The following is a 54,649-nucleotide window of genomic DNA, read 5'->3' as shown; positions in this document are numbered from 1 at the left end:
GACACGGCATCTGCACGGGCTGCCGCCCTCGATGCCCATTCCCGCAAGGAGTCCCTGTGACCACCACTGCGACCGCGCCTCCCGAGCCCACTCTCAGCGAGGAGTTCGGCAAGGAACTCGACCGGATCCGCTCCGAGATCATCGCCACACGCGGCGCCGCCGACGCCCGCTACATCCACACCGTGATCGCCACCCAGCGCGGTCTGGAAGCCGGTGGCCGGATCGCGCTCGCCCTCTCGCTGTTCCCACCCGCCTGGGTGGCCGGCACCGCCATGCTCTCGCTGGCCAAGATCCTGGAGAACATGGAGCTGGGCCACAACATCCTGCACGGCCAATGGGATTGGATGGGCGACCCGGCCATCCACTCCACGACCTGGGAGTGGGATTTCCTCACGCCCTCCGAGGCCTGGAAGCACACCCACAACAACCTGCACCACACCTGGACCAACGTCGTGGACCGCGATCGCGACCTCGGGTACGTCGTCTTCCGGATGAGCGCCGACCAGACCTGGCGCCCGCGCCATCTCGCCCAGCCCCTCTACAACTTCGTGCTCGCACCACTCTTCGAGTGGGGCATCGCGCTGTACGACCTGGAACCCGATGTCGTCGCCGCCGGCCGCAAGTCGTGGCGCTCCTTCCTGGATGACGTGAGCGGGTTTCTCACCAAGGCGGCCCGCCAACTCGCCAAGGACTACGTGGTCTTCCCGTTGCTCGCCGGGCCCTCCGCACTGCCCTGCCTGCTCGGGAACCTCACCGCCAACACAGTGCGGAACCTGTGGACCCACACCATCATCTTCTGCGGCCACTTCCCCGGCGCCGTCCAGACCTTCACCGAGGAACGCATCGAGGGCGAGACCCGCGGCGAGTGGTATCTGCGCCAGATCCAGGGCTCCGCCAACATCGAGGGCGGTCCCCTCTTCCACATCCTCAGCGGCAACCTCGGCCACCAGATCGAGCACCACGCCTTCCCCGACCTGCCCAGCAACCGCTACGCCGCAATCGCCCCGCAGGTGCGCGAACTCTGCGCGAGGTACGGCATCCCGTACGTCACCGGTCCGTTGTGGCGGCAGTACGGCTCCACTTGGGGCCGGATACTCCGCTTCGCCGTGCCCACAGGCTGAACTGCCCATACGGTCCGGCCTTGTTGCCGGGACTTAGAGAGCAAGGGTGACGGGACCAGCGGCGCCATTCACGCAGGTCTGGATCAACTCACCCGGTTCACCGTGCAGTTCACCGGTCCGCAGATCACGGACACGACCATGAAGCAGCGGAGCGAGGCAGCCGAAGCAGATCCCCCGGCGGCATCCGTACGGCATCACCACACCCGCCGCCTCCCCGGTCTCCAGCAGGGACACGGCTGCGTGGGCCTCGACACCGCTGCGCTGGAACCGGACCCGGCCGCCCGGCGCGTCCGAGTCCCGCGGCAGCACGGGCGTCAGCCGGAAACGCTCCACCCGCAGCCGCTCACCGGCACCGGCCGCCGCCCAGTACCGCTCCAGTGCGTCGAGCAGCCCGTCCGGACCACAGGCCCAGGTCTCACGGTCGTACCAGTCCGGGCAGAGCGCACTCAGTTCCTCCGGAACCAGCCGACCGCCCGAACCCGTGTACCGCGCGCGGACAGTCAGCCAGGGCAACTCGGCCGCCAGTCCGGCCAGTTCGTCGCGGAAGAGGAACTGGTCCGGCCCCGGCGCGCTGTGCAGGAGTACGACATCGGGGCCGGGCCCGGAAAGGCGACGGCGCGCCAGTGTGCGCAGCATTCCCATCACCGGGGTGATGCCGCTGCCCGCCGTGACCATCAGGATCGCCGGCGGCAGCGGCCCCTCCGGCAATGTGAACTCGCCCTGCGCCGGGCCGAGTCGGAGCACCGTACCGGGACGGGTCCGGTGCGTCAGATGTGGAGAGACCCGACCGTCGGGCTGCTCCTTGACCGTGATCGTCAGCGTCCGCGCCGGTGCGTCGGCGGGTGAGGTGATCGAGTACGTACGCCAGTGCCGTACGCCGTCGATCTCCACCCCCACCGGCAGGTACTGCCCGGCCCGGTGCCCCGCCCAGCCGCGCCCCGGACGGATCTCAGGCGTGGCCGCCCCCGCGCACTCCGGCCGCACGGCGACCACCCGGCCCGCGGGGTAGCGGGCGGAGAGCAGCGGGTCGATCAGGCCGAGGTAGTCGTCCGGCGCGAGGGGAGTCGCGAGAGGACTCACGAGGGCACCCACGAACCGACCCGCCACGGTCAGTGCGCGGCCGCCGCCACGGTCGGTGAGTGCGGTGAGAGCGGCGAAGGTATCGGTCAACGACCGCCGTCCGAGAGCCAGTTCGCGCAGATCCGGCATGGGCAGGAACCTCTCTCGCCACAGGGCACACACGGGAGTCGAGTTCGACCGAAGCCCCGCCTTCGCGGCTACGCACCTACGGTCGCACGTCAGGAAGATCCGTTGGGCTCTGTCACACGGGTGGCGTAGTCACATGGCGTGCCGGCAGACAGCCGCTTACTACTGGACAGGATCAACTTGTTCATCGCGCTTCGGGGGGCGATAGCAGGATCAGCCTCTTCATGGAGCCGAGCATGACCACCCGCTCTTTCTCGCCCAGCCCGGACCAACCCGACATACCTCGCGACGGCGCGGCTGACCCGCTCATGCCCGCCGCGGGCGAGTACACCGATCCGATGCACGGCCTGGTGCATGCCGCCGTGGCCGACCGGCCCCTGGAAGAGGTTCTCCAGCTCATCACCTTGCTGGAGCAGTCACCGAAGTACGCCCAGGCCACCGTCGACGCCCTGCGCGCGGTCGGTGTGGACCGGTCCGTGGAGGACGTGACGCGCCTCGTCACGCTGCTGACCCAGCCGCCGCGCAATCCCGACTGCGCCGACGAGGCGATCCGCGCCGCGGCCGAATACCGGCCGGTGGAGGACGTCACCCGGCTGATGGCGCTGCTGCACCGGGCGCCACTGGAACCGCACTGCGGCGAGGAGGCGGTACGGGCCGCGGCGAGCAGGCCCGTCGAGGAACTCGTCCTGCTGATCGGCCGCCTGTCCGAGGAACAGAGCGCACCCGTCCGTGTCCCGGCAGTGGAGGCTGATCAGTCCGTCACTCCGGTGTCGCAGGAGCCCGGACCAACCCCGGAACGCGCGGGCGGCGGCCGTACGACTCCTCAGCACCGTCCACGACGTCCGCGCACCGCTCCCCCTCTCTGGCCGAGGCTGATCGCGGCGGTGGCGCTCGTCCTGTGCGGGCTGTCCTACTTCCCGCTGCACCGCGACGGAGCCTCCGGCGCCGCCTACGGGTCCGCGCTCGGCGTCTCGGTCCTGTGCGTCCTGCTGGCACCGGCGCTCGTGCTCCACGGCAGCCTGCCCGTGCTCGCCGTGTCCGTGGTGGTGCCGACGGCGCTGGCGGCGATCCAGTTGTTCGACGGGCGGTTCCATTCGACGCGTCTGTCCGAGGCGCTGCGGATCACTGCCGCGCCGTCCTGGTTCGCGGGGCTGATGGCCGTCCTCGCCGCGCTGGCGGCACTCACGGCCCTGCTCGCGCTGCTCGCCACACGAAGGTTCGGCAGGCATCTCGACTTGCCCGACCCTCCGCATGACCTGCCGCTGGCCGAGGTCGGTCAAACGCCTCTGTAAGGTCGGCAACCCTCGTACGACGGCCTCCGCTCAGCCGGAGCGGGGGCCCACGTTCGGGCTCAACGAGTGGTGGCGGCCGGGCTGTTCACGGCGCCGCCGGCGGACGGCACGGCCGATGCCGAGGTCTCGGGGCTGGAACTGGCGCTGGGGCTCGCGCCGGTACCGGAGCTGGTCTCCGGCGCCGCGCTCGCGGCCGGTGAGGTGGCGCTGTCCGTCTGTGATCCCGCGCCGCTGGACGTGAGCGGCGTGGGTGTCGGGCTGTGTGCGGGAGCGTGGGTGCCGGCCGAGCCGCCGCCCAGCGACGTTCCCGTGCCCGATTCGTTCCTGACCGCGGCCGATACCGGCTTGCCCATGATCAGTTCTCCCGCGGTCACCGTGACCATCGCCAGGGCGAACACCAGGCCTGTCGCCAGGGCGTACTTCTTCCATCCGATGGACTTCCAGAAGGAGCCGCCGGTCCGATAGGTGGTCACCGACTCGTCTTCTGAGGGGGCGCCGGGCGGTGTCGCGTCACCGGCCGAGGCGTCGGCCGATAACCCGAACGCGGCCCGGGCGTCCGCGCGTTGCAGCGCCCGCTCCTCACTCGGAGTCACCGCCATCGCCACCGACGGCACCCGCCTGCGGATCCCCTCGCCCGTCCGCCGGAAGGCGTGCTGGAAGACCGCGGCGCCGGTGGTCGCGCTGGTACTGACCACAGCGGCGCCGATGATCGTCCCGGTCACTCCCAGCAGGGACGCCAGCACCGCGCCCACCACGGTGGCAAGCGCACTCGCCACCACCTGCACAGCGGTCAGATCGAGCACCTTGCGTTTCGGCGCCTTCTTCTTGTCATCTTTTGTGGGGCTCTCCATCAATGTCCTTCAATATCCTTTGACAGTTCCGGAGCACGACAGCCATCGACGAGGCATGTGCACAGGGACGACTGCCCGGCTCGCGGTGTTTCACCTCACTTCCGGGCAAGCGTCTCGGTGAACGGGGTCACAGGACGTTCCTGGCGTTCGCCGTCCACGGTGATGTCGACGGCCTCGTTGTAGAAGGCGAGGAGATCCTTGACGGCGCCCACGGCGGGCAGCGGCTCCGGGTAGCTCCAGACGATGTTCGGCGGAACAGCGGGAGCGCCGGCCTCGTCCCGCCACGACCAGTACGTGGCGGTCCCCTTGTAGGGGCACCCGGTGCTGTGGTCGGTCGGTTCGAACAGGTCCAGGCGGACGTCCTCGCGGGGGATGTAGTACCGGGTCGGCAGGCCGGTCTCGAAGAGGAGGACCGGGCGGTGGGTGTCAGCGACGACCGTGCCGTCGATCTCGACCCGGACGTGGCGGCTGCCGAGGAGGGCGTCGACCCGTTTGTGCGGGTCGCGGGGGTGGATGAAGATCTCTTCCTCCTCCTCGTACCAGTGGTCCAGGCCCCGGCCGACCCGCCGGAACCACTCGAAGGAGATGTGCCCGGCGAGGTCGTCGGCGGGGAAGGTCCAGGCCGCGTTCTCCACCAGCACGCCGTCGACTTCGAGGTCGTAGAAGATCTGTGATCCGGTGTGTGTGCCGGTCGGGGGGTTCTTCGCCGGGTGGAGCAGGTCCTGGCGGACCTCGTCGTGCGGGAAGGCGTACAGCGGTACGGGGACTCCGGGCTCCCACACGAGGACGGGGTGCCTGCTGTCCACGACGGTGACGTCGCCCTTGCGGCCGCGTACCCAGCGTGGGCTCGGCTCCCAGAGGAGGCCTTCGGGAGTGGTCCTGACGTCTCGTGCGGTGGGGAATGTGCTCATGAACGGCTCTCCTTCGGGCTGCTCTGATGCCGTCATTCCATTAAGGCGCAACGTCATTCCGTTGACGCGCAACAACCGGCGGCGGCCGGCCAGTGTCCGAACACGCGTTTCCTTGCCAGCTCTCGCCGGTGGCAGGTTCACTGGTCGGGTGCCGACCTTCGCCACCACGCTGACGGGCTTCTGGCCCTCGCGTCGTGTCTACGTTTTCGACGTGTTCTGTTGCCGTGCGCCGTCTCCGACCCCCGCACGGCACCGTCAGGAACACACGAGAACCGAGGTCCACCATGTCCGTGACCGATGAACTGCTGGCCAACAACGCCCGGTACGCCGAGACCTTCTCCGGCCCGCTCCCCCTGCCTCCCGCCAAGCACCTCGCCGTCGTGGCCTGCATGGACGCCCGGCTGAACGTGTACGCGATCCTCGGCCTGAACGACGGCGAGGCCCACGTCATCCGCAACGCGGGCGGTGTGATCACCCAGGACGAGATCCGCTCGCTCGCCATCAGCCAACGGCTCCTGGGCACCGAGGAGATCATCCTCATCCACCACACCGACTGCGGGATGCTGACCTTCACGGACGACGGCTTCAAGGCCGCGATCGAGGAGGACACCGGTATCCGCCCGTCCTGGGCGGCGGAGGCCTTCGGTGACCTCGACACCGACGTCCGGCAGTCGATCGCCCGCATCAAGGCGGACCCCTTCGTCGTACACAAGGACCGCGTCCGGGGTTTCGTCTTCGACGTGGCCACCGGAAAGCTCAACGAGGTCAACTGACGGCCCATTTGACCGCGAGGAACGCGCTCACGTCGACGCCCCGGAGTGGGTTCGGCGTGAGCTGCGGGCCTGTACACAATTCCGACAAGAACCTGTCACACGCGGAGCGGAATCCCTCGCCGGGCGACCGGGGTTGGCACTGGCACGACCTCATGACGAGGCCGAGCCTCGTGCGACGAAGGAGTGACCATGACCGTTGACCTCGCTACGGCGGATCTCCAGGCCTTCACCCAGGAGTGGCTGGAGTGGTATCGCGGGCAGGAGGAACGGTTGGCCGCTCCGCACGGGTTCCTGGCGATCACCGGTCTGCACTGGCTCGAGGACCGGCCGCAGCGGTTCCCGGACGCGCCGGGCGCCTGGTGGACCGACGCCGACGGGGTCGCCGTAGCCCTGGACGACGGCGAGGAACTCGTCGTGGCGGGAACGCCGGTGCGGGGTGAACACCGCTTCGGGATCCTTCCCGAGCGTGGCGGTGTCGAGGCGGTCTGGGGTGATGCCGTGATCGAGGTGGCCAAGCGCGGCGGATACGACATCGTGCGACCCCGGCACCCGGACGCGCCGTTGCGCACCGCCTTCGCCGGTACGCCTGCCTACGCGCCCGATCCCCGTTGGGTGGTGCGGGGACGCTACACGGCCTTCGACACGCCGCGTCCGACGACCGTGGGTGCCGCCGTCGAGGGGCTGGAGCACGTGTACGACGCGCCGGGCCGGGTCGAGTTCGAGTTGGACGGGCGCCCGCTGGCCCTGACCGCGTTCCCTGGGCGTGGCCCGGGCGGGCTGCTGGTGCTCTTCACCGACGCCACCTCCGGGGTGACCACCTACGCCGCGAACCGGGCCCTCGCGCTCGCCCCGCCGGACGCCGACGGCACGGTCGTCCTGGACTTCAACCGTGCGACGAACCTGCCGTGCGCCTACACCGACCTGGCCACCTGCCCGCTCCCGCCGGCGGAGAACCGACTGCCGGTGGCCGTCGAGGCCGGGCAGAAGACGCCTCGGGAGCGCGGCGGGGTCTGACCCTCGCACCGGCTGCGCCCAGGACACCGGCGGGTCTTGGGCGTCGGGCCGGACATCGGTGCGGTACGGACCGCTTCACCCCTTTGACAACCATGCGCGCCCCCAAGCCGTCCCCATGGCAGCAGGGGCGCTGGAATTCGGCCACTGGCGCCGTTCGGTGCGCGAGGGGTTGGCGAAGGACCCACCGCCCCCGCCGGACCCCACGCTCGGGCCGGTGCTGGTCCACCCGGTCGCCAAACACCCCCTAGATATCGTCCACGGGCGCGGTGGCCACCGTGCACAGGGCGACGGTGGGCACCTCGGCCTCGGGTCAGCCTGCCTGTCGGTGGTCCGTCGTGGAGCGGTGGGTGAGAGGGGCGCGCAGGTCCAGGTGCTCGCGCAGGGTCGTACCGGTGTATTCGGTGCGGTAGACGCCGCGTTCCTGGAGTGCGGGGACGAGCAGGTCGACGATGTCGTCGAGGCCGTCGGGGATCAGGTACGGCGTGACGTTGAAGCCGTCGACGGCGCCGTGCCGGACGAAGTGGGCGAACTTGTCCGCCAGGCCGGCCGGAGTGCCGACGTGGCCGCGCTGGGGGCCGAGCGCGATGACGGTCTCGCGCAGCGACCACCGGTTCGCGTCGGCCTTCTCCCGCCATTCGGCGACCACTTGGCGGGGGTCGACGATCCGCCGCGCGCCGAAGGAACCGTCGTTCTCGGCGACGACCGGGTCCTCCTTGGGCAGTGGCCCGTCGGCGTCGCGGCCGGAGAGGTCGAGGCGCCACAGGAGTCCGGCGATGCCCAACGCGGTTGCGGGGGTGACCTGTTGGAGGCGGATCCAGCGCTTCTTCTCCTGGGCCTCCTCCTCCGTGGCGCCGATGATGATCTCGGTGCCGGGCAGGATGCGCAGGTCGTCGTCGGGCCGGCCGACGGCCCGCAGTCGGCGCCGGAGGTCGTCGGCGAAGGCGAGCGCGTCGTCGAAGTCGTTGCCGTGCGCGGAGAAGATGACGTCGGCGTTGCGGGCGGCGAAGTCCCGGCCCTCGCCGGAGTCCCCGGCCTGGAAGATCACCGGGTGGCCCTGGGCGCTGCGCGGCAGGGTGGGTGCGAGGTCGACGTCGAACTGCGGTCCCTGGTGGCGGACTTGGCGTACGGCACCGAGTGCCGCCCAGGCCGGGGCGCCGGCCGAGCCGGAGACCACGCCGTCCTCCCAGCTGTCCCAGAGCGCGCGGGCGACGGTGAGGAACTCCTCGGCGCGCCGGTAACGGTCGGCGTGGTCGAGGTAGCCGCCCCGGCGGAAGTTGGCACCGGTCCAGGCGTTGTCGGTGGTCACCACGTTCCAGCCGGCGCGGCCCTCGGAGAGCAGGTCGAGGCCGGACAGGCGGCGGGCGAGGTCGGCGGGTTCGTTGAAGGTGGTGTTGGAGGTGCTGACCAGGCCGATGCGGTCGGTTACGGCGGCCAGCGCGGCGAGTTGGGTGAGGGCGTCGGGCCGACCGGCGACGTCCAGGTCGTGGATCAGTCCGTCGACCTCGCGCAGCCGCAGCCCCTCCCCCAGGAAGAACGCGTCGAACAGGCCCCGTTCGGCGGTCTGCGCCACGCGCCGGAAGTTGGCGGGGTCGATCTGGGAACCGCTGGCCGGGTCGGACCAGATGGTCCAGTGGTTGACGCCCTGGAAGAAGACGCCCAAGTGGAGTTGGGCATCGGGGCGGGGGACGTCGAGGGGGTCGGTGCGGGTCATCGGGCGTCCTCCTGCGCTGCCGCGGCGGCGTAGCGGTTGGCGGGCCGGTCGAGGCCCAGGTGGGTGCGCAGGGACGCGCCGGGCAGCGGACGGACGGCGTGCCGCCGCTCGAAGAGGTGGGGCAGGACGAGCCGGGACAGCTCCGGAAGGTCCTCGTCCAACACGAGCGGATGCAGGCGCACTCCGTCGACCACACCCCTCAACTCCCCCAGCAGCGCGGCGAGTCCGGCGGCGGAGCCGATGTGGCGCAGCCGTCCCCGGTCGCTCCAGGGCGCATGCCGCTCGAGGTCGGCGACGCGTTCCTCGGCCGTGGCGTCAGCGGTGTCGAGGGCGACCTCAACCTCCGCGAAAACACGCGGAGTTCCGGCGGTTGCGGCGCTCGCGCCGACCGCCGCGAGGTCGCGGCCCTCGACGAGGGCAATGTCGAGTTGCCCGGCGGGTACGCGGTCGGGTTGGCCGAGCACGACGAGTTGGCCCTGCGGCGGACGCGGCACGATAGCTGGACCCTTCACCGCGTAGGTGTCGCCGGTGAAGTCGACGTAGTGGAGCCGGTCGCGGTCGAGGTAGCGGCTGGTGGCCACGGACCGGATGACCGCGTCGTCCTCCCAGGAGTCCCAGAGCGCGCGGACGACCTCGACGCCGTCACGGGACTCCAGGGCGCGGGCTTCAGCCCCGTCAACGAGCGGACGGCCCCACACGGATGCCGCCTCGGCACGCGTCTCCTCGCTCACCACCCACCCGGCACGCCCGACCGAGATGTGGTCGAGGGACGCCAACTGGCTTGAGACATGGAAGGGTTCGGCGTAGGTGAGCGGCACGACCGGCGCGACGCCGACGACGCTCGTGGACGCGGCGATGAACGCGGCCCGCTCCACCGCGCCGATACGACCGACCGCGTCGGGCGTGGCGCCGGGCGGGAGCGCGCCGTCCTCCAGGGTGAGCAGCGTGAACCCGGCGTTCTCCGCGCCGGCGGCGACGCGGGCCACCCGGCGCGGGGTCAGCAGGTGGTCGGGCGAGTGGGCGGAGCGGCGCCAGGACGCGGGATGCGCGCCGTCGCCGTCGATTTCGAGGGCGAGCCGCAGGGCGGGGCCGGACATGGGTGTTCCTTCCGAGGGCACGACGAGACGGCCGGCCCGACGGGCCGACGCGGGTCAGGGGCGCGCGGAAGGACAGACGGCGGAGGCGGTACGGCAGTAGTCGACATGCCGCCGGATGATCAGCCGCGTACCCGCGTCGGCACCGTGGGGTGCGTCGCCGTGTACGCGCATCGGGGCCTCCACCTGTCCGGGAGCGGTCGCTTCAACTTACGTCGTCGCCCCCGGAAGATGTCAAGAACATTAGATGTACGCGCATGAGACTGTGCGGCGTCTGATGAAAGCGACCGTCCTGCTCATCCTGGCGCCTACTGAGCGGTGTCGGGTGCGGCGAGGCCGAGTTCGCGCTCACCGAGGGAACGGAAGGAGCGCTCGACGTCCGCGTCGAAGACCTCGGCGAGTGTGGGCGGCGACCACTGCGGATTCCGGTCCTTGTCGATGATCTGAGCCCGGATGCCCTCCACCAGGTCGGGGGCGGACAGCGCGTGACAGGACACCCGGTACTCCTGGTCCAGCACGTCCTCCAGTGCGCCCAGTCGCCGGGCCCGGCGGAGCGCGGCCAGGGTGACCTTGAGGGAGGTGGGCGACTTGGTCAGCAGCGTCTCGGCCGCTTCCTTGGCCGCGCTGTCGCCGTGGTCCAGCAGGCGCCCGACGATCTCCTCGACGGTGTCGGCGGAGTAGCAGGCGTCGATCCAGGCCTGCGCGGCGGCGAGTTCACCGGGCGGAGCCGGTCGTACGTACCGGTCCAGGACCTCCCGTACCGGTGCCTGGGCGAGGCCGTCGAGCAGCGCCGGCAGGGACTGCGACGGTACGTAGTGGTCGGCGAGGTCGCACAACAGGGCGTCGGACGCGCCGACTTGGGCGCCGGTCAGCGCCAGGTGGGTGCCGAGTTCGCCGGGGGCGAGGGCGAGGAGATACGTGCCGCCCACGTCCGGTACGAAGCCGATGCCGGTCTCGGGCATGGCGACCCGCGAGCGTTCGGTGACGATGCGGAAGCTGCCGTGCGCGGAGATGCCGACTCCGCCGCCCATGACGATGCCGTCCATGACGGCGACGTACGGCTTCGGGTAGCGGGCGATGCGGGCGTTGAGCCGGTACTCGTCGCGCCAGAAGGCGGCCGACGCCGATCCGTCCCCGTCGCGCGCGTCGTCGTGGATGGCACGGATGTCGCCGCCCGCGCACAGCCCCCGCTCCCCCGCGCCGCTGATGACGACGGTCTCGACGGCCGGGTCGTGCTCCCAGTCCGTCAGCGCCTCGTCGATGCGGCGGACCATGGTGTGGGTCAGGGAGTTGAGGGCCTTGGGGCGGTTGAGGGTGAGGTACGCGGCACGTCCCTCGGTACGCAGGAGTACGGAGTCGTCGGTGCCGGCGCGCATGGGCTTGTCGGTTCCTTCCAGGATCTGGTGGACCCGCGGGTCCCGGACGATCTTCTCGATACCGTAATCGCTCGGGAGGCCGTGGCGGACGCCCGCAGAACCGACGTGGGGAAAAGGGTTGGCAGCGATGGCGACCGGGCTGCTAATTTGCCGTAGGCCGTGATGACGCACGAGGAGGTGAGACCCATGAACGCTGTATCCCTGTGGGTGCTCCCCCTCTTCTCCACGGTTGTGCCAGTGACATAGGTGTCGCCGGGAGCGCCTCCGCAACAAGGCGATCCCGAAAGGCAACGACCATGAATTCTGAGCACTTTCATTTCACCGCGGAGACCACGTCGAGTGGTGTCATCCAGCACGACTTCACCATGGGTGAGGTCACCGGCGCCCTCTGGTCGCCCGAATCCGGTGCCGACCGCGCGCCCCTGGTACTGATGGGCCACGGCGGCGGCAACCACAGGAAGTCACCGGCGATGGTGGGCCGTGCCCAACTCCTGGTGGCCGACGGCGGTTTCCATGTCGCCGTCATCGACGCTCCCGGCCACGGCGGCCGACCCCGCACCGCCTACGACGAGTCGGAGATCGCCGCGATGCAGCAGGCGATGGCGTCGGGCGCACCGGTCGGCGAGATCGTCGTCCGGTACAACTCACACCTGGCGGAGCGCGCCGTACCGGAGTGGCGGGCGGCCCTGGACGCCCTCCAGAAGTTGCCGGAGATCGGCGCCGACGGACCCGTCGGCTACTACGGCCTGAACATGGGCACCGCGATCGGCGTTCCGCTGACGGCGGTCGAACCCCGGATCACCGCCGCGGTGTTCGGCCTCCACTGGCCCGAGGCCCTGGCGGAGTACGCCCGGCAGATCACCGTTCCGATCGAGTATGCGCTCCAGTGGGACGACGAATTCATCCCGCGCGAGTCCGGTCTCGCGTTGTTCGACGCCTTCGCCTCGAAGGAGAAGTCGTTGCACGTCAACTCGGGCGCGCACAAGGAACTGCCCAGGTTCGAGGCGGAGAGCGCGGTCCGGTTCTTCGCCCGCCATCTCGTCCGGGAGGTGCCGACACCCGCCTGACCTGACCGGCACCGGGCGCTAGGCCGTCGAGGGCGCTCCGGCGTCCTCGACGAGGTCCAGCCCCGTCATGAGCTCGGCGAAGGCGCGGGCAGCGGTGGGGGAAGAGAAGAGCCGGTCGAGTCGGGCGCGGGCCAGGCCGCGCCGGAACGGGCCGGAGTCGGTGGCGTCGCCCGCGTCGTGGAGCATGCGGGTCATCCAGTGGGAGAACTCCTGGTCGTTCCAGACGCGGCGCAGGCAACGCTCGGAGTACGTATGCAGGGCTGTGTCGTCGTGGTCGTGGACGGAGTCCCGTACGGCTCGGGCGAAGAGATCGGCGTCGTAGAGAGCGAGGTTCATGCCCTTGCCACCCATCGGGGAGACGATGTGGGCAGCGTCGCCAACGAGGAAAAGGCGGCCGTACTGCATCGGGTCGTGGACCAGGCTGCGGAGCCGGAAGATCTCGCGGTCGGTGATTGGGCCGGAGACGAGGGCCGGGTCGCCGAGGCGGGTGCACAGCGCGTCCCAGACGCGGGCGTCGGACCAGGCGTCGGGGTGGTCGTCGGGCGAACACTGGAGGTAGTAGCGGCTGGTGTACGGGCCCCGCGGGAAGTGGGCGGCGAAGCCCTGCGGGCTCACGGCCAGGAGCGGGTGGGCCGGGGGCGGGGCGTCGGCCAGCACCGTCAGCCAGCCGATGCCGTGATCGAAGGCGTACGGCGTGAGGGCTCCGTCGGGGACGGCGGTGCGGCTGATGCCGTGGTCGCCGTCGCAGCCCGCGACGTAGGTGCAGGTGATCGTACGGAGGGTGCCGTCGGCGGTGCGGTAGCGGACGGTCGGGTGATCGCCGGTCAGGTCGTGCAGGGAGACGTCCGCGGCCTCGAAGCGCAGGTCGCCGCCGTCCTCGAGGTAGGCGGCGGTGAGCTTCTGGACCAGCATCTGCTGGGGGCAGAGGCGGGCCGTAGGTCCTTCGGAGCCGTCGTAGTCGGTGACCAGATGGGTCTCGCCGTCGACCCGGAGCTCCAGGATGCCGTCGTGCGGGACGCCGCCCAGGACGCGGTCGGCCAGCCCCCAGGAGTCGAACATGCGCACCGCGCGGGTCTCGACGATGCCGGCGCGCTGGCGTTGTGCCACGTACTCGCGGGTCTGGCGTTCCAGGACGACGCAGTCGATCCCGCTGCGCCGCAACAGGTTCGCGACGGTCAGACCGGCCGGGCCCGCGCCGATCACCACCACGGTCGTGGATTCCGGTGACGTGCTCAACTCCCCTGCACTGTCGGCCACTTGACCACCTCCGGAGTCACCCTAACCGAGCGGGTCAGGCAGGCGGATCTGTTTCGGATCGTACGGACGGGGCACCCGGTCGCGCAGTCCAGTGCTTCAGCAAGTAGGCACGGTCCCTTCCCGGTTCCTCTCCCGCGAGGAGTGTCATCGTGCCCCTACCCTGCTCCGCCCCCTCGAACCGGCGGACGTTCGCCGTCGCTTCGCGCCAACACCCGCCCGGTACAAGGGAGTTGGTGTCTTGATGAAACGCTGGGGCGGCGTTCCCCTGAAGATCGGCACGACCGGGTTCGTGGTGCTGGCGGCCGACGACGCGGCGATCGTCGGCGCGGAGTTGGTGTACCGGCCGGACGACTGCCTGGCGGTACGCCTGGTGCTGCTCGGCCCCGACGGCATGCGGGTCACCTGGATCTTCGCCTGGGAACTGCTCGCGCTGGGCCTGATGTTCCCGGTCGGCGACGGAGACATCGCCGTACGACCCGCGCCCGGCCCGATCGCGGGCGTCGAGGTGGCCCTCGTCTCCCCGTCCACCGCACGGGTGTGGCTGCCCGTGGGGGATGTCGCGGACTTCGTGCGGAAGGTACGGAAGAGGGTCGGCCGCGACATTCGCGGTATCGCTCCCGCGCTCGACCAGGAACTCGCCGCGATCACGAGCGAGGCGTAGGAGGAGCGGGGAGCGCGCGAGGTGACGCGTCGTCACGTCCTACGACGCGTCCGGGTCCCAGGCCAGCAGCAGGTCGAAGAGACGCCGGTCGCCGTCGCCTTTCAGGGAGCCCACCGGAATACGGCCGTACAGGGCCAGCACCAGCTCACCGGCCGTGCCCTGCACGGAGGCGTCGGCAGCGGTGGTGGGCGTGGGGAGCGGGGTCGCCCGGACGCCGTCCGCGGCGAGCGAGAGGCTCCAGGATCGGCCCTCGGTGGCGTGGAACTCGACGACGGCGGGCTCGTACGGCCAGGCGTGCGGCCCCGCGCAGCAGGTGGACAGGAACTCGTCGACACCGTCGAGTGCGGCCTCGGCCGGCAAGGGCTGCGGGGCGCCCACGGTGAGCTGCGCGTCGTAGGTGTGGACCGTCGCCTCCTGGACCTGGTGCCGGGCGACGGCACCGCTGGTCTGCGGCGACTGCGATCCGCCCCACCACGTCCAGCAGCCGCGATCCGGGCCGGACTCTCGCAGCGCGCTCAGCAGTAGCTCCGTCGACTCGGCCGACCAGGCCAGCAGTGCCTCACGTTCCTTCGGCGGGGCGGCCGCGGCGATGCCCGCCGGGGTCGCTGTGGGCGGAGCGTCGGCGGGTCCCGCGGCGACGGTGGCGGCCCAGCGGCGGTGCACCCCGCCCAGGTGCACCACCAGGTCCAGCAGCGTCCACTCGGGGCAGGTCGGCACCTGCGCGTCGAGGCCGGTCGCGGAGGCGACCGCGGCCCGGAACGCGACCGACCGCTCGTCGATCAGCCGCAGCAGGACAGGGAACTCCACAGTCTGTGTCACGTCGACTGTCTACCACCGTGCCCCGACCGCCCGACAACGAATTTCACTTCCCGGCACCCCAACAGTCAGTCTTCGAGGGCCTGTTGGACCGTCGGGTGGCAGGCGATGAAGCCGTCGATGCCGACGAGTTGGATGATGCGCAGCACGGACGGAGTGGCGCCGGCCAGTCGCAGCCAGCCGCCCGTCTCAGCGAGAGCGCGATGGACGGCGATGAGAATGTTGATGCCGCTGGAGTCCATGAAGGTGACGTGGCGCAGGTCGATGACGACGTGGGGTGCGGCGCCTTCGGGCAGTTCCAGCGCTTTCCTCAGGGAGCCGCCTGCCTCCTGGTCGATCTCTCCGGCCACAGCCACGACCACGGTGCCGTCGACGACGTCGGTCCTGACCGACAACCGCTCCGGCTGCCCCGCTTGTTCGGTGTCCGCCATCTGTCCTCATACACAAGTCGGTGAGCGCTACGGATCAGGATTTTCATCCGAAGTGCTGCCCCGCATCGTACGGTTGATGCCCGCGTCCGGTGGTGCCGACGGAAATTGACGGAGTGGGCGTTACCTCACGGGGTATGCGCGGGGCACGCAGAAGGCGGTGAAACGATCCGGATGGAACAGGATTCATCGGAGGACGACGACACAGCGCCGCAGGCCCGGGCCCCGTCCCCACGGTCCACCGTGGCGCTGGACGGGGACGGCTCGTGCATCGCCGAGGCCCGCCGAACGGCCGCGACATTCCTCGTCCGGGCGAGGGCCGAGTACGGGCTGCCGGTGTCGGCCCGTGCCATGGATCTCACACAGCTGGTGGTCAGCGAGTTGGTCACCAACGCCCGCAAGTACGCGCCCGGCCCCGTGTTGATGGATCTGCGGATCGTCGACGCCCTGGTCGAGGTGGAGGTCTGGGACTCCGACCCGGTGCTGCCGGTCGCCCTCGCCGCTGATGCGCAACGGGTGGGACAGCACGGTCTGGAGATCGTGCGGGCCGTCGCGCGAGACTTCGAGGCACAGCGCGAACCGGTGGGCAAGCGCATCACCGCCCGCATCGCTCTGACGGACGCCCCGGACCGGAGCGTCAACGGCGACGCCCCGCTGCAGGCGTGAGGCGCGGATCCCAACCACCGGACCACACCGCCGAGTTGAGCCGGGCTACGCCACCGGCGGGACGCGATACACGGAGACGTGCGAACGCGACTCCGCGGTGAACTCGGCGCCGCCCCAGTCCGCGTGCCTGGTCTCCAGCTCGAACCCGGCCAGCTGAGCCATGAGATCGAGTTCGGCCGGCCAGATGTAGCGGTGCGGGCTGCGGAACAGCCGCGCCCGATCGGTCTCGTCGAAGCGGAAGTGGTGCGACACGACGTGCTGCCGCAGGACGTCGTAGGTGTCCAGCCCGATGCGGTCGGCGTCGGTCTGCCAGACAGTGGCCGTCTGCCCGGGCGGGAGCTTGCGCAACTCGGGTACCCACAGCTCGATCACGAACCGGCCGCCAGGCGTCAGATGGCGGGCCGCGTTGCGGAAACACTCGACCTGCTCGGCCTGGGTGAGCAGGTTCGAGATCGTGTTGTAGACGAGATAGACCAGGCTGTACGTCCCGGGGACGACGGTGGTCGCCATGTCCCCGATGATCACGGGGATCGTCGCTTCGTCCGCCTTGGTTCTCAGCTGCTCGACCATCGACGGTGACAACTCGATGCCGGTGACAGGCACTCCGCGCTCGGCGAGCGGGACGGCCACCCGTCCGGTTCCGACGGCGAACTCAAGAGCCGCCCCGTCCCCCGCGAGCTCTGCCAGGCGGTCCACGGTCGGCCCCAGCATGTCGGGGGCGAACATGCCGGTGCCGGGCGTGTCATACCGCTGGGCGGCATCGGCGTCCCAGATCTTCTCCTGCCACATTCCGTCAACGCTCGCCGACGGCAGACGAGTTGTCCAACGCATTTGTCGCGCACTCGTCCTCGCCGACTCCCTCCGCCCGGGGCAGCCGCAGCACAAAACTCGCGCCGGGCGTCCGATCCGCGAGAGTGAGTGTGCCGTGGTGACAGCGCGCGAGGTCGCGGGCGATGGCGAGCCCCAGTCCGCTGCCGCCGGCGTCGCGTGAGCGGGCGTCGTCGAGCCGGGTGAAGCGTTCGAAGATGCGCTCCGCGTCCTCGGCGGGCACGCCCGGTCCGTCGTCGCGCACCTCCACGACGACCCAACTCCCCTCATTCCGCACGGTGATGAGGACATCGGCGACGGCATGGCGTACGGCGTTGTCGACGAGGTTCCGCAGCAGCCGCTCGAGTTCGTTCCGGTCGCCGAGGACGACAGCGGTACCGGTGCCGTCGCAGGCGAGGGACAACGCCCCCTCGGCGAGCGGGAATTGCTCGGTCAGCCGGGAGGCGAGCGCGGCCAGATCGACACCGGCGGGCCTGGTCGCCGGGACGCGGGCGTCGAGGCGGGCCAGCAGCAGAAGGTCCTCGGCGAGAGCCTGCAGGCGGCGGGTCTGTCGCACGGCGGTGGCGGTCGCGGCGGGCCAGTCGGTCTGCTCGGGATAGGCGAGCGCGACCTCCAGGCTGGCCAGCAACGTGGTGAGCGGGCTGCGCAGTTCGTGGGCGGCGTCCGCGACGAAGCGGCGCTGCTGGGCGGCGGCGTCGTCGAGGCGCTGCAGGGTGGCGTTGATGGTGGTGGCCAGGGCGGCGATCTCGTCTCCCGTGCCGGGGACGTCGACGCGTTCGCGGGGGTCGTTCGCCGTCACGGAGGCGGTACGGGCGCGGATGGCCTCGACCGGCCGCAGAGCGAGCCGGGTGGCGGTGTAGGCGACGGCGGCGATCAGGACCAGACCAGCGATCCCCGCGCGCAGCAGCAGCCCGTCGGCGCTCGTGACGACCGCTTCGGCGGCCTGCGGGGCGAGGACGACGTAGACCCGCAGTTTCGCGTCGTCGGCGATGCCCAGGGCTGCTGCCTTGGTGTGGCCGAGTTCGCCGGCCTCGACGTCCGCGGTCATGGCCTGGAAGGTGCGGCCGGCCAGGTCGGCACTCCCGTGCGTGCCCTCGTGCCGGGCAGGCATGCGGACGGTACGGATGCTCCACCCCTCGAACGGCCCGGACGTCGGCGGCGCGGGCAGTACGTGCCGGGTGCCGGAGTCGAAGCCGTCCAGGACGGAGCTGTGGGCGACTGCTGAGCGGCGGCCGGTGGCGACGATCTCGTAGGGCAGCGCGCTTCTGTCGCCAGGGGTGACACCCTGGTGCAACTGGCCGACGAGAGCCCAGAGTTGTTCCTGGGCCTGCGTTTCGGTGGTGTCCATGCTCTGGCGGTACACGTCCCGGTGGAGCCACCAGCCGATGCCGACGAGGACGACGGCGGCGGCCGAGACGGCGGCCAGTGCGGCACGGGCCCGTACCGAACGCGGCCACCAACGGCGCCTCGGCTCAGCCGTGTTCACGGTCGTCCACCAGCCGGTAGCCGATACCCCGCACGGTCTGCAGGGACCGCCGGTCGAACGCGGTGTCCACCTTCCTGCGGAGCGAACTGACGCGCGCCTCCACCAAGTTGGGGTCCCACGCCTCGTCGGGCCACGCGTGATGCAGCAGGTCGGTCTTCGAGACCGCCTGTCCCGCCCGACGGGCCAGCAGTTCGAGCACCGCGAACTCGCGGGGAGCGAGTTCCACCCGGGTACCGGCCCGGCGACAGACACGGGCGGCGACATCCACCGAGAGGTCCCCGACGGCGAGGACGGGCGGCGCGGTGGTCGGAGCGCGCCGCACCAGGGCCCGTAGCCGAGCGACGAGCACCACATACGAGAACGGTTTGGCCAGATAGTCGTCGGCCCCGGTGTCCAGCGCCTCGGCCTGATCCCACTCGCCGTCCTTCGCGGTGAGCACCAGGATGGGAGTCGTGTTGCCCTCGCGGCGCAACTGGGCGCACACCTTGTAGCCGTTGAGCCCGGGCAGCATCAAGTCCAGGACGACGAGAGCGTATTCGCCGGTCCTGGCCATCCACAGCCCCTGTCGGCCGTCGTGGGCGAGATCGACGCTGTAGCCCTCGGCGGTCAGACCGGTGTGCAGGGTACGAGCGAGATCGACCTCGTCTTCGATCACCAGGATGCGCATGCCGTGCAGCGTCGCACAGTCCCCGAACCACTTCCTGATCCCGTGATCAGGTTGCATCAGCCTCCGGTCAGCGAGGACCGGGCACTCTGACGGCTCTTTCGTTCCCCTTGAGAGGCCGTTCGAGATCACTACCGTCCGCCAAAAAGAATTGCGCCGGCCAAAGTCGGCCGAGCCCACCGACCGTTCCCCACTCCACGCAAAGGCCATTGTGGCAATTGCACCGATGACAGTGACATGCGTTCTCGGACTCTGGGGAATCCGCAGGCAGAACAGCATGTGGGGCGACGAATCCGTCACCGTCCAACTCGCCCACCGAAGCCTGCCCCAGATCTGGCGCACCACCCAGAAAATCGATCTGGTCCACGCCTTCTACTACACCGTCATGCACGAAATCTACGGCCTCGTCGGCGGCGACCTGCTGACCTTGCGACTCCCCTCGGTGCTGGCGATGTCCATGGCGGCGGCCGGAGTCGGACTCCTCGGCCTACGCCTTTCGGGACCGCGTACCGGACTCCTGGCGGGCACCCTGTTTCCCCTCATTCCGCAGATCCAGCAGTACACACAAGAAGGCCGCTCCTACGCCATGGTGTGCGCCCTGGTCACCTGGGCGACCTGCACGCTCGTCGCCTGCGCCGCGCGCCCCGCATGGTGGCGATGGACGATCTACGGCTCCACCATGCTCCTCGCCTGCCTGCTCCACGAGTTCGCCGTCCTCGCCCTGACCGCACACGGCGTCACGTTGCTCGTCTCCGGCGCTCCACGCCCGGCACGGAAGGCGTGGAGCGTGACCGCCGCGTGTGTCGCGGCCGGACTGCTGCCGCTGGCGATCCGCAGTGCGGGACAGTCCGGACAGGTTTCCTGGATCGCCTGGCCTGATCCGGTGCAGTTTCTGGGGTTCTTGGCGATGGTGATCGTGGGCGTGAGATGTGCCCGATTCCCTATGAGCACCAAAGGGCCGATCTCGCTGCCTGCCCTCGCCCTGCCGATTCTGGTACTCCCCGGCCTCCTGTTGCTCCTCATCTCACCGGTCAAGCCCCTTTTCGTAGACCGATATGTTCTCTACGGCACTATCGGCTTCGCATTGCTGCTGGGCGCCGGCATCGATCATCTCTACAGGCAGCATTCGCCCCCTCGGAATACATGGATCGCGGCTCTTTCCGTACTGATCGCTCTCCTCCCCGCCACCCTTTATCTGCGGACGCCTCAAAGCCGGCACGACGATGTGATCGCCATCGGCAACGCCGTACGGCACGCAGGTCGTCCCGGTGACGGGCTGCTCTATCTGCCCGCCCGGCACCGGGTCTGGACGGCAGCAACCCCGGCCGACACCCGGTCCCTGACGGATCTCGCCCTGGCACAGACCCCGATCGCCTCGAACACGCTCGCCGGAATCGAGCTTCCGGCCCGGGACGTGCCGGCCCGCATTCTGCAGTTCGGCCGGATCGTCGCGGTCCGTGACGCGGAGGGTGCGCACTCGGACACGGACGCGCGGGAGGAGGCGAAAACCAGGACCTTGGCGCGCTGTTTCCGCGAGAGCGGAACAACGCACGTCACCGGGGCCCGTGTCACCGTCTATGTCCGCGACTACGCTGCGTGTCCCGCTCCCCACGCGCCTACGTTGTGAGGTGGCTCGCGCCGGCCTCTTGTTCGGGCAGCAGGGCGGTGGCGGCGTCGACGAACTCCTCGACCAGGCCGGTGGTTCGCCCGGTGGGCCAGGCCGCCGCGACATGGTTGGGGCCGAGGTCTTCGACCGGGATCGCCTCGACGTCGGCTCTGGTGTAGAAGTTCGCGGTGGACGCCGGGATCACGGCGATCCCCTGCCCGCCGGCGACGAGTTCGAGTTTCTCTTCGACGCTGTGGATCACCGGTACCGGGCGGCGCTCACCGGTGCGCAGTTCCACCGCGATGTCGCGCCATTCGGGGACGGCGTCGGGGTCCTGCAGGAGGTGATCGGCCGCCAGGTCGGCGACCTGCACGGTTTCCTTGCCGGCGAGGCGATGGGACGAGGCCACCATGACGAGGCGCGGTTCGGTGTAGAGCGGCCTGATCTCCAGACCTGCCGGGTCGATCGGCAACCGGACGATACCGACATCCGCGCGGGCGTCGTGGAGCACCTCCACCTGGTCGTGCCAGCCAGTGCGCAACATCCGCACGTCCAGCCCGGGATGGCGCTCGCGCAGCAGGCGAACGACGGGAGTCAACGTGATTCCCGGCATGAACCCGATCGTGAGGCGGGTGACGCCCTCGCCTGCGGCGCGTACCCGCCGCAGCAGTGCGTCCGCGTTCGCCAGCAGGGGCCCGGCGTCGTGGACGAGTTGTTCGCCCGCCGGTGTGAGCACGGTGCTGCGGCGGTCCCGCATGAACACGTCCACGCCCAGCTCGCTTTCGAGCACCCGGATCTGGCGGGAGAGCACGGGTTGGGTGATGTGCAGCCGCTCCGCGGCGCGTCCGAAGTGGAGTTCCTCGGCCACCGCGAGGAAGTAGCGAAGCTTGCGCAGGTCGACGTCCATGCGGTTCCTCCGGTTGATCAGCCACGCTCGAGGGTGGCGAGCGGGTCACCGTGCCTCGGTGCCCAGCCCAGCTCGCGGCGGGCCTTGGCCGAGGTGAGGCGCTGGTCCAGCGCGAACGCGTCCGCGACGGGCCCCATCTCGGCGCGGGCCTGCTCCAATGTGACCGAGACCGTCTTGCCGTCGAGTCCCGCACCGCACGCCGCCGCTTCGGCGACCTGCTTCATCGTCGGGTGGCCCTCGCCGACCCCGATGTAGACCGATCCCGCCGGCGCCGAGAGCGCAGCGACGTAGAGCGTGACCAGGTCGTCGATGTGCACGAGGCCCCACCGGTTGGCGCCGTCGCCGATGTACGGGACAGCGCCCCTCATTTTGCCTGGCGCGATGAAGAAATGCTCGATCAGCCGGTTGTCGCCTCCGTAGAGCAGCCCGGGCTGCACGATGACGGGGCGACCGCCTTCGGCGGCACGTGCCGAGACCGCGTCCTCGACCGACCTGCGCCAGGCCACCACGCCGGGTGGATTCCACGGTGCGGTCTCGTCCTGTACGCCCTCGGTGTCGCCGTAGACCCAGGTGCCACCGGTGTGCACGTAGGGTCCGGCCCCGACGCCGTCCTGCATGGCCGTGGCCGCGGCGAGATCCATGCCCGCGGAGCTGGCCTGCGCGAGGTGGATCACCGCCTCGGCGCGTGCGGCCGCGTGGTTGAGCACGTCCAGGTCGGCGAGTCCACCGCGCACCTCGACCGCCCCGGCGCCGGTCACGGCCTGTGCCGACTGCTCGCTGCGCGCCAGCGCCTCCACGGAGTGGCCTCGTCGCACCAGCTCGGCAATGGTGGCCCGGCCGATGTAGCCGGAACCACCCGTCAGGAAAATTCTCATGCCATCCCTCGCTGTTGATCAGGTTCGACTCCACCGTGCGACCTGATCGCCGGTCCCGTCCAAGACCTGTTTCGCGCTCTGTGATGCCCGCCGGGCATGACGCATCGAGCCGAGCCGCGTCGATGCCCTGTGGGCATCGCAGGGAACGCAAAGGGTCTTGGACAGGGCGGCCCCGGCAGATCGACAGTGGACGTGCCGCGACAGCGGGCCGAGATCCCGGTTCCTGCCTGTCGCCGGCGTTCTGATCGACAACCCGAGACGAATCTCGAACGCCCTCCGGGAGGTGCGACGATGGCTCACGTCCTGATCACCGGATCCTCCGACGGCCTCGGTCTGATGGCCGGTCGCCTGCTGATCGGCCAAGGCCACACGGTGACGCTGCACGCTCGCGACACCGCGCGAGCCGCGGACACGCGTGCGGCCCTGCCCGCTGCCGAGAAGGTGCTGGTGGGTGATCTGGGGTCCCTCGACGGGATCCGGTCGGTGGCCACCCAGGCCAATGCGGCGGGCCGGTTCGACGCCGTCATCCACAACGCGGGCATCGGCTACCGCGAGCCGCGCCGCGTCGAGACCGTCGACGGCCTCTCCCAGCTGTTCACGGTCAACGTGCTCGCGCCCTACCTGCTGACCGCGTTGATGACGCGGCCTGATCGGCTGGTCTACCTCAGTTCGGGCATGGCTCGCGGTGGGGATGCGGATCTGTCCGATCCGCAGTGGGCCGACCGGCGCTGGAGCGGGGCGCAGGCGTACAGCGACAGCAAGCTGTTCGACGTCCTGCTCGCGCTCGGTGTCGCGCGGCGCTGGCCGGACGTGCTGTCGAACTCCGTGGAACCCGGGTGGGTCGCGACCAGGATGGGCGGCCCCGGCGCGCCGGACGACCTGGACCGGGCCCCGGTGACCCAGGCGTGGCTCGCCGTCAGCGACGACGAGGCCGCGAAAGTCACCGGCCGGCACTTCTACCACCAGGAGCAGCGCTCCGTGCCCGCCGAGGCGCACGAGGCGAAGGTCCAGGACGCCCTGCTCGACTACTGCGCCGAGCTCACCGGCACCTCGATCCGCGCGTCGCGATGACCCTGCCTGCCGGTCCCGATACGTCCGACCCTGTCACCCCCAAGTCGATTCAACTGAAACGGAGTTCGACGATGTCCGAAGAAATCCTGATCACCGGTGGCCACGTCGTGACGCTCGACGACGCGCTCGGCGATGTGCCCGGTGGTGACGTGCGAGTGCGGGACGGTGTCATCACGCAGATCGGTGTCGGCCTGCGCCCGGGGCCGGACACCGAGGTCGTCGACGCGCAGGGTCGGCTGGTGATCCCGGGCCTGATCGACACGCACCGACACGTCTGGCAGGGCGCGATCGCCGGTTTCACCCCGCAGATGACCGGATACGGCTACGGACCGGCCGTCCTGACCGGGATCTCGCTCGAACACACTGCGGCCGACCTCCACGCCGGCACGCTGTGGGGAGCGCTCCAGGCACTGGACGCGGGAATCACCACGATCGGCGACTGGGCCCACGCACTGCAGTCGGCCGACCACGCCGACGCCAACCTGCGCGGCCTGCGGGAATCCGGCATCCGCGGCGTGTTCTTCTACGGCGGCCCCGGTCCGGCCGACGACGACCCGAACCCGCCGCACCCGCTGGACGCCCGGCGCATGCGCGACGAGCACTTCCCCGGCGACGGTGGCACCAGCGACAACGGACGGCTGCGAATGGGTATGGCGCTGCGCGGGCCGTGCTTCACCTCCCCGGAGCGCAACCGCCAGGACTTCGCGTTCGCCCGAGAACTCGGCCTGCCGATCTCCATTCACGTCGGGATGGCCGGCACCGCGGACGCGGTCACCGCGCTACGACGGGACGGACTGCTCGGCCCGGACGTCAACTACATCCACGCCAACCAGCTGACCGACGAGGAGATGGACCTGATCGCCGCCTCGGGCGGGACCGTGACCATCACCCCGAGCACGGACATGCTGATGCAGTTCGGCACCTACCCGGCCACCGGGCGAGCTCTGGAACGTGACATTGTCTCCGGATTCGGGGTCGACACCGTGTGCAGCGCCGGGACCGACCTGTTCTCCGAGATGCGCCTCGCGCTGGCCGCGGAACGCTCGCGCGCCAACGCCGAGTTCCTCGCCCGCAACGAGCTCGTGCACGAGGTCGCACTGCACCAGCGGGACATGCTGCGGCTGGCCACGCTCGGCGGTGCCCGGGTACTCGGTCTCGCCGACCAGACGGGTTCGCTCACCCCCGGCAAACAGGCCGACATCACCGTCGTCGACCTGCGTTCGCCCCACCTGGACGGCTTCGGCGACCCGGTCGCGATGCTCGGGCTCGGCGCCGGCCCCGCCGACGTCGAGACAGTCCTGGTCGGCGGGGAATTCGCCAAACGGGACGGCATCCTGGTCGGGCCCCACGCGGCCAAGGCACAAGACCTGATGCACGAGACACAGCACCGGCTCCGCGCCGCAATCCACTGAACCTCGCCCACCCAGATGAGGGTGAGAGATCAGGCTGTCACCGTCTCGACGTGGTGGACGAACTCGCTGATGCGGGTGGCGAGTTCGGGCCACAGTTCCTGCGGAAGGCTGTGGCCCATTCCCTCCAGGATCACCAGTTCGGCACCCGGGACAGCAGCCGCCGTAGCCCGGCCGCCGTTGACGTCGCACACGATGTCGGCGGCGCCGTGCACCACCAGTGTGGGCACCTTCAGTGACCGCAGCCGTTCGGTGCGGTCGCCCGTCGCCACGACCGCGAGGCCCTGGCGCTGGATGCCGAGGGGGTCGTATCCCCGGTCGAAGACCCGCCCGGCCCGCTCGGCCGCTGCGGCCGCGTCGAACGCGAAGGCCGGGGACGCGGCGAGCCGTAGCGCGCGCACCTGCCAGTCGACGAAGGCGTCCCGGTCCCGCGGCGGTGCTCCCAGGTCGGAGAACACAGTGAAGTCGGCCTCCCCCACGCCGGGTTCACCGGTGGTGGACATCATCGAGGTGAGTGAGCGGGTCCGCTCCGGGTACTCGATCGCGATCATCTGGGCGATCATCCCGCCCATCGAGGAACCGACGAGGTGTACGCCGGTGAGACCCAGCGCGTCGAGCAGGCCGACGGTGTCGGCCGCCAGGTCGGAGAGCGTGTAGGACGCTGTCGAGAGGTCGCCGGTCAGGGCAGCCGCGAAATCCGGCGCGGGCGCATTGCTGAAGTGTGTCGATCGGCCGGCGTCACGGGTGTCGAAACGGATCACCTGAAGACCCCGGTCCACCAGCGCCTGGCAGAAACCCTCCGGCCAGTTGATCATCTGCGCGCCGGCTCCCATGATCAGCAGGGCCGGCGGTGCGTCGGGATCACCGAAGCGTTCGTAGGCGATCTCGATTCCGGACGGACCGACGTTCCGTGCTTTCCGTTCTGGCATGGCCGAAACGGTAACCGTCGCACGGGTGCGAAAGATCGAACTACGGTCTGACGTTTTTCGCTCACCCTGCGGGTTATTGTGGGAATGGCCAAGGGAGTTGACGCCGACGCGCTGCCGGACCGCTCCTCGGTTAGAGTGCTGGGGACGACGTGCTCATTCCGGTCGCCTCTCGCTGCTGACCATTTCCGTCGATTCCCCGTACGTCCACTGGCGGTTCGTGGCGTGGTGTTCACAGTCCGGCTTGGGCAACGGACTCGGATGAAGTGTGAAGTGTGACGTACTCGAGCAGCTCGAGAGGAAAACACCATGCCCTTCGCCACCAGCACGGACGGCACGCAGATCTTCTACAAGGACTGGGGATCGGGGCAGCCCGTCGTCTTCTCCCACGGCTGGCCGCTGACCGCCGACGCATGGGATCCCCAACTGAAGTTGATGGCGGACAACGGCTTCCGGGCCGTGGCCCACGACCGGCGTGGAGGTGGTCGTTCCGGACAGCCCTGGGACGGCAACAACCTCGACACGTACGCCGACGACCTGGCGGCGGTCATCGAAGCCCTGGACCTCCACGACGTGATCCTCGTCGGCCACTCGACCGGCGGCGGTGAGGTCACCCGCTACATAGGCCGGCACGGCTCCGGCCGCGTCGCCAAAGCTGTCCTGCTCGGCGCGATTCCGCCGCTCATGCTCAAGACGGACGCGAACCCGGAAGGGCTGCCGATCGACGTCTTCGACGGGATCCGCAAAGGCGTGGAGACGGACCGTTCGCAGTTCTACAAGGATCTCAGCGCCACGTTCTTCGGCGCCAACCGCGACAACTCGACTGTCACGCAGGGAACGCGCGACGAGTTCTGGCTCTGGAGCATGACGGTGGGAATCAAGGGCGCTTATGACTGTGTCAAGGCGTTCTCCGAGACCGACCTCACCGAAGACCTCAAGAAGATCGACGTCCCCACATTGATCGTGCACGGCGACGACGACCAGATCGTTCCCATTGTGGCCTCCGGCGACAAGTCGTCGAAACTCGTCAAGGACGTGACCTACAAGGTCTATCCGGGTGCTCCCCACGGCCTGGCGATGGTGCCCAAGTTCGCCGAACAATTCAACGCCGACCTCCTCGACTTCGCGCGCGGTTAGAACTTCGCGCGCAGTCGGACGAGGGGAAGAGGGGCCGAAAGACGGGCCGGAGGCCGATGGCTTCCGGCCCGTCGCATGTGGATGCCGTCGGTCGCCCACGGGCCACACGTGACGCACCACGCAGGGACGGAATGTCTGACCTCGCCGGACGGGGGCACCCGTGAGCAGGTAAGGAACCGCACGCTCTACCGAATGACCTGAGGTGAACCATGACCAAGGAGATCAAGGACCTGACTCCGAAGTACACCGTTCCCGGTATCCAGCGCGAGGCCGCGGGCCGGCTGATCGGCGTGCTGCGGCTGCGGCTCCACTCGCTGAACGACCTCCACCTGACGTTGAAGCACGTGCACTGGAACGTCGTCGGGCCGCATTTCATCGCCGTGCACGAGATGATCGACCCGCAGGTCGACCGGGTACGGGACATGGCCGACGACGTGGCCGAGCGCATCGCCACGCTCGGCGGGAGCGCGCCGGGCACACCGGGCACGCTGGTGGCCGAGCGCACCTGGGACGACTACTCCATCGGCCGGGCCGACGCCATCGCCCACCTCGGCGCGCTCAACCTCGTCTACACGGGGTTGATCGAGGACGTCCGCGCCGGCATCAAGGAGGCGGGCGAGATCGACCCCGCCACCGAGGACCTGCTGATCGAGCAGCTGCGCGACCTGGAGCAGTTCCAGTGGTTCGTGCGGGCGCACCTGGAGAGCGCGGGCGGCACGCTCGCCACCGCTGACGCGCACTCGGAGACCGAGGCGGCGGCCAAGGGAGCCGAACTCGGCTGACCGGCCCGCAACTCCGTACGCCGGGCGGCGCGTTCAGGCGGTGCGGCTGCCGGAGGCGTCGTCGTGGTCGTGTATCTGCGCCGCCGCCACCGCACAGAACGCCTCGAGGCCGGTGAGCAGCGCATTGCGCCCGGCGGTCGGCATCTGTGCCAGTACCGCCCCCAGCGCCTCCTCGCGACGGGCCCGCAGGTCCGACAGGAACGCCCGCCCCAGGCTGCTGAGATACAGGCGCACCTCACGCCGGTCCGTGGGGCTCACCTCGCGCTCGACGAAACCGGCGGCCTGCAGACGGTCGCACAGTCGGCTGGTCGACGGCGGTGTCGAGGCGAGATGGTCGGCGAGGGTGCGCAGGTTGATGCCCTCGTGGTGTTCCAGGATGAACAGGACACGCAGCTGCGAGGCGGACGCGGGCGCTGTCGAGGCGCGCCCCCACAGGACTTCCAGTAGTTCCGCAGCCGTCGAGGTGACGCGCGCGACCTCGTCGGGTTCGGGGCGGGGGTGGAAGGACGTCACAGTCACACTCTCGCAGGCACAGGGACGGCCGACAGCCTACTAGGCACGCGCGACGGACACGGATGGACGAGACGACACGCGACGCCGGGGCCGTACGGCCCACAGCAGAGCGGGCGACGCGTTCTTCGGGTGAGAGATCGCCCTACAGATTGGCATACCTACGATCGTGAACAGATTCATGGCTGTCGAGCGGGCGCTGCGCACAGCCGCGCCGCACGAACTGCCCGACGTCGTCGGGCGCGAGCTGGGCCTGCGGTACGCGGCGGACTCCGTGGAGCTGCTCGTCGCCGACTACGGCCTGACCGTACTCCAGCCCGTGACCGAGCTGCCGCACACCCTGCCGCCGGTCTCGGTGCACAACACCCCCGCGGGCCGCGCCTTCGGTGCCCAGGAACCGTTCGTGGAGGGGAACTTCGGGGACGGTCACGTACGCGTCCATCTACCGGTCAGCGTGCGCGGGGACCGCCTCGGCGTGCTCTCGGTGACGCTGCCCGGCGGTGACCACGCGCGCGACTGCCTTCCCGAACTGACCGAGCTGGCCGAGGTGTTGGGCCACGAGCTACTGGTCGCCGAGCGCGACACCGACCTGTATCTGCGGGCCAGGCGCAAGGACCGGCTCACGCTGGCGGCGGAGATGCAGTGGCAGCTGCTGCCCGGCCGCTCGTGCTCGCGCCCCGAGTTCGACCTGGGCGCGCAGTTGGAGCCCGCCTACGCGATCCACGGGGACAACTTCGACTGGTCCGCCACGGCCGACCACCTCACGCTCTACGTCTCGAACGGCATGGGCGAGGGCATAGAAGCGTCACTCCTCACGAACCTCGCGGTCAACGCCCTGCGCAACGCACGCCGGGCCGGCATCCCCCTCGGCGACCAGGCGGCCCTCGCGGACCAGGCCGTGTACGCGCACTACCGGGGCCGTAGCCACATGTCCGTGTTGATGTTCGACTTCGAACTCACCACCGGGCGCGCCCGGGTGGTGGACGCCGGATCGCCGCAGACGCTGCGGCTGCGCGACGGAGTGGTGGAGCGGATCGCCTTCGACGCGCAGCTGCCGCTGGGCATGTTCGAGGAGACCGACTACGTCGAGCAGGAGTTCCGGGTCGAGCCCGGGGACCGGCTCGTCTTCGTCAGTGACGGGGTGTACGCCGTCGCCTCGCCCAAGGGTGAGGCGTACGGGGACGCGGCGCTGGCGCGGGCGATCCAGCACACGCGGCTGCTGCCCGCCGCCGCAGTACCGAGGGCCGTGCTGCGCGAGCTGACCGGCCACCGCGGCACGCCGACTCCCGACGACGACGCCCTGGTGGTGTGCCTGGACTGGCGCGGGCGGTGAGGTGCGGCACCGGCGTACCCCGCACTCGCGGACGTGGCGCTAGTGTGAAGACACTGAGCCGGAAGGGTGAACGCCGTGAGCACCTCTGAGCCGCTCCCGTCCGTGGAGAGCGAGTTGCGGTCGGCCCCGCCCAACGCCTTGGTGGAGACGGCCCGCCGCCTGCTCGCCGACCGTGCCCGGGCCCAGGACGCCACCCTGCTCCTCGCCGACTACGGCCTGCGGGTGCTGCGGCCCGTCACCCCACCGCCGGACAGCGGTGACCCCTTGTCCGCCTACGACGGCCCGGCGGGGCGTGCCTTCACCGCCCAGACGCCCGTCGTGGAACCGGCCGACGAGGACACGGCCACCGTGCACCTACCCGTCACCGTGCGCGGCGACCGGCTCGGCATCCTCTCCGTCCGCCTGCCCGCCGCGGGCGCCGATCCGGCCGGAGTCCTCGCACTCACCGAGTTCGCCACCGCCCTGGGCCACGAGATCGCCGCGGCGGAACGCGACACCGATCTGTACCTCCTGGCCCGCCGCACCCGGCGCCTCACCCTGGCCGCCGAGATGCAGTGGCAGCTCCTGCCGGGGCGCGGCTGCGACCGCCCCGAGTTCGTGATCGGCGCCCACCTTGAGCCCGCCTACACCGTCGGCGGCGACAACTTCGACTGGAGCACCGACGGCAGCCGGCTCACCCTGTCGGTCACCGACGGCATGGGCCGCGGCATCGACGCCTCCCTGCTCACCAGCGTCACCGTGGGCGCCCTGCGCAACGCCCGCCGCGCCGGCGTCGGCCTCGCCGACCAGGCCCGCCTGGCCGATCAGGCCGTCTACGCCCAGTTCGGCGGCAAGGCGTACGCCTCCACCCTGCTGCTCCGCTTCGACCTCGCGACCGGCACCGTCCACGCCGTCGACGCGGGCTCCCCACGGCTCTACCGCCGACGCGGCGACACCGTGCGGCAGATCGAACTGGAGGCACAGCTCCCGCTCGGCATGTTCGAGGAGACGGCGTACGAGGAGCAGATCTTCACGGTACGGCCCGGGGACCGGCTGGTGGCGGTGAGCACCGGCGTGCACGGGACCCGTTCACCGGAGGGTGTCCTGTTCGGCGAGGACGCACTGCGCCGGGCCCTCGACGCCGCGCCGACGCAGTCCCCTCAGGAGGTCGCACGCTCGGTGGTGGCGAGCCTGGTCGAACACTTCGGCAGCACGGACCTGACCGCCGACGCCGCCGTGGTCTGCCTCGACTGGAACGGGCGCGACCCCGCCACCTCGTGAGGCGCGGGCTCACGGCGAGCGCCGGACAGTCCGGTGCGCGGTGGCGAAGGCCCGCAGGCCACGCTCCAGCGCCGCGCGGTCGTCCGGTTCCATGGCGCGTACGACCTCTGTCAGCGTCCGGGACCTGAGTGCGGCCACCTCCGCCAGCACATCCCGTCCGTGGGCGGTGAGGCTCAGTCGTATTTCCCGGCGGTTGTGCGGTGCCGCGTCCCTGAGCAGCAGCCCGGCCGCCTCCAGCCGGTCGCAGAGGCGGCTCACCGTGGGCAGACCGGCGTCGAGCCGGTCGGCCAGCAGGGTCAGATTCGCGCCCGGTGCGGCCTCCAGGGCGTGCAGCGCGCGCAGTTGATGCGGAGAGAGCCGTACCGACGCCTCGGCCGCCGCCAGGGTCCACAGGTCGGCCAGGCCGTCCACGGCGTCGGCGATCCGGCCTGCGGCGGTGTGCGTGCCGTCCGCCCGCGCCGGTTCCTGGTCCGCCTCACCGTGCGCTGCCACGAGTTCGACACCTCACGGAAGTCGGCAGTGTGGTGATTCGCCGCTCATGGGGTTGCTCTACCCGAGATTCCGGCACCCAAGCGGCCGACCTACGCGAGGAGGCACGCCCGCTCAGTCTCGGTTGGGGTACAGCACCGCGGAGACCCGCTGGTGCAGGTCGTGCTGGGGTCGTCCGGGTGCGGTGGGCGCGGCCTCGCGTACGGACTGGGCCAGCGCGCGGAGTTTGATGTTGGCGTACTGGGAGTGCCGACGCAGGACGCGCATCGCGATGTCCGCGTCGATGCCGTAGAGGGCCATGAGCACGCCGCGCGCGAGATCGATGTCCTCTTGCGAGGCGCGGGCCCGGTCGATGTCGGAGTCGGCGGTACGCCGCGGGAAAGCAGGTCGCCCTGCCGTGCTCCAGGGCACTGTCGAGCCGGGCCTGGTCCTCGTGGTGGACGTGCCCACGCAGCAGCTTGGCGGTGGGTGTGACGGCGTCGGGTTCGTGTCCGAGCAGCCGGAACATCTCGTCCGACCACCACCAGGTGGCCCCCTCAGCCTGAACGGTGGGGCAGACGGACGACCTGCACGAAGAAGTCGTCGATCTGCCGGACCGCGGCGATGAACTGGTCGAGGTCGACCGGCTTGGTGACGTAGGCGTTGGCGTGCAGTTTGTAGCTGCGGAGGATGTCCTCCTCGGCCGACGAGGTGGTCAGGACGACGACGGGGATGTGTGACAAGTCCTCGTCGGACTTGATCTTCTCCAGGACCTGGCGGCCGTCGTACTTCGGGAGATTGAGGTCGAGGAGGATGAGGTCGAGGAGGATGAGGTCGGGTCGCGGGGCATCGGTGTGGTCGCCGCGCTTGTAGAGGAAGTCGAGCGCCTCCTCGCCGTCCCGGACGACGTGGAGGGTGTTGCCGATCTTGTTGTCCTCGAAGGCTTCCCGCGTCATCAGTTCGTCGCCCGGGTCGTCCTCGACGAGGAGGACGTCGATCGGGGTCGCGTCAGGGAGGTTCATGTCAGCGCCTTCTCGTCTGTGGGGGTGTCGGTGCCGCCGGCAGCTTCAGTCGCTTCTACGGCTTCCTCGGCGACCGGGAGCGTGAAGCAGAAGCGGGTGCCCTCGGCGACGCCGGTGTCGATCCAGATCCGGCCGCCGTGGTGTTCGACGATCTTCTTGCAGAGGGCGAGGCCGATGCCGGTGCCGCCGTAGGCATCGCGGCTGTGCAGTCGTTGGAAGATGACGAAGACCTTGTCGGTGAACTCCTCGGGGATGCCGATCCCGTTGTCGGTGACGCACAGGCGCCACATCTCGGGGTTCTCCGGGTCGGGGTCGCAGGTGACGGTCACGTGCGGGGCGCGGTCCGGGTGGCGGAACTTCAGGGCGTTGCCCACGAGGTTCTGCCAGAGCATCGTCAGCAGTGTCGGGTCGCCGACGATCTCTGGCATGGTCCCGGGCCGGTCGATGCGGGCGTCCGACTCCTCGACGGCCGCCGCGAGGTTCCGCAGCGCCTTGTCCAGCGCCGGGCCGAGGCCGACCGGCTCCCGGGTGTCGTCGAGGCGTCCGACGCGGGAGAAGGTGAGCAGGTCGTTGATGAGGACCTGCATGCGTTTGGCGCCGTCGACTGCGAAGTCGATGTACTGCAGCCCGCGGTCGTCGAGTTGATCGCCGTACCGTTTCTCCAGCAGCTGGCAGAACGAGGCGACCTTGCGCAGCGGCTCCTGGAGGTCGTGCGAGGCGACATAGGCGAACTGCTCCAACTCGGCGTTGGACCGGCGCAGTTCGACCGCCTGGGCGTCCAGCTCGGCGGCCTGTCGGCTGAGCACCTCCTCCTGGTCGCGGGAGGCGTCGAGTTCGGCCACGATCCGTCTGCGCATGCCCTCGACGGCTCCGGCCACGGCGGTGAGGTCGGCCGGGCCGTCCCCGGTGATGTGGTGCGCGAAGTCGCCCGCCGCGACCTGTTCCGACGCCTTGCTCAGCGACTCCAGGGGCCGGGTCACGAGCAGTCGTACGAGTACGGCGAGGGCGAGGCCGGTGAGCAGGAAGGCGGCGACCATGCCGCTCAGGACGGTGTTGCGTACCGTCCGCTGGTGGGCGAGGTGAGCCCGGCCCTCCTTGACGGCTTTCGCGAGGTCGGCGTTCTGCTTCGCCCAGAGGACGCGCAGGTGGTCGAACTCGTGCTTGCCGCTGTCCACGGTGGCCTGGTCGACGGCGTGCGGCCGGCCGGGGGTGACGGCGGCGGCGAGGGGTTCGGCGTAGTCCTGTCGCCAGGCGGCGGCCCCGCGCTCCACCGCCCGCAGATCGGCGAGCAGGTCGGGCCGGTCGTGGAGTTGTGCGCGCAGGCGGGCGGCCGAGTGGGCCTCGTCCTTCTTGCCGCTGGTGTAGGGGGCGAGGAACTGCTTGTCGGCGGCGATCGCGTAGCCGCGGATGCCGGTCTCCTGGTTGACCAGGGCGGCCTGCAGTCGGTACGCCTCGGTCTGGGAGGGCTGGACCCGGAGCAGCAGATCGTCGGTGACCCGGGCCGTCTGGCTCAGCAGGTTCGCGCCGACCGCGGAGCCGATCACCACCAGCAGCACCATGAGCGACAGCGCCAGGAAGAACCATCCCTGCACCGTCAGTCGGCGCCCGATCCCCGTTCCGCCCGCCATGTCCCTCACCGTTCGTCTCGTCCCGACATCCTCTCGTCCCACCTGCTCGATTCCGGCGCGGTGAATCACGTCCGGGGCAGCTGCCGCTTCATGTCCAGCCCAGGTGCATCACGGCCACGTCGTCGGCCAGGCCGCCGCGTGTCTCGGCCAGGCTCTCGGCGCAGGCGATCAGTTCGTCGACGAACGGCTCCGGTGCCAGTGCGGCCCGCTCGCGTGCGAGCCGTAGCAGCCCGTCCTCGCCGAGGCGCTCCGAGCCTCGCCCGACGTGCCCCTCGAACAGGCCGTCGGTGAACAGGACCACGGCGGCGCCCGTCGGTACGGACAGTTCGGCGACCGGCCAGTCCCCGTGGCCGGGGACGACGCCCAGGGCCGGGCCGCCGGGTACCTCCACCCACTCCACGCCACCGCCGGCCCGGATCAGCAGTCCGTGGTGGCCGGCCCGCACGACGCGGGCCGTGCGTTCGCCGGGGGCGGCGGTGAGGCTGACGAAGGTGGCGAAGACCTCGCTCCGGATGCGCTCGGCGACCAGGAGTTCCTCAAGGCGTGCCGCCTGTTCGGCGCCCGTGACACCGCTGAGTACCAGCGTGCGCCAGGCGATCCGCAGGGCGACGCCGAGGGCTGCTTCGTCGGGCCCGTGCCCGGACACATCACCGACCACCGCGTGGACCGTGCCGTCGACGCTCTGCACGATGTCGTAGAAGTCGCCGCCGAGCAGCGCCTGGGCGCGTCCGGGGCGGTAGCGGGCCACCGCTTCCACGCCCTCGCCGCGCAGCAGGGGTCGGGGCAGCAGGCCCCGTTCCAGGCGGGCGTTCTCCTGGGCCTGCATGCGGCCGGCCTGGAGTGCGACCGCGGCGCGCTCGGCCTGCTTGCGCTGGATCGCGTAGCGCACGGCCCGTCCGAAGAGGCCCGGTTCGACCCGGCCCTTGACCAGGTAGTCCTGCGCGCCGGCGGCGACGGCGGCCAGTCCGGTCTCCTCCTCGGCGAGGCCGGTGAGGACCACGACAGCGGCCCGCTCGGCGCCCGCGCGTACCCGGGAGAGCGCCTCGAGACCCTGGGCGTCCGGCAGGTGCAGGTCGAGCAGGACACAGTCCGGCACGTCGGCCGCGAGCACCTCGGCGGCCTCGGCCATCGACCGCACCCACTGCAGACGTATCTTCAGCGCGCTGTCGGCAACCAGTTCCTCCACCAGCAGGGCGTCACCGGCGTCGTCCTCGACCAGCAGGACGGCGGGCTGCCAGGCCACCCATGTCTCCGGGCCGGCCCCTTCACCGCCCATCGACAGCAGGTCGTCGGCCCGCGGCTGTGGCACCACCATGGCCCTGCCCTCCCCACCGCACGCTCTCCCGCGACTATAGTTGCCGTCAGACAACAGTCGAGAGCATACCGGTACGCCGGGACGTCCCGTACGCACTCCGCACGACCGTGCGCGGAACCGCCCAACGCACCCTGTATTCAACGTTGTTGAGGGTACGACGGGCAGCCGGGAGTCGGTGAGGAATCCCCTCCCCCATCGCTCCGGCGCGCTAGGCGGCGTCGGTCAGCACGCGTTCGCGCACGGCGGCGCAGGAGTTGCTGATCAGCCGGGAGACGTGCATCTGGGAGACGCCGAGTCGCTCGGCTATGCAGCTCTGGGTCATGCCCCGGAAGAAGCGCAGATAGAGGATGGTGCGCTCGCACTCGGGGAGCGTCCTCAGGGCAGGCTTCACCGCCTCGCGGTCGACGACCAGGTCGAATCCGGCGTCCCACTCCCCCAGGACCCCGGCGAGCGTCATACCGGTATCCTCACCGGGTGTCTCGGCGTCCAGCGAGAGCGCGGTGAAACTGTCCAGCGCCTCCAGACCGGCGCGTACGTCCTCCTCGCTCAGCCGCGCGTACTCGGCGATCTCGGCGATGTTGGGACGCCGGTCCGAACCCGTTCCGGCCAGGTCCCGCAGGGCGACGCGCACCCGGTTGCGGAGTTCCTGGACGCGCCGCGGGACGTGCAGGGCCCACATGTGGTCGCGGAAGTGGCGTTTGATCTCGCCGGTGACGGTCGGGACGGCGTAGCTCTCGAAGGCGTGGCCGCGGTCGGGGTCGTAGCCGTCGCCGGCCTTGACCAGGCCGAGTGCCGCGACCTGGCGCAAGTCCTCGTAGGGCTCGCCCTTTCCCCGGAAGCGGCCGGCGATACGTTCCGACATCGGGAGCCAGGCGCGGACGAGTTCGTCGCGCAGGGCGTCCCGTTCGGGTCCGGCGGGCAGGTGGGAGAGGCGCGCGAAAGCGGCGGCCGTGCGGGGAGCGTCGTCGTGCGGACCTCCTCGCGGGCCCGCCCCATTAGGGTGACGCCGTGCGATTGAAAGTGGTGTTACTCGTCCTGTTCCTGATTCCGCTGCTGTGGGGGCTGGTGTCACTGCTGAGAGCCGGATCGGCCTACGGGGCCTACTGCCCTGGGCTCCTTCTGGGCGAGGACGGGGAGTCTCATCCCGATCCCATGAGGCGTGGCGACAGGTGCGAGCTCTCTTACGACACTGGCACAGGCCGCTCGATCGGCACGAGCACGTACGAGCAAGTGACGTTCGGCCGAGAGCTGAAACGGCGGAGCCTCTACCAGCAGGGAACGTTGTTCACCCTGTATGGAACGGTGGGGATGGGCATCGTCGTGGTTACTACCCGGAGGCGCAGGCTCGCGGGATAGTTGGGCGTTTATGCCTAGTGGCAACCGCCCGAACGTGCTTGAGCTTGTTGATGGCCCGCTCGACAGTGTTGCGTTTCGCCCTCGGCCACACACAGCTGTTCAAGGCCGGCGTGCTGCACAGCGGCCGCTGGAACAGGTGCAACTCCCACACCGGCTGCCAGTACTACCAAGTGCCCTGGAAGCCCTGAGGCCACGTCGGCCGAGCGCCGTCACCGGGCCAACGAGTCGTCCTGCCCGGCGAGTTGTCCCAGTTCTCCGGCACACAGCGCGCCGAAGGCGGCAGACAGCCTCGTCTCGACCCCGCGCGGCGGTCACCTGCCCGTCGGAGTCGAGGACCGTATTGACCTCCCAGCACGTGGACCGGTCAGGCACCCGGGTCCGCGCGACCGTCGGCCACGCATAGGGGAGCCGGTTCGCGGCGGCCCGGCCTGTCGCGAGAGCGAACCGGCCGACGCGATCCTGCTGCCCGGGACCGCGTCGGTGGTCGCTACGTACGCCCCGGGGAGTGACCGCCGACGGCCCGTCATGACGCCTCGACGCTCACCCCCTGCCGCTCCTTCAGCCAGGCCACGCTCTCCGCCACCAGGTCGAAGATGTCGGCCCCTTCGGCGATCCCGTCCGCCTCGATGATGTGCACCCGGATCGTGTCCAGGCCGGCGTCGAGGGCGTCGGCCAGGGCCACCGAGCCCTGCCCGGCGGCGACTTGGGGTTCGCCGCGTACCGCCGGGCCGTCCTTGACGTGGACGAGCTCGACGCGTTCGCCGAGCCGGGCGACCACGTCGGCGGGGACCTGACCGGCGGCCTGTGCCCAGTAGAGGTCGACCTCGGCGACGATCGACGGGTCGAGGGCGTCCCACAGCACGTCGTAGCCGTAGCGGCCGTCGTCGAGCGGGGTCCACTCCCAGTAGTGGTTGTGGTAGCCGACCCGCAGGCCGTGCACCGCCGCGGCCTTGGCCAGGGCGTTGAACCGGTCGGCGTACCGGCGCACTCCGTCGGCCGAGACCAGGGCGTCGCGGGTGAATCCGGGGAGTGCCTCGGGCGTGGAGGCGATGGCGATGGGCACGCCCGCCTCGGCCATCTCCTCGAAGAACCAGCCGGGGTCCTCCGCGTCGGGCAGCCGGGCGTGGGTGGAGGAGACGGTGAGACCGGCGGCGTCGATGTCGGCCTTCAGAGAGCGTGCCTCGGCCAGGCGCGCGGCGCGGGTCAGTTCGTTGCGGCCGAGGCGGAAGGGCTCCACCGAGGTCACCCCGAGGTCGGCGATCCTGGCGAGCGTGGCGGGACGGTCCTCCAGGACGTTCATCAACGTGTACAGCTGCAAGCCGATAGCCGGCATGCCAAGGTCCGATCTGTCGGGGCCAGTTGGTCACTTCACGGCACCGGCGGTGAAGCCGGTGATGAGGAAGCGTTGGAGCAACAGGAATCCGGCGACCACCGGGAGGGACACGACCAGGGAGGCGGCCATGACCTGGTTCCAGTAGACGTTGGCCTCGGTGGAGTAGGCCTGCAGGCCCACGGCGAGGGTGCGGGTCTGTTCGGTGGTGAGGACCGAGGCGAAGAGCACTTCGCCCCAGGCGGTCATGAAGGCGTAGATGCACACGGCGACGATTCCGGGTGTCGCGGCGGGCACGATGATCTGCAGCAGGGTGCGCAGCGGGCCGGCGCCGTCCACCTTCGCCGCCTCGTCGAGGTCGCGCGGCACCGTGTCGAAGTAGCCGACCAGCATCCACACGGCGAACGGGAGCGAGAAGGTGAGGTAGGTGACGATGAGTCCGGTGCGGGTGCCCACGAGGTCGGTGCCGAGGTTCTGGTCGGCGTAGACGAACAGCAGGTACAGCGGCAGCAGGAAGAGGATGCCGGGGAACATCTGGGTGGCGAGCACCGCCCCCTTGAAGCTCGCGCTGCCGGGGAACGTCCAGCGGCTCAGCGCGTACGAGGCGAAGATCGCCACCAGCACCGACAGCACCGTGGCGGACACGGCCACGATCAGCGAGGTGACGAAGTACTGGGCGAGCGGCACCGTGTGCCAGATGTCGATGAAGGACTGGAACGTCGGCGACGACGGGAACCAGGTGAACTCGCCCTGCACGTCGGGGAGTGTCTTCAGCGACGAGGCCAGCATGACGTACAGCGGGGCCAGGACGAACACCGACAGCAGGGTCAGCGTGACGTACCGGAAGGCCCGGTAGCCCGGGGTGTCATGATTCATGGCCGGTCCTCCGGGTGAGAGCGAGATAGCAGGCGCTGACCAGGGTCAGGAACAGCAGGAGCAGCACGCTCATGGCCGAGCCGAGGCCGAAGTTCCAGGTGGCGAACGAGCTTTGGTAGATGTGCACGGAGATCAGGTCCCCGGCCGGCGGCGCCGAGCCGCCGAACAGGATGTACGGGGTGCTGAAGTCGTTGAAGGTGTGCAGGAACATCACGAGAACCAGCACCTTGTTGACCGACGAGAGCAGCGGCAGCGTGATCATCTGCAACTGCCGCCACGGGCCCGCTCCGTCGATGCTCGACGCCTCGTAGACCTCGCCCGGTATCGCCTGCATACCGGCCATCAGGATCAGGAAGGCGAAGGGCCACATCCGCCAGATCGCGACGACACACTCGGCCCAGAAGGCGTTGTGGCCGATCAGCCAGAACGGGTTGGAGTCGATCAACCCGAGCTGGCCGAGCAGGTGGTTGAGCATGCCGTTGTCGCGCTGGAAGATGAAACGCCAGGTGATGACCGCCGTGTACGCGGGCAGTGCATAGGGCACGAGGAACAGCGTCCTCAGCAACCCCCGGCCGCGGAAGGCGCGTTGCAGCGCGAGCGCCGCCGCCATCCCCACGATCCAGGCCCCGGACAGGACCACGGCCGTGAAGCCGAGGGTGACGAAGAAGGACTGGGCCAGTGCCTTGCCCGTGGGGCCGTCGAAGTCCAGGACGATCCTGAAGTTCCCGAGGCCGGTGAACGGCGCGTCCCACCAGTGGCTGATCTGGTACTGCGTCACGCGCAGGCCGCTCATCGCCACACCGAGCACGATGGGCACGAAGTGGATCAGCACTTCCAGGGCCAGGGCGGGGAGCAGGAAGGCGTACGGGATCCAGCGGCGGCCGCGCCCCCGGAAGCGCCTGCCTCGCGCGGACTGTTTCGGTGTGTCCGGGGTACCGGGGCTCTCGCGGGTCCCGGAAGGACTGATGACTGCCATCGTCCTGCTCCTAGCTGCCGGCTTCGAGCTTCTGGTCGGCCGCGGTCATCTCGCTCTTGATCTTGGCCTTGCCCGGCTGCTTTCCGGTCGCGGTCTGCGCGGCGAAGGAGCTCATCGCCTGGCCGACCAGGGTCTCGAACTGGGATTCCTCGGCGATCTGCGGCAGCGGTACGGCCCGGGAGTCGAGCGTCTCGCGGGCCACGGCCAGCGTCGGGGTGTCGAACGCCGGGTCCTTGGCGTCGGTGACCGAGGGCAGCGTGCCGTAGGTCTTGTTGAGGTACACCTGTTCCTTGGCGCTGGTCAGGAACTTCACGAACTGGGTGGAGCCGTCGAGGTTCCCGGTGTTCTTGAAGACGGCCACGTTGATGCCGCCGACGAACGAGCCGATGTCCGTGCCGCCCGCGACCGCCGGGTCCTGGGCAGGCACCGGGACGACGCCGTAGTCAGCCGTCGTCAGCTTGTACTGGCCCAGGGTCTTGCCGGTCGACGACTGGGCGAGGATCATTCCGGCCTTGCCGGAGGCGAAGTTCTGCAGGAGGGCGACCTTGTCGGTCATCTCGGCGTCGGACGGGTTGACGATGCCGTCCTTGCCGATCCAGGACAGCCACTGGTCGATCCCGTCGACCATGCCCGTGTCGTCGAACTTCGGGGTGTGGCCGTCGAAGACCTTGGCGCCGTGCTGGGTACCGAGGATGAACGCCCAGTGCGCGGCGAAGGAGGACGAGGCGCCCTGCAGACCGAGGCCCCACTGGTCGGTCTTGCCGTCGTTGTTGGTGTCCTTGGTGAGTTTGTGGGCGTCGGCGACGAACTCGCTCCAGGTCTTCGGCGGCGAGCTGATGCCCGCGGCCTTGAACAGCTTCTTGTTGTAGAAGAGTTCGTACGAACTGGTGTAGAGCGGCAGGCTCGCCGGGTCCTTGCCGGTGGCGCCCGTGGACTTCAACGCCGCGGGCAGGAAGCGGGATTCGCCGCCGACCTTGGCCAGCAGTTCCTTGTCCCAGGCGACGAAGGCTCCGGTCGCCTGGAGTGACGCGGACCAGGTGTTGCCGATGTTCAGTACGTCGGGGCCCTTGCCGCTGGTCGTCGCCGCGAGGATGCGGTTCAGCAGGTCGGCGGAGGGGATGACCTCCAACTTGACCTTGACGCCGGTCTGTTGGGTGAACTTGTCGATCTCCGGCTGGAGGATCTTCTTGTCCGCGTCGAGGCTGGTGCTCTGGTTGGTCGCCCAGTAGGTGATGGTCTTGTCACCGGAGGCGGAGCTCGAGCCGCCGCCGCACGCTGTGACACCGGCGCCTGCCAGCATCGCCGCAGCCGCGAGCGCGACTGCACGGGTTCTGCGCTGCATGGGATTTTCCTCTCAGGACGTGCTAGATCGATTCAGGACGTGCGAGATCGATTCGGGTGGTGCACGGGTTCGGTGCCGGCGTGCGGGGCCGGAGGGGGGTCAGGCGGAGACGGACTGCGGGAGGGCCGCGGGCGCGGGCCGCTCGGTCCGGCTGGTGATGGCCCGGGCGCCTGCGGCGAACGTCGACTGCTCGATGGCTTCCAGCACTTCGAGCACGTGCAGCGCGAACTCGCCCGGGACGCGCAGCGGTTGACCGCGCAGGGACTCGACGAGGTCGTTCACGCCGTGGCCGCGGAAGGGGCCGGCTTCCGGGGCGCGGGTGGGCGCGATGACCGGGGGGAGTTCCGACCAGTCCGCGTCCGTTCGGCGCTTGATGAGGACCGGGGCGTCATGGCGGTTCGGGTCGGGGATGTTCAGGGTGCCCTCGGTGCCGTAGACCTCGATGTGGGGCAGGGTCATGTCCCAGATGTCGAAGCTGTAGAGGGTGGAGACGATCGCGCCGGAGGTCGTGCGGAGGATGGCGGCGACGGTCGTGGGGACGGTGACCTCGACCTCGTCGACGACGCGGTCCGGGGTGGTCACGGTGATCCGGGGGCTCGGGATCGTGCTGGTGCCGACGACTTCGGCGACGGGTCCGAGCAGGTTGGCCAGGGCGGCCACGTGGTAGGGGCCCCAGTCGAGGGTCGGGCCGCCGCCGGGCTGGAAGAAGAAGCCGGGGTTGGGGTGTTTGGCCTCGACCTTGGACGAGCGGACGAAGGACGTGGCGGCGAAGGGCGTGCCGATCAGGCCGCCGTCGATGGCGGCGCGTGCCGTCTGGCCTGCCGTGCCGAGGAACGTGTCGGGGGCGCCGGCCAGGACGCGCCCGGCTGCCTTTGCCTGGGCCAGGTTCTCGCGGGCCAGGGCGACCGTCGCGGCGAGCGGCTTCTCGCTGTAGACGTGCTTGCCCGCGGCGAGCGCGTCCCGTGTCACCTCCCAATGGGCCACAGGGGGCGTGATGTTGACGACGACGTCGACGTCCGGGTCCGCGTAGAGCTCGGCGGGTGTGCCGTACGCGGGGATGCCGTGGAGCTCGGCCTTGGCACGGGCCCTGCTGACGTCGATGTCGGCGATCCTGATGACGGGCAGGTCGCCGTACCAGGCAAGGCCCCGGGCGTAGGCGTCGAAGACCATGCCGGCGCCGACGACGCCGATGCGTGCACGAGGGGTTGATCGGTTCACCGTGTCTCCCAGGTCGCGGTCGAGCGGAGCGAGTCCGCCGGTGGATGAGACCGGACGTGCGAGACACGACGGAAGGTAGTGGCGACCGTGAGAGGCGGTAAAGGCCGCCGGTCCGCTGGGCGGACCATCCGGCTCAAGGGGTGTCGCGCGGCCCCAGGAAGCGCCCGATCCCGGCCGGCGAGAGCAGGTGCTCGATGCCCAGCACCATCGCACCGACCATCGCCGCGTCCCGCCCCAACTCGCTGCGGGTGATGGACAGTTCGCGGGTGGCGAGCGGCAGGGCCTGCCGGTACACGACGCCCCGTACCGCGGAGAGCAGGTCGTCGCTGGCCTCGACGATCTCGCCGCCGACCACGACGTGCCGTGGGTTCAGCATGTGGATGCACAGGGCGATCACCTCGCCCAGCGTGACCCCGGCCGCGCGCCGCGTGCAGCGCGTCCGGCAGGCCGGCGCGCAGCCGTGTCACGAAGTCCCGCATCGCGGCACCGTCCTCCGCCACGTCGAGGGGCGGTTCGCCGGTCGCCACCAGGCGCCGTGCGAGCGCCGCGGTGGACGCCACCGCCTCGACACAGCCTGCCTTTCCGCACCGGCACACCACCTCCTCGGCGCCGGGGACCCGGATGTGCCCGATGTCTCCGGCCGCGCCGTCGGCACCCCGGTGCAGCGTCCCGTCGGCGAGCACGAATCCGGCTCCGATGCCGGCTCCGACGGTCACGAACAGCACGGGCAACTGCTCGGGCGGCACCGTCCGTGCCTCGCCGAGCGCCATGAGGTTGACGTCGTTGTCCACCAGGACGGGGCAGCCGAGTTCGCCCCCGAGCCGGTCGGCCACCGGGAAGCCGTCCCAGCCCGGCATGATCGGCGGACGGACGGCCATGCCGCGCGCCACGTCCACCGGACCCGGCAGTCCGACGACCAGGACACGGGGCCGGTCCGCCGGGACCTTCGCCTGTTCGAGCAGGTCGGCGAACTGGTCCACCAGGAGGTTCACGGTGCGCTCCGGGCCCTCGGCGAGCGGCCAGGGGAAGGTCGTGTCGGCGAGCACCCGCTGGGTCAGGTCGGTCACCAGGCAGCGCGTCGAGAAGGTGGTGAGGTCGGCGATGAGCACGACGCCCGCGTCCCCCGCGAGGCTGAGCCGCAGTGCCGGCCGGCCTCTCCCTCCGCCGCCGGCGTCCTCCCCGTGCAACAGACCCGCGTCCACCAGGTCCTGTACGTGCGTGTGGATCGAGGACCGTGAGAGCCCGGTCAGCCGGGACAGGTCGAGGCGGTGGGACGCCTCGCCCGCCGCGATCAGCCGGGCGATCTGACTGCGCACCGCGTCGGGATGACGGCGCGAACCGCTGCCCGGTGCGCCCAGTCGTGCTGCCACGTTCGCTCCCCCTGGAAAGGCCGACGACACCAACGGACGATTAATATTCCAGAAACGACAATATTCAAAGGGCTTTCCTGGCAGAAGTATGCCTCTTACTGTTGGTCGCGGATGAGACCGGAACAGCGAGCTCCCGTACGGCACATGCCGAAAGGATCTTGCATGGCTGCCCCGACTGGGCACACCACACGCGTCACCGAAACCCCTGTACGACACCCCCGCATCCCACGCCCACGGGTCGCCGTCCTCGGCGCGGGCATGATCGCGGGCGTCCACGTCCGCAGCGCACGCGCGGCCGGCGCCGACGTGGTCGGCGTCCTGGCCTCCTCACCCGAGCGGAGCCGGGCGGTCGCACACGACTGGCAGCTCGACGTCGGCTATCCCGACATGGACGCCGTCCTGAGCGACGACCGCGTCGACGTGGTCCACATCTGCACGCCCAACCACCTCCACGTCGCCCAGGCCCGTGCCGCGCTGCTCGCGGGCAAGCACGTCATCTGCGAGAAGCCGATCGCCACGTCGGCGGCCGACGCCCGGTCGCTCGCCGACACCGCCGCGGCCTCGGGCCTGATCGCCACCGTGCCGTTCGTCTACCGCTACCACCCCATGGTCCGCGAGCTGCGGGCCCGGGTCGCGGCCGGCGACTTCGGCCCCTGGCAACTGCTGCACGGTTCGTATCTCCAGGACTGGCTGCTCCCGCCGGAGAGCACCAGTTGGCGGGTGGACCCGGTGGCCGGCGGCCCGTCGAGAGCCTTCGCTGACATCGGCTCGCACTGGTTCGATCTGGTGGAGTGGGTGGCCGGCGTCAGGATCGCCGAGGTGCTGGCCGAGACCGCCACGACGGTGGCCGAACGGCTCGACGCCGGGGGCCCCACCTTCTCCGGTGCGCCGTTCGCCGGCTCGGTACGGGTCCCGGTCACCACGGAGGACGCGGTCGGGGTGCTCGGCCGGACGACGGACGGGGTCCTGGTGTCCGCGACCGTCTCGCAGGTCTCGGCCGGCCGGAAGAACCGGCTGTGGTTCGAACTCGACGGCGCGGACGCCAGCGCCGTCTTCGACCAGGAACTGCCCGAGTCCCTGTGGCTCGGCTACGGAAACCGAAGCGAGACCCTGGTCCGCGATCCGACGTCCAACGCCCGTGAGGCGGCCCGCCTCTCGCTCGTACCCGCCGGGCACGCGCAGGGCTATCTGGAGTGTTTCGAGAACTTCGTCAAGGACACCTACGCGGCCCTGCGCGGCGAGGCACCGGAGGGCCTGCCCACGGTGCTCGATGGTCTACGGTCCGCGCACCTCGTGGACGCGGTTCTTGCCTCGGCGGACCGGCGCGCGTGGACCAACGTCCGTGGCTGACCTGGGCGTTCGGCTCTCGTCGCCCGCTGACCGGCGCACGTGGGCCACGCTCCCCCGCCGGCCGGCCGATGTGCCCCTCTCCCCGCTGACCCCCGTCCCTCCCACCGAAGGAGCCGCGCCATGAAGCTCGGATTCCTGACCGCCTGCCTCCCCTCCCTGTCGCTCGACAAGATCGCCGACTGGGCGGCGGCCGAGGGCTACCAGACCCTCGAAGTCGCGGTGTGGCCGAACACCGGTGGCCGCGACTTCGAGGCCTCCCATCTCCCTGTGGCGACCTTCTCGGAGGCCGACGAGGACGCGACCCGCGAACTGCTGCGCCGCACCGGGCTGGAGATCAGCTCCCTCGCCTACTACGAGAACAACCTGCACCCCGACCCCGCGACCCGTGAGGCGATCAGAACCCATCTCCGACATGTGATCGACGTGGCGGCACGGCTGGGCGTGGAGTCGGTCGGCACGTTCATCGGACGCGACCCGGGGCTCTCCGTCGTGGAGAACCTGCGCGAGGGCGAGAAGATCCTGCCCGAGCTGGTCGCCTACGCGGCGGATCGCGGCGTCAAGATCGTGATCGAGAACTGTGTGATGGAGGGCTGGCATCCCGACGGCTATCCGGGCAACCTCGCCTACTCCCCCGAGCTGTGGGAGTGGATGTTCGGGCTCGGTTTCTACCTCAACTGGGATCCCTCGCACCTCACTTGGATCGGCGTCGACCCCCTCACGACGATCGAGCCGTACATCGACCGGATCGTCCACACCCAGGCCAAGGACGTGGAACTCTTCCCCGGAAAGCGCGACCGTTTCGGCTTCTTCGGGACCGTGCACAAGGGCGACAACCCCTGGGAGATGGGCTGGTGGCGCTACCGGGTACCCGGCCTGGGCGAGGTGGACTGGCGCCGCGTCGTCGACCGCTTCCACGAACTCGGCTACACCGGCACCGTCTCCGTGGAACACGAGGACCCCGTCTGGTCCGGCACCGAGGACAAGGTGAAGCAGGGCCTGCGCATCGCCCACCGGACACTGCGACCCCTCATCGGTGAGCAGGCAGCCGTGGATCAGCTGCCCTTCCGGCACATGGTGATCGAGCCGCACCCGCGCGAGTAGCCGTTCCCGGTGGGCGAGTTCAGGTCGGTGCTGTAGTTCCAGTCGGCGCTGCGGTCGGTGGCCGGGTCGTACGTGACGCCGGTCTGGGCGTGGTGCCACGTTGAGCACGACGATGCGCGACGACCCTTCGCGCAGCGCACGGGCGGTCCCGTGCGGGACGTAGCCCAGGTCCCGAGCCGCTGGCCGTCAGCGACGGTTGACATGTGTCAGCGTAGTCAAGGGTGCCGGACCGCTGTGAGGGGCCGCCCGCGTGGTCGTGACACGCAGGCTGGTCCGGCGTATCTCCAGGACCTCGCGGTACGGCAGCACCGTCCAGCGGTCGTCGGGTTGGGGGATGCCGCTGGAGGCTACGACCACCCGGTCCTCGTCGACGCGATAGCGCAGCCGGAAGAAGTCGGGGCCGCGCCGCCTGCTCACCTCGGACTCCGGGTCCTCGTCGGCGTACGCGTACAGGGCGTCCTCGGTGAGCAGCAGGCAGTTGAGGCTGGCGTAGGCGGCGGCCCGCTCCCGGACGTCCGCCGCGGCCCGGGCGAGTGCGTCGGCGGGACCCGTCTCCCGCAGCAGGGTCAACACGCGCAGGAAGTACCGCTCGGAGTCGGTGCTCCCGGCCGCCCCGGCCAGCAGTTCCGGCGCGATCAGTTCGTCGAGTGCGTCGTACGGCGTGAAGTACCCGTTGTGCGCGAAGGCCACGGTGCCGACCGCGAACGGGTGGGTGTTGCCGGGGACGACCGGCAGCCCCGGGCTCGCCAGCCGCAGGTGCAGCAGCGCGGCGTCGGTGGCCCCGTCGGCGAGGGCCCGTCCCCAGGACTCGGCCGCGGCGGCCGGCTCGAGCCCCTTGACGACCAAGGGGCCGCTCCCGTTCCCCTGCCCGGCGGCGATGCCCCAGCCGTCACGGTGCTCAAGGCTCAGCTCGGTGAACGGCCCGACCAGACCGTCCAGTGCGGTGTCGAGCGGCAGGGGGGCGCGGGTGACCACGCCGAGCAGGCGGCACATGCCGGTTCGCTCCTTCTCTTGCGTTGCTTACGGTTCTTCTCGCACGCCGGTGTCAGGCGCGACGGGCTTCCAGCCACGAAGCGGCCCCGGACAGCGCGGCGTTGACGGCGATGAAGCAGGCCGCCGCGACAAGGTAGGTGGACAGTACGGCGTGGTAGTACTCGCCCAACACCTTTGCCTGGTGGAGCAGTTCGAGGTAGCTGACCACATAACCCAGCGTCGAGTCCTTGAGCAGCCGGACCAACTGGCTGACCAGGGCCGGACTTACCGCCCGCAGCGCCTGCGGGACGATCACGCACGACATGGTCTGACGGTGTGTCATGCCGAGGCTGTACGCGGCCTCCGTCTGTCCGCGCGGCAGGCTCAGCACCCCGGCCCGGAAGATCTCCGCGACGACGGCCGCGTTGCCCAGCACGATGGGGATCACCAGCTGCCAGAAGACGGGGAACGTCAGACCGACGCCGGGCAGCCCGAACAGGAACACGTACAGCAGAAGCAGCAGCGGAACGGACCGGAACAGCTCTACGTACGTCCGGGCGAGCGCGCGCGTCGGCCGGTTGCGCGCCAGCCGGCCGAGCGCCACAACCCCGCCCAGCGGGAAGGCGAGCGCGGCGGCGACCGCGGTGACCAGCAGGGTCTGACCCAGCCCGGACAGCAGGAAGCGGATGATGGGCCACTCGCCGAACATCCGCCACTGGTCGGCGTCGAACTGTCCGTGCGCGGCGAACTGCCGTACGGCGAAGGCGAGTAGCGCCGCGAACACGGCGAGGGAGACGGCCGTCGCGAGCCTGATGCGACGCCGGGCTCGCGGTCCGGGCGGATCGAAGAGGAGATGGATGTCGTCGCGTCGCGTTTTCGTGACCGGCTTCATCGGACCACCGCCACCTTCCGTTCGACGCGCCCGGCGACGAGGCCGGACGTGAGGGTGAGGGCGACGTAGACGACGGTGGTGAGGGCGAAGCTGGTCAGCGGCTGGTCGTAACGGAGTGTCAGGAACTCGGCCTGGCCGGTGAGTTCGGCGACTCCGACCGCCGCCGCCAGTGAGGTGCTCAGGGCGCAGCCGATGAAGATGCTGCCCAGCGGCTGCACCATCGGGCGCACCGCCTGCGGCAGGATCACATGGCGCAGACACTGCCCGAAGCCGAGCCCGAGCGCCCGGGCGGCCTCGGCCTGGCCGCGTGGCACGGCACGTACCCCGGAGCGTACGACCTCGCACACGAACGCGGCCCAGTACAGGGCCATCGCGGTGCTCACGGTGGCGAACAGCGGGTACAGCAGCCCGAGATCGGGCAGTCCGAACACGAAGAGCACGAGCAGGACGAGGAGCGGGATGTTGCGGAAGACGGTGACGTACCCGGCGCCGAACGCCCGCAGTGGTGCCACCGGGCAGATCCGCAGTACGGCGACCACGAGGCCGACCGCGACCGCGCCCGTGAAGGCGAGCGCGGTCATGGCGAGCGTCAGCAGCAGCCCTCGCCCCAACTGCCCGGCGATGGCGTCGACATGGGTGAACATGGGGTCGGTCAGCTGCCCTCGACCGAGCCGATCACCGGCGGCTTCGGCGCGGTACCGGTCACGGCGGTACCCAGCGTCGCCTTCCACAGCTTCGCCCACGCGCCACTGGCCTCGATCTTCTTCAGCCAGGCGTCGACGAACTTCTTCATCTCCGGGTCGGCCTTCGGCGTCCCGATGCCGTAGGGGTCGGTCGTGAAGGGCTGTCCGACCACCTTGACCGACGGGTCGCGGTACTGCGTGCCGACGAGGATCGCCTGGTCGATCACGTAGGCGTCGACCCGGCCCTGCTTGACGGCCTGCACGCACTGGCTGTTGCCGTCGAAGAGCATCACCTTCGCCTTCGGGGCGAAGTCCTTGATGTCGTTGGCCGCCGTCGAACCGCTCTGCGTGCACACGGATTTGCCGTTGAGGTCGTCCACCGACGTGATGTCGGTGTTGCCCTTCTTGACGAGGATCGCGTCGCCGGAGGAGTAGTAGGGCCCGGCGAAGTCCACCTTCTTGGCCCGCTCCGGAGTGATCGAGTACGTGGCGAACACCGTGTCGACGGTGCCGTTGCGCAGCAGTTGCTCACGGGTGGCCACGCTGACCTGGACCAGCTTGATGGCGGTCTTCCCGGTGATGTACTTCGCGAGCATCGCGGCCAACCCCGCGTCGAATCCGGTGAGTTTGCCGGTGACAGGGTCCTTGAGCGAAAAGAGCGCGGCGGTGTCGGTACCGCCGACGACGAGCGCCCCGCGCTTCTTGATCTTCGCCATGAGGCTGCCGGCCGGGATCTGACCGGCGGACGCGACCGGGGCGGCGGCGAGGATCTCGTCGTAGGTCTTCGAGGCGTCCGCGGCGGCGGAACCGGACGAACCGGAGGCGGACGGCAAGGCCGTGGACCCGCCGCAGGCGGTGAGGGTCAGGGCGAGCGCGGCCGTGGCGGAGGCGGCACCGAGGGCACGGCGGGGCCGGGACAGTCTCATCGGGCGGAATCCCTTTCGTCATTGCGCGAATACGGGGGGGGCGGCGAATACGACGTGCAGCGAATACGAGGTGAGGCGGTTGCCGAACTCAGTGGATTCGATGGCTTCGATGGCTTCAGTGGCTGAGGACCTTCGACAGGAATTCACGGGCCCGTTCGGTGCGGGGCGCGTCGAAGAATTCGTCGGGGGTGGCGGTCTCGCGGACGCGGCCCTCGTCGAGGAAGACCACCCGGTCGGCGACTCGTCGCGCGAACCCCATTTCATGGGTGACGACGAGCATGGTCATCCCGTCGGCCGCCAGTCCGGCCATGACGTCGAGCACCTCGCCGACCGTTTCCGGGTCCAGTGCCGAGGTCGGTTCGTCGAAGAGCAGCACCTGCGGGTCCATCGCCAACGCCCTTGCGATGGCGACCCGTTGCTGCTGCCCGCCGGACAACTGCACGGGCCGGGCGTCCGCCTTGTCGGCGAGTCCGACCCGGTCGAGGAGCTGCCGGGCCCGCTCGGCGGCCTCGTGACGGGAGAGACCGCGCACGCGGGTCGGGGCGAGGGTGATGTTGTCGAGCACGCTGAGATGCCCGAAGAGGTTGAACGACTGGAAGACCATCCCCACCCGGGCCCGCAGCCGCGCGAGTTCGCCTCCCTCGTCGGGCAGGGGAACGCCCGCCAGGCTGATCAGTCCGGAGTCGACGGTCTCCAGCCGGTTGACGCACCGGCACAGCGTCGACTTCCCGGAACCGGACGCGCCGAGCAGGACGACGACCTCGCCGGTGTGGATGTCGAGGTCGATGTCGCGCAGCACATGGTTTTCCCCGAAGTGCTTGTTCACTTTTTCTATACGTACGAGAACCTCTGGCACGCGATCAGCATCGTCGGCGTCGCTCGCGGGCGTCCAATTCGAATGTCATCCGGAATTAATAAAGGCTCTTTATGCTTGCCGGATGTACGACCCCCGACAGTTGCAGGTCCTGGCCGAGGTCGCCCGCACAGGCACCTACACGGCCGCGGCCGACGCCCTCGGCTACACGCAGCCCGCGATCAGCTATCAGATGCGGATGCTGGAGCGGTCGGTCGGCGCCCCCTTGGTCACCCGTCGCGGGCGAGGCGTCCAACTCACCCCGGAGGGCCGCGCGTTGGCCCGCCACGCGGGAACGGTGCTGGCCGCGCTGCGCACCGCCGAGGACGAACTGGCCGCGCTGACCGCCCCCGAGGCCGGCCGGATCCGACTGTCCGCGATGCAGAGCAGCTGCGTCAGTCTGGTCCCCCGCGCCCTCGGCGCCCTCCGCCGGACCCGCCCGGAGCTTGAGGTCACGGTCACCCAGGCCGAGTGCCGGGTGTCGCACGGTCTGTTGCTGGAGGGCGAGGTCGAGCTCGCGGTGATGTGCGACCTGGACTTCAGGGAGAAGGAGAGGGAGACGGGCAGGGAAACGGGCGGGGAGAGGGAGACGGACCGGTCCGACAGCACAGGCGGCCCGCCTGACAGCACGGGCGACCCGTCGGTGACCGTGGATCCGCGCCTGCGCCGCGTCCCGCTGCTGACCGACCGCCGCTGCGTCCTGCTGCCGGCCGACCACCCTGCTGCCGCCTCGCCCACCGTGTCGTTGGCCGACCTCGCGGACGAACGCTGGGTGCTGGAGTCCGGCCGTACCCGCTTCCTGGCCGCGTGCCGCGACGCCGGGTTCGCTCCCCTGGTCGCCGCCACCGCCGACGACCAGCTGACCCTGCACAGCCTGGTCGCCAACCGCATCGGCCTCGCGGTCATGAACGAACTCGGGGTGACGGCACACTTCGACCCCCGGGTCGTCGCCCGCCCCCTCGCCGACTGGCCGGTCCGCCGTGTCTTCGCCCTGCTCTGGCCGGACACCCTCCGCATCCCCGCGGCCGCCGCCCTCCTTCACGCACTCCGCGACACTGCCCGGCCGACGAACGACACACCCGTGCCGCCGTGACCGGGAGCAGCCCAGCGGCCCGGTCCCTCGACCCCGTGATTCCCCCGACGCGGCGCCAGGTTCACCGAGACACCCACGGTGATCCGGTCGATCTGCACGATCACGCGCTGCGGACGGCCGCGCTGCTGCGTCGAAGTCACCCCGCCGACAAGGAGCTCCAGGTCGCCGGACCTGTCTCTACCCGTCGGCCCTCGTCGGCCTCGGCATGGGCGCGATCCGTAAGGCGACCGCCTTCGCCTGATCCGCGTCGTCACTGCACCGTGTCATTTCCGTCCACCACGACCCGCCGTCCTCGATGTACCGCAACAGCACTCCTTCGCGGATGCCCCAGGGGCAGACGGTGACGGTCTTGATGCCCGTGAGCTTCATGACCGTGTGCCCGACCACCGCTCCGGCCAGGCTCTGCGCCGCCCGCGGTGCGGAGACGCCCGGCAGCAGGGCCCGCTCGGACGTCGCCAGGGTGGCCAGTCGGTCCAGGCCCGCACGGAGCTGCGCTCGCTTCAACTGCCTTTCCATGAAGGGGCCTTGACGGCCGGGGGCGGCGCCGCAGAGTCGGGCCAGCTGCTGGAAGGTGCGTGACGTCACGACGGTGGTCCGTGGCCCTTCCCAGCGGATGCGTGCGGCCACGTCCCGCAGCTGGTGCCGTACCTCGCGACGAAGTGCCTTGACCGTCTGCTCGGGCGGTGGGTCCTGGCCGTAGAAGAACTCGTGCGTCAGCCGGCCCGCGCCGAGCGGCAGTGAGGCCACGAAGTCGGGGAGCCGGCCGCGGCCGAACGCGACCTCGAAGGAGCCGCCGCCGATGTCGAACAGGGCGAGCGGGCCCGCGCGCCAGCCCATCCAGCGCCGGGCGCCGAGGAAGGTCAGCTCGCCCTCGACCTCTCCCGGCAGCGTGCACAGCCGTACGCCGGTCTCCGCGCGCACCGCGCGGAGTACGTCGAGCCGGTTCGGCGCGCCGCGTACGACGGCCGTCGCGAAGGCGAGTGGTCCTGCCGCGCCCCACTGCCGGGCGGTGTCCGCGGCGGCCGATACCGCCCGCACGAGATGGCGTAGGGATTCCTCAGGGATCTCTCCGTGGGGTCCGACGCGCTCGGAGAGCCGCAACTTCCACTTGGCGGTGTGCACGGGCAACGGCACGCCGTCCTCCACGTCCGCCACCACGAGCCGAACCGTGTTCGACCCGACGTCCACCACGCTCATTCGCATGAGCCGGTGAGTACCCAGAGTCGGAGCCGTCAGTCGTCCTGAACGATCTTCGATTCCGCTCGTCCTCGCAGGGCGTCAAGTCGCCGCCCGGCCGGGCCGAGTGCGCGTCCGCGGCTCAGCAGTCCGGACCAGGGGTTGGTGCGGGCCTGTTCGACGGCGTCGGCGATGGTCCAGCGGCGGGCGTCGAGGTCCGGGTCGTCGAGCTGGTCCCGGCTGATGGGGACGGCGACCGGGGCCCCGGGCTTCGCGCGGACGGAGAAGGGGGCCACGGCGGTCTGCGCGTAGCCGTTGCGCTGCACGTCGAGGTAGAGGCGCTCGCCGCGGTCCTTCTTTCGCGCGGCCGTGGTGAGCCGGTCGGGGTGTGCCGCCGCGAGGTGGTCGGCGACGTCCTTGGCGAACGCGCGTACCTCGTCGAAGTCCTGGCGTCCGTCGAGAGGCACGACCAGATGCAGACCGCGCGAGCCGGTGGTCATCAACCCGGACGGCAACCGTAGTTCGTCCAGCAACTCACCCAGGAGCAGGGCGGCTTCGCGTACGACGGCGAAGTCGTCGCCCGTCGCCGGGTCGAGGTCGAAGACCAGCCGGTCGGGCCGGTGCAGCCGACCGACCCGGGACAGCCAGCGGTGCGGGGTGACGCAGCCCTGGTCGGCGAGGAAGACGAGCGTCGCGGTGTCGTCGCAGACGAGGTGGGTGACCGTGCCGCCCTCCTTGGCCACCTCGACGCGTTTGATCCAGTCCGGATAGTGCGCCGGCACGTTCTTCTGCATGAACCGGGGGCCGTCGATCCCGTCCGGGTGCCGCTCCAGCATCAACGGGCGCCCGCGCAGATGCGGGAGCATGAAGGGGGCGACGGACCGGTAGTACGCGACGAGGTCGCCCTTCGTGTACTCCTTGCCGTCCACGTCCGCACTCTTGGGGAACAGCACCTTGTCGGGCCGATGGATGTCGAGGCTACGACGGCCCGCCCGCACGATCACCATGGCGCCCGAGTACCCCTACGCGGGACGACCAACCGCGGTGTCAGTGGCGGCGGATAGGGTCGCGCCCCATGAGTGATCAACGACGTGAGGTGGTTGTCCGCACAGCGGAACATGCGGATGTGGACGGTCTTGTGGCGTGCAGTCGTGCTCTGTTCGCCGAGGACGCGGGGACCCGTGATCCGAGCATCGACATCGACTGGCCGCGTGAGCACGGACCACGACGTTTCGCGGCCGGTATCGATGATCCCGACCGGCTGCTGCTCGTCGCCGATCGGGACGGCGAGGTCGTCGGCCATCTCACCGGTGCGGTGGCCGGGGCGTCCGCGATGAGGCCGGTCGGAGTCGCGACCCTGGTGGGCATGTATGTGCTACCCGCCTATCGGGGTGAGCGGATCGGTGAGCGGCTGATCCGCGAGTTCACGGTCTGGGCGAGGGAAAAGGGAGCGGAGCTGGCTGAGGTGACGGCGTACTCGAGCAACGCCGGGGCTCGCCGCTTCTATGAGCGCAACGGCTTCGCGGAGAAGTCGGTGACCCTGGAGATTCCGCTGTAGTCGTCCGCGCGGAGGTGTCACATCCGTAAACCCGCCGGTGTCTTCATGTCGAACCCGCGCAACAGGCGCACGTCTTGAGGAGAACACCGTGACACTTCGCGTTCCG

56 protein-coding genes (1 of these 56 cut by a window edge) are annotated in these 54,649 nt (G+C 70.1%); 21 read left to right on the top strand and 35 right to left on the bottom strand.

The features are described 5' to 3' along the window. Window positions 1–56: 56 nt before the first annotated feature. Complete coding sequence (locus tag OO70_RS02330; RefSeq protein WP_051740494.1) at window positions 57–1,121, top strand: fatty acid desaturase family protein; 1,065 nt, start codon at window positions 57–59, stop codon at window positions 1,119–1,121. Window positions 1,122–1,154: 33 nt separating this feature from the next. Here OO70_RS02330 and OO70_RS02325 read toward each other — a convergent pair whose 3' ends face one another. Beyond that, entirely contained in the window at window positions 1,155–2,330 is a 1,176-nt protein-coding gene (locus OO70_RS02325; protein WP_078651200.1) for a ferredoxin reductase, read from the bottom strand. Between the two features lie 233 nt (window positions 2,331–2,563). Here OO70_RS02325 and OO70_RS02320 point away from each other — a divergent pair, with 233 nt between their 5' ends. Next, window positions 2,564–3,619 (top strand): hypothetical protein, encoded by a 1,056-nt coding sequence (locus tag OO70_RS02320; protein WP_051740493.1) that lies wholly within the window; start codon window positions 2,564–2,566, stop codon window positions 3,617–3,619. Window positions 3,620–3,678: 59 nt separating this feature from the next. On the opposite strand, the gene OO70_RS51050 is transcribed toward OO70_RS02320, so the two are convergent. Both OO70_RS51050 and OO70_RS02310 read right to left on the bottom strand, forming a co-directional pair. Then, complete coding sequence (locus tag OO70_RS51050; RefSeq protein ID WP_051740491.1) at window positions 3,679–4,470, bottom strand: hypothetical protein; 792 nt, start codon at window positions 4,468–4,470, stop codon at window positions 3,679–3,681. Between the two features lie 95 nt (window positions 4,471–4,565). Further along, window positions 4,566–5,381: a DUF427 domain-containing protein gene (locus OO70_RS02310; protein WP_043662944.1), complete on the bottom strand. Its 816-nt coding sequence runs from the start codon at window positions 5,379–5,381 to the stop codon at window positions 4,566–4,568. A 284-nt stretch (window positions 5,382–5,665) separates the two neighbouring features. Between OO70_RS02310 and OO70_RS02305 the strand changes: the two genes are divergently transcribed. Together OO70_RS02305 and OO70_RS02300 are read left to right on the top strand one after the other, a co-directional pair. After that, window positions 5,666–6,154 (top strand): beta-class carbonic anhydrase, encoded by a 489-nt coding sequence (locus tag OO70_RS02305; protein ID WP_043662941.1) that lies wholly within the window; start codon window positions 5,666–5,668, stop codon window positions 6,152–6,154. A 189-nt stretch (window positions 6,155–6,343) separates the two neighbouring features. Further along, window positions 6,344–7,168 (top strand): DUF1684 domain-containing protein, encoded by an 825-nt coding sequence (locus OO70_RS02300; protein ID WP_043662939.1) that lies wholly within the window; start codon window positions 6,344–6,346, stop codon window positions 7,166–7,168. A 310-nt stretch (window positions 7,169–7,478) separates the two neighbouring features. Here OO70_RS02300 and OO70_RS02295 read toward each other — a convergent pair whose 3' ends face one another. The 3 genes from OO70_RS02295 to OO70_RS02285 form a co-directional block, all read right to left on the bottom strand. After that, on the bottom strand, window positions 7,479–8,879 hold the full coding sequence (locus tag OO70_RS02295) for an NtaA/DmoA family FMN-dependent monooxygenase (protein WP_043662937.1): 1,401 nt from the start codon (window positions 8,877–8,879) through the stop codon (window positions 7,479–7,481). Then, entirely contained in the window at window positions 8,876–9,976 is a 1,101-nt protein-coding gene (locus tag OO70_RS02290) for an LLM class flavin-dependent oxidoreductase (RefSeq protein WP_043662935.1), read from the bottom strand. Before OO70_RS02290 ends, OO70_RS02295 begins: the two co-directional genes overlap by 4 nt. A gap of 305 nt (window positions 9,977–10,281) precedes the next feature. After that, window positions 10,282–11,349: an enoyl-CoA hydratase/isomerase family protein gene (locus tag OO70_RS02285; RefSeq protein ID WP_043662933.1), complete on the bottom strand. Its 1,068-nt coding sequence runs from the start codon at window positions 11,347–11,349 to the stop codon at window positions 10,282–10,284. Between the two features lie 296 nt (window positions 11,350–11,645). On the opposite strand from OO70_RS02285, the gene OO70_RS02280 reads away from it, so the two are divergent. After that, window positions 11,646–12,416 (top strand): alpha/beta hydrolase family protein, encoded by a 771-nt coding sequence (locus OO70_RS02280; protein WP_043662931.1) that lies wholly within the window; start codon window positions 11,646–11,648, stop codon window positions 12,414–12,416. A gap of 18 nt (window positions 12,417–12,434) precedes the next feature. Here OO70_RS02280 and OO70_RS02275 read toward each other — a convergent pair whose 3' ends face one another. Next, a complete protein-coding gene (locus OO70_RS02275; protein ID WP_051740490.1) occupies window positions 12,435–13,673 on the bottom strand; it encodes a 4-hydroxybenzoate 3-monooxygenase in 1,239 nt (412 codons plus the stop codon). A gap of 241 nt (window positions 13,674–13,914) precedes the next feature. Between OO70_RS02275 and OO70_RS02270 the strand changes: the two genes are divergently transcribed. Beyond that, entirely contained in the window at window positions 13,915–14,334 is a 420-nt protein-coding gene (locus tag OO70_RS02270) for an SsgA family sporulation/cell division regulator (RefSeq protein WP_051740488.1), read from the top strand. Between the two features lie 39 nt (window positions 14,335–14,373). Here the strand turns inward: OO70_RS02270 and OO70_RS02265 are convergent, their stop codons facing one another. After that, window positions 14,374–15,153, bottom strand: a complete 780-nt coding sequence (locus tag OO70_RS02265) for a maleylpyruvate isomerase family mycothiol-dependent enzyme (protein ID WP_043662929.1) — start codon at window positions 15,151–15,153, stop codon at window positions 14,374–14,376. 65 nt (window positions 15,154–15,218) lie between these two features. Beyond that, the gene (locus tag OO70_RS02260; protein WP_043662927.1) at window positions 15,219–15,581 is read right to left on the bottom strand and encodes an STAS domain-containing protein; all 363 of its coding nucleotides are present in this window, start codon (window positions 15,579–15,581) and stop codon (window positions 15,219–15,221) included. A 171-nt stretch (window positions 15,582–15,752) separates the two neighbouring features. On the opposite strand from OO70_RS02260, the gene OO70_RS02255 reads away from it, so the two are divergent. Further along, the gene (locus OO70_RS02255; RefSeq protein ID WP_051740487.1) at window positions 15,753–16,244 is read left to right on the top strand and encodes an ATP-binding protein; all 492 of its coding nucleotides are present in this window, start codon (window positions 15,753–15,755) and stop codon (window positions 16,242–16,244) included. Window positions 16,245–16,289: 45 nt separating this feature from the next. Here OO70_RS02255 and OO70_RS02250 read toward each other — a convergent pair whose 3' ends face one another. From OO70_RS02250 to OO70_RS02240, 3 genes are read right to left on the bottom strand one after another with little or no spacing between them, the layout of a single operon-like run. After that, window positions 16,290–17,033 (bottom strand): class I SAM-dependent DNA methyltransferase, encoded by a 744-nt coding sequence (locus OO70_RS02250; RefSeq protein WP_043662925.1) that lies wholly within the window; start codon window positions 17,031–17,033, stop codon window positions 16,290–16,292. A gap of 4 nt (window positions 17,034–17,037) precedes the next feature. Further along, the gene (locus OO70_RS02245) at window positions 17,038–18,558 is read right to left on the bottom strand and encodes a sensor histidine kinase (protein WP_063749668.1); all 1,521 of its coding nucleotides are present in this window, start codon (window positions 18,556–18,558) and stop codon (window positions 17,038–17,040) included. Then, complete coding sequence (locus tag OO70_RS02240) at window positions 18,545–19,225, bottom strand: response regulator transcription factor (RefSeq protein ID WP_043663590.1); 681 nt, start codon at window positions 19,223–19,225, stop codon at window positions 18,545–18,547. The genes OO70_RS02245 and OO70_RS02240 overlap by 14 nt, the downstream gene beginning before the upstream one ends. A 274-nt stretch (window positions 19,226–19,499) precedes the next feature. On the opposite strand from OO70_RS02240, the gene OO70_RS02235 reads away from it, so the two are divergent. Further along, window positions 19,500–20,849, top strand: a complete 1,350-nt coding sequence (locus OO70_RS02235; RefSeq protein WP_051740485.1) for a glycosyltransferase family 39 protein — start codon at window positions 19,500–19,502, stop codon at window positions 20,847–20,849. Here the strand turns inward: OO70_RS02235 and OO70_RS02230 are convergent. Then, a complete protein-coding gene (locus tag OO70_RS02230; RefSeq protein WP_043662921.1) occupies window positions 20,839–21,735 on the bottom strand; it encodes a LysR family transcriptional regulator in 897 nt (298 codons plus the stop codon). The genes OO70_RS02235 and OO70_RS02230 overlap by 11 nt on opposite strands. 17 nt (window positions 21,736–21,752) lie before the next feature. Then, complete coding sequence (locus OO70_RS02225) at window positions 21,753–22,610, bottom strand: NAD-dependent epimerase/dehydratase family protein (RefSeq protein ID WP_043662919.1); 858 nt, start codon at window positions 22,608–22,610, stop codon at window positions 21,753–21,755. A gap of 291 nt (window positions 22,611–22,901) precedes the next feature. Here OO70_RS02225 and OO70_RS02220 point away from each other — a divergent pair, with 291 nt between their 5' ends. Together OO70_RS02220 and OO70_RS02215 are read left to right on the top strand one after the other, a co-directional pair. After that, window positions 22,902–23,681, top strand: coding sequence for an SDR family NAD(P)-dependent oxidoreductase (locus OO70_RS02220; protein WP_043662917.1), 780 nt, complete (start codon window positions 22,902–22,904; stop codon window positions 23,679–23,681). Between the two features lie 71 nt (window positions 23,682–23,752). Then, window positions 23,753–25,093, top strand: coding sequence for an amidohydrolase family protein (locus OO70_RS02215; protein ID WP_043662915.1), 1,341 nt, complete (start codon window positions 23,753–23,755; stop codon window positions 25,091–25,093). Window positions 25,094–25,122: 29 nt separating this feature from the next. Here the strand turns inward: OO70_RS02215 and OO70_RS02210 are convergent, their stop codons facing one another. After that, complete coding sequence (locus tag OO70_RS02210; RefSeq protein WP_043662913.1) at window positions 25,123–26,019, bottom strand: alpha/beta fold hydrolase; 897 nt, start codon at window positions 26,017–26,019, stop codon at window positions 25,123–25,125. A 306-nt stretch (window positions 26,020–26,325) separates the two neighbouring features. Here OO70_RS02210 and OO70_RS02205 point away from each other — a divergent pair, with 306 nt between their 5' ends. Both OO70_RS02205 and OO70_RS02200 read left to right on the top strand, forming a co-directional pair. After that, window positions 26,326–27,153, top strand: coding sequence for an alpha/beta fold hydrolase (locus OO70_RS02205; RefSeq protein WP_043662911.1), 828 nt, complete (start codon window positions 26,326–26,328; stop codon window positions 27,151–27,153). Between the two features lie 209 nt (window positions 27,154–27,362). After that, window positions 27,363–27,935 (top strand): Dps family protein, encoded by a 573-nt coding sequence (locus OO70_RS02200; protein WP_043662909.1) that lies wholly within the window; start codon window positions 27,363–27,365, stop codon window positions 27,933–27,935. A gap of 33 nt (window positions 27,936–27,968) precedes the next feature. Here OO70_RS02200 and OO70_RS02195 read toward each other — a convergent pair whose 3' ends face one another. Then, window positions 27,969–28,454: a MarR family transcriptional regulator gene (locus tag OO70_RS02195; RefSeq protein ID WP_043662907.1), complete on the bottom strand. Its 486-nt coding sequence runs from the start codon at window positions 28,452–28,454 to the stop codon at window positions 27,969–27,971. Between the two features lie 172 nt (window positions 28,455–28,626). On the opposite strand from OO70_RS02195, the gene OO70_RS02190 reads away from it, so the two are divergent. After that, a complete protein-coding gene (locus OO70_RS02190) occupies window positions 28,627–29,778 on the top strand; it encodes a PP2C family protein-serine/threonine phosphatase (protein ID WP_043662905.1) in 1,152 nt (383 codons plus the stop codon). Window positions 29,779–29,844: 66 nt separating this feature from the next. Then, a complete protein-coding gene (locus tag OO70_RS02185; protein WP_043662903.1) occupies window positions 29,845–31,038 on the top strand; it encodes a PP2C family protein-serine/threonine phosphatase in 1,194 nt (397 codons plus the stop codon). Window positions 31,039–31,047: 9 nt separating this feature from the next. Here OO70_RS02185 and OO70_RS02180 read toward each other — a convergent pair whose 3' ends face one another. The 6 genes from OO70_RS02180 to OO70_RS02155 form a co-directional block, all read right to left on the bottom strand. Further along, window positions 31,048–31,530: a MarR family winged helix-turn-helix transcriptional regulator gene (locus OO70_RS02180; RefSeq protein WP_043662900.1), complete on the bottom strand. Its 483-nt coding sequence runs from the start codon at window positions 31,528–31,530 to the stop codon at window positions 31,048–31,050. A 111-nt stretch (window positions 31,531–31,641) separates the two neighbouring features. Next, window positions 31,642–31,977, bottom strand: a complete 336-nt coding sequence (locus tag OO70_RS02175; RefSeq protein ID WP_158711397.1) for an ANTAR domain-containing protein — start codon at window positions 31,975–31,977, stop codon at window positions 31,642–31,644. Between the two features lie 86 nt (window positions 31,978–32,063). Continuing rightward, window positions 32,064–32,528, bottom strand: a complete 465-nt coding sequence (locus OO70_RS02170; RefSeq protein ID WP_043662897.1) for a response regulator — start codon at window positions 32,526–32,528, stop codon at window positions 32,064–32,066. After that, the gene (locus OO70_RS02165; RefSeq protein WP_106971594.1) at window positions 32,525–34,156 is read right to left on the bottom strand and encodes a sensor histidine kinase; all 1,632 of its coding nucleotides are present in this window, start codon (window positions 34,154–34,156) and stop codon (window positions 32,525–32,527) included. Before OO70_RS02165 ends, OO70_RS02170 begins: the two co-directional genes overlap by 4 nt. A gap of 88 nt (window positions 34,157–34,244) precedes the next feature. After that, window positions 34,245–35,471 carry a PP2C family protein-serine/threonine phosphatase gene (locus OO70_RS02160; RefSeq protein ID WP_043662895.1) on the bottom strand — a complete coding sequence of 409 codons (1,227 nt, stop codon included), beginning with the start codon at window positions 35,469–35,471 and terminating at the stop codon, window positions 34,245–34,247. A 208-nt stretch (window positions 35,472–35,679) separates the two neighbouring features. After that, the gene (locus OO70_RS02155) at window positions 35,680–36,486 is read right to left on the bottom strand and encodes a SigB/SigF/SigG family RNA polymerase sigma factor (RefSeq protein ID WP_043663585.1); all 807 of its coding nucleotides are present in this window, start codon (window positions 36,484–36,486) and stop codon (window positions 35,680–35,682) included. Between OO70_RS02155 and OO70_RS02150 the strand changes: the two genes are divergently transcribed. Together OO70_RS02150 and OO70_RS54395 are read left to right on the top strand one after the other, a co-directional pair. Continuing rightward, entirely contained in the window at window positions 36,480–36,827 is a 348-nt protein-coding gene (locus OO70_RS02150; protein ID WP_234336666.1) for a hypothetical protein, read from the top strand. The two genes, OO70_RS02155 and OO70_RS02150, sit on opposite strands and share 7 nt — an antisense overlap. A 50-nt stretch (window positions 36,828–36,877) precedes the next feature. Continuing rightward, on the top strand, window positions 36,878–37,015 hold the full coding sequence (locus tag OO70_RS54395; RefSeq protein ID WP_158711396.1) for a hypothetical protein: 138 nt from the start codon (window positions 36,878–36,880) through the stop codon (window positions 37,013–37,015). A 335-nt stretch (window positions 37,016–37,350) separates the two neighbouring features. Here the strand turns inward: OO70_RS54395 and OO70_RS02145 are convergent, their stop codons facing one another. From OO70_RS02145 to OO70_RS57200, 6 genes are all read right to left on the bottom strand, one after another. Further along, on the bottom strand, window positions 37,351–38,160 hold the full coding sequence (locus OO70_RS02145; protein WP_043662893.1) for a sugar phosphate isomerase/epimerase family protein: 810 nt from the start codon (window positions 38,158–38,160) through the stop codon (window positions 37,351–37,353). 30 nt (window positions 38,161–38,190) lie between these two features. Next, window positions 38,191–39,033, bottom strand: coding sequence for a carbohydrate ABC transporter permease (locus tag OO70_RS02140; protein WP_043662891.1), 843 nt, complete (start codon window positions 39,031–39,033; stop codon window positions 38,191–38,193). Continuing rightward, the gene (locus OO70_RS02135; RefSeq protein ID WP_043662889.1) at window positions 39,023–40,009 is read right to left on the bottom strand and encodes a carbohydrate ABC transporter permease; all 987 of its coding nucleotides are present in this window, start codon (window positions 40,007–40,009) and stop codon (window positions 39,023–39,025) included. The genes OO70_RS02140 and OO70_RS02135 overlap by 11 nt, the downstream gene beginning before the upstream one ends. A gap of 10 nt (window positions 40,010–40,019) precedes the next feature. Beyond that, window positions 40,020–41,351 carry an ABC transporter substrate-binding protein gene (locus OO70_RS02130; RefSeq protein WP_043662886.1) on the bottom strand — a complete coding sequence of 444 codons (1,332 nt, stop codon included), beginning with the start codon at window positions 41,349–41,351 and terminating at the stop codon, window positions 40,020–40,022. Between the two features lie 99 nt (window positions 41,352–41,450). Beyond that, window positions 41,451–42,569, bottom strand: coding sequence for a Gfo/Idh/MocA family protein (locus OO70_RS02125; RefSeq protein ID WP_043662884.1), 1,119 nt, complete (start codon window positions 42,567–42,569; stop codon window positions 41,451–41,453). Continuing rightward, window positions 42,566–43,939, bottom strand: a complete 1,374-nt coding sequence (locus OO70_RS57200; RefSeq protein ID WP_158711395.1) for an ROK family transcriptional regulator — start codon at window positions 43,937–43,939, stop codon at window positions 42,566–42,568. Before OO70_RS57200 ends, OO70_RS02125 begins: the two co-directional genes overlap by 4 nt. Before the next feature lie 162 nt (window positions 43,940–44,101). On the opposite strand from OO70_RS57200, the gene OO70_RS02115 reads away from it, so the two are divergent. Continuing rightward, on the top strand, window positions 44,102–45,289 hold the full coding sequence (locus OO70_RS02115) for a Gfo/Idh/MocA family protein (RefSeq protein ID WP_199827226.1): 1,188 nt from the start codon (window positions 44,102–44,104) through the stop codon (window positions 45,287–45,289). Window positions 45,290–45,409: 120 nt separating this feature from the next. Next, the gene (locus OO70_RS02110; protein ID WP_051740480.1) at window positions 45,410–46,390 is read left to right on the top strand and encodes a sugar phosphate isomerase/epimerase family protein; all 981 of its coding nucleotides are present in this window, start codon (window positions 45,410–45,412) and stop codon (window positions 46,388–46,390) included. A 186-nt stretch (window positions 46,391–46,576) separates the two neighbouring features. Here the strand turns inward: OO70_RS02110 and OO70_RS02105 are convergent, their stop codons facing one another. The 5 genes from OO70_RS02105 to OO70_RS02085 form a co-directional block, all read right to left on the bottom strand. Further along, window positions 46,577–47,383, bottom strand: a complete 807-nt coding sequence (locus OO70_RS02105; protein ID WP_043662882.1) for a class II glutamine amidotransferase — start codon at window positions 47,381–47,383, stop codon at window positions 46,577–46,579. Between the two features lie 52 nt (window positions 47,384–47,435). Continuing rightward, window positions 47,436–48,254 carry an amino acid ABC transporter permease gene (locus OO70_RS02100; protein WP_043662881.1) on the bottom strand — a complete coding sequence of 273 codons (819 nt, stop codon included), beginning with the start codon at window positions 48,252–48,254 and terminating at the stop codon, window positions 47,436–47,438. Then, window positions 48,251–48,898, bottom strand: coding sequence for an amino acid ABC transporter permease (locus tag OO70_RS02095; protein ID WP_043662879.1), 648 nt, complete (start codon window positions 48,896–48,898; stop codon window positions 48,251–48,253). The genes OO70_RS02100 and OO70_RS02095 overlap by 4 nt, the downstream gene beginning before the upstream one ends. A gap of 8 nt (window positions 48,899–48,906) precedes the next feature. Beyond that, window positions 48,907–49,863, bottom strand: a complete 957-nt coding sequence (locus OO70_RS02090) for a glutamate ABC transporter substrate-binding protein (protein WP_043662877.1) — start codon at window positions 49,861–49,863, stop codon at window positions 48,907–48,909. Window positions 49,864–49,978: 115 nt separating this feature from the next. Next, complete coding sequence (locus tag OO70_RS02085) at window positions 49,979–50,698, bottom strand: amino acid ABC transporter ATP-binding protein (RefSeq protein ID WP_407702736.1); 720 nt, start codon at window positions 50,696–50,698, stop codon at window positions 49,979–49,981. 103 nt (window positions 50,699–50,801) lie between these two features. On the opposite strand from OO70_RS02085, the gene OO70_RS54390 reads away from it, so the two are divergent. Continuing rightward, window positions 50,802–51,809 carry a LysR family transcriptional regulator gene (locus OO70_RS54390; RefSeq protein WP_043662875.1) on the top strand — a complete coding sequence of 336 codons (1,008 nt, stop codon included), beginning with the start codon at window positions 50,802–50,804 and terminating at the stop codon, window positions 51,807–51,809. A gap of 177 nt (window positions 51,810–51,986) precedes the next feature. Here OO70_RS54390 and OO70_RS02075 read toward each other — a convergent pair whose 3' ends face one another. Together OO70_RS02075 and ligD are read right to left on the bottom strand one after the other, a co-directional pair. Next, complete coding sequence (locus tag OO70_RS02075) at window positions 51,987–53,012, bottom strand: Ppx/GppA phosphatase family protein (protein ID WP_043662873.1); 1,026 nt, start codon at window positions 53,010–53,012, stop codon at window positions 51,987–51,989. A gap of 29 nt (window positions 53,013–53,041) precedes the next feature. Further along, entirely contained in the window at window positions 53,042–53,992 is a 951-nt protein-coding gene (ligD, locus tag OO70_RS02070) for a non-homologous end-joining DNA ligase (protein WP_043662870.1), read from the bottom strand. Window positions 53,993–54,060: 68 nt separating this feature from the next. On the opposite strand from ligD, the gene OO70_RS02065 reads away from it, so the two are divergent. Both OO70_RS02065 and OO70_RS02060 read left to right on the top strand, forming a co-directional pair. Continuing rightward, window positions 54,061–54,543 (top strand): GNAT family N-acetyltransferase, encoded by a 483-nt coding sequence (locus tag OO70_RS02065; RefSeq protein ID WP_043662868.1) that lies wholly within the window; start codon window positions 54,061–54,063, stop codon window positions 54,541–54,543. Window positions 54,544–54,631: 88 nt separating this feature from the next. Next, a protein-coding gene (locus OO70_RS02060; protein ID WP_043662866.1) for a carboxymuconolactone decarboxylase family protein crosses the window boundary here: on the top strand, window positions 54,632–54,649 show its 5' end (the start). It continues 561 nt past the right edge of the window; 18 of the gene's 579 nt are visible here — the first part of the coding sequence; its start codon is at window positions 54,632–54,634; its stop codon lies off the right edge, out of view.

Source organism: Streptomyces xylophagus (genome assembly GCF_000716435.1).
Classification (GTDB): domain Bacteria; phylum Actinomycetota; class Actinomycetes; order Streptomycetales; family Streptomycetaceae; genus Streptomyces; species Streptomyces xylophagus.
This window is presented reverse-complemented; position numbering and strand designations above follow the sequence as displayed.

Excerpts from the sequence above, each read along its gene's own strand:
- OO70_RS02255 (WP_051740487.1), top strand. The coding sequence starts at position 15,753 with ATGGAACAGGATTCATCGGAGGACGACGACACAGCGCCGCAGGCCCGG.
- OO70_RS51050 (WP_051740491.1), bottom strand. The coding sequence starts at position 4,470 with ATGGAGAGCCCCACAAAAGATGACAAGAAGAAGGCGCCGAAACGCAAG.
- OO70_RS02220 (WP_043662917.1), top strand. The coding sequence starts at position 22,902 with ATGGCTCACGTCCTGATCACCGGATCCTCCGACGGCCTCGGTCTGATG.
- OO70_RS02100 (WP_043662881.1), bottom strand. The coding sequence starts at position 48,254 with ATGAAGCCGGTCACGAAAACGCGACGCGACGACATCCATCTCCTCTTC.
- OO70_RS02115 (WP_199827226.1), top strand. The coding sequence starts at position 44,102 with ATGGCTGCCCCGACTGGGCACACCACACGCGTCACCGAAACCCCTGTA.
- OO70_RS02095 (WP_043662879.1), bottom strand. The coding sequence starts at position 48,898 with ATGTTCACCCATGTCGACGCCATCGCCGGGCAGTTGGGGCGAGGGCTG.
- OO70_RS02075 (WP_043662873.1), bottom strand. The coding sequence starts at position 53,012 with ATGCGAATGAGCGTGGTGGACGTCGGGTCGAACACGGTTCGGCTCGTG.
- OO70_RS02225 (WP_043662919.1), bottom strand. The coding sequence starts at position 22,610 with ATGAGAATTTTCCTGACGGGTGGTTCCGGCTACATCGGCCGGGCCACC.
- OO70_RS02250 (WP_043662925.1), bottom strand. The coding sequence starts at position 17,033 with ATGTGGCAGGAGAAGATCTGGGACGCCGATGCCGCCCAGCGGTATGAC.
- OO70_RS02210 (WP_043662913.1), bottom strand. The coding sequence starts at position 26,019 with ATGCCAGAACGGAAAGCACGGAACGTCGGTCCGTCCGGAATCGAGATC.
- OO70_RS54390 (WP_043662875.1), top strand. The coding sequence starts at position 50,802 with ATGTACGACCCCCGACAGTTGCAGGTCCTGGCCGAGGTCGCCCGCACA.
- OO70_RS02300 (WP_043662939.1), top strand. The coding sequence starts at position 6,344 with ATGACCGTTGACCTCGCTACGGCGGATCTCCAGGCCTTCACCCAGGAG.
- OO70_RS02320 (WP_051740493.1), top strand. The coding sequence starts at position 2,564 with ATGACCACCCGCTCTTTCTCGCCCAGCCCGGACCAACCCGACATACCT.
- OO70_RS02170 (WP_043662897.1), bottom strand. The coding sequence starts at position 32,528 with ATGAACCTCCCTGACGCGACCCCGATCGACGTCCTCCTCGTCGAGGAC.
- OO70_RS02065 (WP_043662868.1), top strand. The coding sequence starts at position 54,061 with ATGAGTGATCAACGACGTGAGGTGGTTGTCCGCACAGCGGAACATGCG.
- OO70_RS02285 (WP_043662933.1), bottom strand. The coding sequence starts at position 11,349 with ATGCGCGCCGGCACCGACGACTCCGTACTCCTGCGTACCGAGGGACGT.
- OO70_RS02270 (WP_051740488.1), top strand. The coding sequence starts at position 13,915 with ATGAAACGCTGGGGCGGCGTTCCCCTGAAGATCGGCACGACCGGGTTC.
- OO70_RS02205 (WP_043662911.1), top strand. The coding sequence starts at position 26,326 with ATGCCCTTCGCCACCAGCACGGACGGCACGCAGATCTTCTACAAGGAC.
- OO70_RS02130 (WP_043662886.1), bottom strand. The coding sequence starts at position 41,351 with ATGCAGCGCAGAACCCGTGCAGTCGCGCTCGCGGCTGCGGCGATGCTG.
- OO70_RS02200 (WP_043662909.1), top strand. The coding sequence starts at position 27,363 with ATGACCAAGGAGATCAAGGACCTGACTCCGAAGTACACCGTTCCCGGT.
- OO70_RS02310 (WP_043662944.1), bottom strand. The coding sequence starts at position 5,381 with ATGAGCACATTCCCCACCGCACGAGACGTCAGGACCACTCCCGAAGGC.
- OO70_RS02135 (WP_043662889.1), bottom strand. The coding sequence starts at position 40,009 with ATGGCAGTCATCAGTCCTTCCGGGACCCGCGAGAGCCCCGGTACCCCG.
- OO70_RS02295 (WP_043662937.1), bottom strand. The coding sequence starts at position 8,879 with ATGACCCGCACCGACCCCCTCGACGTCCCCCGCCCCGATGCCCAACTC.
- OO70_RS02240 (WP_043663590.1), bottom strand. The coding sequence starts at position 19,225 with ATGCGCATCCTGGTGATCGAAGACGAGGTCGATCTCGCTCGTACCCTG.
- OO70_RS02280 (WP_043662931.1), top strand. The coding sequence starts at position 11,646 with ATGAATTCTGAGCACTTTCATTTCACCGCGGAGACCACGTCGAGTGGT.
- OO70_RS02090 (WP_043662877.1), bottom strand. The coding sequence starts at position 49,863 with ATGAGACTGTCCCGGCCCCGCCGTGCCCTCGGTGCCGCCTCCGCCACG.
- OO70_RS02290 (WP_043662935.1), bottom strand. The coding sequence starts at position 9,976 with ATGTCCGGCCCCGCCCTGCGGCTCGCCCTCGAAATCGACGGCGACGGC.
- OO70_RS02215 (WP_043662915.1), top strand. The coding sequence starts at position 23,753 with ATGTCCGAAGAAATCCTGATCACCGGTGGCCACGTCGTGACGCTCGAC.
- OO70_RS02110 (WP_051740480.1), top strand. The coding sequence starts at position 45,410 with ATGAAGCTCGGATTCCTGACCGCCTGCCTCCCCTCCCTGTCGCTCGAC.
- OO70_RS02235 (WP_051740485.1), top strand. The coding sequence starts at position 19,500 with ATGTGGGGCGACGAATCCGTCACCGTCCAACTCGCCCACCGAAGCCTG.
- OO70_RS54395 (WP_158711396.1), top strand. The coding sequence starts at position 36,878 with ATGGCCCGCTCGACAGTGTTGCGTTTCGCCCTCGGCCACACACAGCTG.
- OO70_RS02140 (WP_043662891.1), bottom strand. The coding sequence starts at position 39,033 with ATGAATCATGACACCCCGGGCTACCGGGCCTTCCGGTACGTCACGCTG.
- OO70_RS02305 (WP_043662941.1), top strand. The coding sequence starts at position 5,666 with ATGTCCGTGACCGATGAACTGCTGGCCAACAACGCCCGGTACGCCGAG.
- OO70_RS02165 (WP_106971594.1), bottom strand. The coding sequence starts at position 34,156 with ATGGCGGGCGGAACGGGGATCGGGCGCCGACTGACGGTGCAGGGATGG.
- OO70_RS02230 (WP_043662921.1), bottom strand. The coding sequence starts at position 21,735 with ATGGACGTCGACCTGCGCAAGCTTCGCTACTTCCTCGCGGTGGCCGAG.
- OO70_RS02160 (WP_043662895.1), bottom strand. The coding sequence starts at position 35,471 with ATGGTGGTGCCACAGCCGCGGGCCGACGACCTGCTGTCGATGGGCGGT.
- OO70_RS02145 (WP_043662893.1), bottom strand. The coding sequence starts at position 38,160 with ATGCCGGCTATCGGCTTGCAGCTGTACACGTTGATGAACGTCCTGGAG.
- OO70_RS02190 (WP_043662905.1), top strand. The coding sequence starts at position 28,627 with ATGGCTGTCGAGCGGGCGCTGCGCACAGCCGCGCCGCACGAACTGCCC.
- OO70_RS02105 (WP_043662882.1), bottom strand. The coding sequence starts at position 47,383 with ATGTGCCGCCTGCTCGGCGTGGTCACCCGCGCCCCCCTGCCGCTCGAC.
- ligD (WP_043662870.1), bottom strand. The coding sequence starts at position 53,992 with ATGGTGATCGTGCGGGCGGGCCGTCGTAGCCTCGACATCCATCGGCCC.
- OO70_RS02325 (WP_078651200.1), bottom strand. The coding sequence starts at position 2,330 with ATGCCGGATCTGCGCGAACTGGCTCTCGGACGGCGGTCGTTGACCGAT.
- OO70_RS02260 (WP_043662927.1), bottom strand. The coding sequence starts at position 15,581 with ATGGCGGACACCGAACAAGCGGGGCAGCCGGAGCGGTTGTCGGTCAGG.